Source organism: Vibrio penaeicida, assembly GCF_002933855.1.
Taxonomy (GTDB): domain Bacteria; phylum Pseudomonadota; class Gammaproteobacteria; order Enterobacterales; family Vibrionaceae; genus Vibrio; species Vibrio penaeicida_A.
Map to the genome: position 1 here is coordinate 15,545 of NZ_BFAQ01000057.1, position 57,317 is coordinate 72,861.

General features: G+C 44.4%; 49 protein-coding genes. 29 read left to right on the forward strand and 20 right to left on the reverse strand.

Annotation, left to right across the window (positions count from 1 at the left end; all coding sequences use genetic code 11):
* The 3 genes from VPNCDNU1_RS26565 to VPNCDNU1_RS26575 all read right to left on the reverse strand — a co-directional run.
* Nucleotides 1-909 (reverse strand): EamA family transporter (locus VPNCDNU1_RS26565; RefSeq protein WP_104403220.1); only part of this gene is annotated, 909 nt, incomplete at its 3' end.
* Between the two features lie 3 nt (nt 910-912).
* Entirely contained in the window at nt 913-1,617 is a 705-nt protein-coding gene (locus VPNCDNU1_RS26570; protein WP_104403171.1) for a UTRA domain-containing protein, read from the reverse strand.
* Between the two features lie 8 nt (nt 1,618-1,625).
* Nucleotides 1,626-2,435 carry an IclR family transcriptional regulator gene (locus VPNCDNU1_RS26575; RefSeq protein ID WP_104403172.1) on the reverse strand — a complete coding sequence of 270 codons (810 nt, stop codon included), beginning with the start codon at nt 2,433-2,435 and terminating at the stop codon, nt 1,626-1,628.
* A gap of 172 nt (nt 2,436-2,607) precedes the next feature.
* On the opposite strand from VPNCDNU1_RS26575, the gene pta reads away from it, so the two are divergent.
* The 5 genes from pta to creD all read left to right on the forward strand — a co-directional run bounded on the left by pta (nt 2,608) and on the right by creD (nt 8,136).
* Nucleotides 2,608-3,606, forward strand: coding sequence for a phosphate acetyltransferase (gene pta / locus VPNCDNU1_RS26580; RefSeq protein WP_104403173.1), 999 nt, complete (start codon nt 2,608-2,610; stop codon nt 3,604-3,606).
* Nucleotides 3,607-3,625: 19 nt separating this feature from the next.
* A complete protein-coding gene (locus tag VPNCDNU1_RS26585; protein ID WP_104403174.1) occupies nt 3,626-4,381 on the forward strand; it encodes a sulfite exporter TauE/SafE family protein in 756 nt (251 codons plus the stop codon).
* Nucleotides 4,382-4,463: 82 nt separating this feature from the next.
* Nucleotides 4,464-5,189 (forward strand): response regulator, encoded by a 726-nt coding sequence (locus tag VPNCDNU1_RS26590; protein WP_237324232.1) that lies wholly within the window; start codon nt 4,464-4,466, stop codon nt 5,187-5,189.
* 1 nt (nt 5,190) lies between these two features.
* Nucleotides 5,191-6,663, forward strand: coding sequence for a two-component system sensor histidine kinase CreC (gene creC / locus VPNCDNU1_RS26595; protein WP_104403176.1), 1,473 nt, complete (start codon nt 5,191-5,193; stop codon nt 6,661-6,663).
* Nucleotides 6,664-6,774: 111 nt separating this feature from the next.
* Entirely contained in the window at nt 6,775-8,136 is a 1,362-nt protein-coding gene (gene creD / locus VPNCDNU1_RS26600) for a cell envelope integrity protein CreD (protein WP_104403177.1), read from the forward strand.
* Between the two features lie 76 nt (nt 8,137-8,212).
* On the opposite strand, the gene VPNCDNU1_RS26605 is transcribed toward creD, so the two are convergent.
* Nucleotides 8,213-9,448: an MFS transporter gene (locus VPNCDNU1_RS26605; RefSeq protein ID WP_104403178.1), complete on the reverse strand. Its 1,236-nt coding sequence runs from the start codon at nt 9,446-9,448 to the stop codon at nt 8,213-8,215.
* A gap of 137 nt (nt 9,449-9,585) precedes the next feature.
* On the opposite strand from VPNCDNU1_RS26605, the gene VPNCDNU1_RS26610 reads away from it, so the two are divergent.
* From VPNCDNU1_RS26610 to VPNCDNU1_RS26630, 6 genes are all read left to right on the forward strand, one after another.
* Complete coding sequence (locus VPNCDNU1_RS26610; protein ID WP_104403179.1) at nt 9,586-10,356, forward strand: helix-turn-helix domain-containing protein; 771 nt, start codon at nt 9,586-9,588, stop codon at nt 10,354-10,356.
* Between the two features lie 224 nt (nt 10,357-10,580).
* The gene (gene cspE, locus VPNCDNU1_RS26615) at nt 10,581-10,793 is read left to right on the forward strand and encodes a transcription antiterminator/RNA stability regulator CspE (RefSeq protein ID WP_101110364.1); all 213 of its coding nucleotides are present in this window, start codon (nt 10,581-10,583) and stop codon (nt 10,791-10,793) included.
* A gap of 419 nt (nt 10,794-11,212) precedes the next feature.
* Complete coding sequence (locus VPNCDNU1_RS26620; protein ID WP_104403180.1) at nt 11,213-11,422, forward strand: hypothetical protein; 210 nt, start codon at nt 11,213-11,215, stop codon at nt 11,420-11,422.
* A 235-nt stretch (nt 11,423-11,657) separates the two neighbouring features.
* Complete coding sequence (locus tag VPNCDNU1_RS29265) at nt 11,658-11,789, forward strand: hypothetical protein (RefSeq protein WP_272897590.1); 132 nt, start codon at nt 11,658-11,660, stop codon at nt 11,787-11,789.
* Nucleotides 11,790-11,834: 45 nt separating this feature from the next.
* Nucleotides 11,835-12,545 carry a hypothetical protein gene (locus VPNCDNU1_RS26625; RefSeq protein ID WP_104403181.1) on the forward strand — a complete coding sequence of 237 codons (711 nt, stop codon included), beginning with the start codon at nt 11,835-11,837 and terminating at the stop codon, nt 12,543-12,545.
* A gap of 10 nt (nt 12,546-12,555) precedes the next feature.
* Entirely contained in the window at nt 12,556-13,671 is a 1,116-nt protein-coding gene (locus tag VPNCDNU1_RS26630) for a hypothetical protein (protein ID WP_104403182.1), read from the forward strand.
* A 114-nt stretch (nt 13,672-13,785) separates the two neighbouring features.
* Here VPNCDNU1_RS26630 and grxB read toward each other — a convergent pair whose 3' ends face one another.
* Nucleotides 13,786-14,436 carry a glutaredoxin 2 gene (gene grxB / locus VPNCDNU1_RS26635; RefSeq protein ID WP_104403183.1) on the reverse strand — a complete coding sequence of 217 codons (651 nt, stop codon included), beginning with the start codon at nt 14,434-14,436 and terminating at the stop codon, nt 13,786-13,788.
* A 335-nt stretch (nt 14,437-14,771) separates the two neighbouring features.
* Here grxB and VPNCDNU1_RS26640 point away from each other — a divergent pair, with 335 nt between their 5' ends.
* Both VPNCDNU1_RS26640 and VPNCDNU1_RS26645 read left to right on the forward strand, forming a co-directional pair.
* On the forward strand, nt 14,772-16,535 hold the full coding sequence (locus VPNCDNU1_RS26640; protein WP_104403184.1) for a YwqJ-related putative deaminase: 1,764 nt from the start codon (nt 14,772-14,774) through the stop codon (nt 16,533-16,535).
* 18 nt (nt 16,536-16,553) lie between these two features.
* Nucleotides 16,554-16,949: a toxin-antitoxin system YwqK family antitoxin gene (locus VPNCDNU1_RS26645; RefSeq protein ID WP_167404898.1), complete on the forward strand. Its 396-nt coding sequence runs from the start codon at nt 16,554-16,556 to the stop codon at nt 16,947-16,949.
* Here VPNCDNU1_RS26645 and nfi read toward each other — a convergent pair.
* Complete coding sequence (gene nfi, locus VPNCDNU1_RS26650) at nt 16,935-17,609, reverse strand: deoxyribonuclease V (RefSeq protein ID WP_104403186.1); 675 nt, start codon at nt 17,607-17,609, stop codon at nt 16,935-16,937. The two genes, VPNCDNU1_RS26645 and nfi, sit on opposite strands and share 15 nt — an antisense overlap.
* 228 nt (nt 17,610-17,837) lie before the next feature.
* On the opposite strand from nfi, the gene VPNCDNU1_RS26655 reads away from it, so the two are divergent.
* Complete coding sequence (locus tag VPNCDNU1_RS26655; protein WP_104403187.1) at nt 17,838-18,368, forward strand: YbhB/YbcL family Raf kinase inhibitor-like protein; 531 nt, start codon at nt 17,838-17,840, stop codon at nt 18,366-18,368.
* Between the two features lie 34 nt (nt 18,369-18,402).
* On the forward strand, nt 18,403-19,173 hold the full coding sequence (locus VPNCDNU1_RS26660) for an AraC family transcriptional regulator (RefSeq protein WP_104403188.1): 771 nt from the start codon (nt 18,403-18,405) through the stop codon (nt 19,171-19,173).
* An 84-nt stretch (nt 19,174-19,257) separates the two neighbouring features.
* Here VPNCDNU1_RS26660 and VPNCDNU1_RS26665 read toward each other — a convergent pair whose 3' ends face one another.
* On the reverse strand, nt 19,258-21,000 hold the full coding sequence (locus tag VPNCDNU1_RS26665; RefSeq protein WP_104403189.1) for a cobaltochelatase CobT-related protein: 1,743 nt from the start codon (nt 20,998-21,000) through the stop codon (nt 19,258-19,260).
* Nucleotides 20,993-21,991 carry an AAA family ATPase gene (locus VPNCDNU1_RS26670; protein WP_104403190.1) on the reverse strand — a complete coding sequence of 333 codons (999 nt, stop codon included), beginning with the start codon at nt 21,989-21,991 and terminating at the stop codon, nt 20,993-20,995. Before VPNCDNU1_RS26670 ends, VPNCDNU1_RS26665 begins: the two co-directional genes overlap by 8 nt.
* A gap of 231 nt (nt 21,992-22,222) precedes the next feature.
* On the opposite strand from VPNCDNU1_RS26670, the gene xsc reads away from it, so the two are divergent.
* From xsc to VPNCDNU1_RS26700, 6 genes are all read left to right on the forward strand, one after another.
* Nucleotides 22,223-24,031, forward strand: a complete 1,809-nt coding sequence (gene xsc, locus VPNCDNU1_RS26675) for a sulfoacetaldehyde acetyltransferase (RefSeq protein WP_101110382.1) — start codon at nt 22,223-22,225, stop codon at nt 24,029-24,031.
* Nucleotides 24,032-24,269: 238 nt separating this feature from the next.
* A complete protein-coding gene (locus tag VPNCDNU1_RS26680) occupies nt 24,270-24,677 on the forward strand; it encodes a nuclear transport factor 2 family protein (protein ID WP_104403191.1) in 408 nt (135 codons plus the stop codon).
* A 30-nt stretch (nt 24,678-24,707) separates the two neighbouring features.
* The gene (locus VPNCDNU1_RS26685) at nt 24,708-26,150 is read left to right on the forward strand and encodes an NAD(P)/FAD-dependent oxidoreductase (RefSeq protein ID WP_104403221.1); all 1,443 of its coding nucleotides are present in this window, start codon (nt 24,708-24,710) and stop codon (nt 26,148-26,150) included.
* Nucleotides 26,151-26,302: 152 nt separating this feature from the next.
* Nucleotides 26,303-27,301 (forward strand): TRAP transporter substrate-binding protein, encoded by a 999-nt coding sequence (locus VPNCDNU1_RS26690; RefSeq protein WP_101110386.1) that lies wholly within the window; start codon nt 26,303-26,305, stop codon nt 27,299-27,301.
* 145 nt (nt 27,302-27,446) lie between these two features.
* Entirely contained in the window at nt 27,447-28,019 is a 573-nt protein-coding gene (locus VPNCDNU1_RS26695; RefSeq protein ID WP_104403192.1) for a TRAP transporter small permease, read from the forward strand.
* Between the two features lie 14 nt (nt 28,020-28,033).
* Entirely contained in the window at nt 28,034-29,377 is a 1,344-nt protein-coding gene (locus VPNCDNU1_RS26700) for a TRAP transporter large permease (protein ID WP_104403193.1), read from the forward strand.
* Nucleotides 29,378-29,432: 55 nt separating this feature from the next.
* On the opposite strand, the gene VPNCDNU1_RS26705 is transcribed toward VPNCDNU1_RS26700, so the two are convergent.
* Nucleotides 29,433-30,227, reverse strand: a complete 795-nt coding sequence (locus tag VPNCDNU1_RS26705; protein ID WP_104403194.1) for an IclR family transcriptional regulator — start codon at nt 30,225-30,227, stop codon at nt 29,433-29,435.
* 123 nt (nt 30,228-30,350) lie between these two features.
* On the opposite strand from VPNCDNU1_RS26705, the gene VPNCDNU1_RS26710 reads away from it, so the two are divergent.
* The 7 genes from VPNCDNU1_RS26710 (at nt 30,351) to VPNCDNU1_RS26740 (ending at nt 39,560) form a co-directional block, all read left to right on the forward strand.
* Nucleotides 30,351-31,310 carry a tripartite tricarboxylate transporter substrate binding protein gene (locus VPNCDNU1_RS26710; protein WP_237324231.1) on the forward strand — a complete coding sequence of 320 codons (960 nt, stop codon included), beginning with the start codon at nt 30,351-30,353 and terminating at the stop codon, nt 31,308-31,310.
* On the forward strand, nt 31,311-31,796 hold the full coding sequence (locus VPNCDNU1_RS26715; protein WP_104403196.1) for a tripartite tricarboxylate transporter TctB family protein: 486 nt from the start codon (nt 31,311-31,313) through the stop codon (nt 31,794-31,796). It begins immediately after the preceding gene.
* A gap of 1 nt (nt 31,797) precedes the next feature.
* A complete protein-coding gene (locus tag VPNCDNU1_RS26720) occupies nt 31,798-33,297 on the forward strand; it encodes a tripartite tricarboxylate transporter permease (RefSeq protein ID WP_104403197.1) in 1,500 nt (499 codons plus the stop codon).
* A complete protein-coding gene (locus tag VPNCDNU1_RS26725) occupies nt 33,281-34,846 on the forward strand; it encodes a gamma-glutamyltransferase family protein (protein ID WP_104403198.1) in 1,566 nt (521 codons plus the stop codon). Before VPNCDNU1_RS26720 ends, VPNCDNU1_RS26725 begins: the two co-directional genes overlap by 17 nt.
* Nucleotides 34,847-35,082: 236 nt before the next feature.
* Nucleotides 35,083-35,937: a hypothetical protein gene (locus VPNCDNU1_RS26730; protein WP_104403199.1), complete on the forward strand. Its 855-nt coding sequence runs from the start codon at nt 35,083-35,085 to the stop codon at nt 35,935-35,937.
* A gap of 233 nt (nt 35,938-36,170) precedes the next feature.
* Nucleotides 36,171-39,023, forward strand: a complete 2,853-nt coding sequence (locus VPNCDNU1_RS26735; RefSeq protein WP_104403200.1) for a lamin tail domain-containing protein — start codon at nt 36,171-36,173, stop codon at nt 39,021-39,023.
* Between the two features lie 3 nt (nt 39,024-39,026).
* Nucleotides 39,027-39,560: a hypothetical protein gene (locus VPNCDNU1_RS26740; protein WP_104403201.1), complete on the forward strand. Its 534-nt coding sequence runs from the start codon at nt 39,027-39,029 to the stop codon at nt 39,558-39,560.
* Nucleotides 39,561-39,707: 147 nt separating this feature from the next.
* Here VPNCDNU1_RS26740 and VPNCDNU1_RS26745 read toward each other — a convergent pair whose 3' ends face one another.
* The 9 genes from VPNCDNU1_RS26745 to VPNCDNU1_RS26785 form a co-directional block, all read right to left on the reverse strand.
* A complete protein-coding gene (locus tag VPNCDNU1_RS26745) occupies nt 39,708-40,199 on the reverse strand; it encodes a MarR family winged helix-turn-helix transcriptional regulator (protein WP_104403202.1) in 492 nt (163 codons plus the stop codon).
* A 178-nt stretch (nt 40,200-40,377) separates the two neighbouring features.
* On the reverse strand, nt 40,378-41,424 hold the full coding sequence (locus tag VPNCDNU1_RS26750) for a methyl-accepting chemotaxis protein (RefSeq protein ID WP_104403203.1): 1,047 nt from the start codon (nt 41,422-41,424) through the stop codon (nt 40,378-40,380).
* 358 nt (nt 41,425-41,782) lie between these two features.
* Complete coding sequence (locus VPNCDNU1_RS26755) at nt 41,783-42,862, reverse strand: site-2 protease family protein (RefSeq protein ID WP_104403204.1); 1,080 nt, start codon at nt 42,860-42,862, stop codon at nt 41,783-41,785.
* Between the two features lie 35 nt (nt 42,863-42,897).
* A complete protein-coding gene (locus VPNCDNU1_RS26760; RefSeq protein WP_104403205.1) occupies nt 42,898-44,814 on the reverse strand; it encodes a reverse transcriptase family protein in 1,917 nt (638 codons plus the stop codon).
* A gap of 426 nt (nt 44,815-45,240) precedes the next feature.
* Complete coding sequence (locus VPNCDNU1_RS26765) at nt 45,241-46,896, reverse strand: hypothetical protein (protein WP_104403206.1); 1,656 nt, start codon at nt 46,894-46,896, stop codon at nt 45,241-45,243.
* The gene (locus tag VPNCDNU1_RS26770; RefSeq protein ID WP_104403207.1) at nt 46,893-50,096 is read right to left on the reverse strand and encodes a hypothetical protein; all 3,204 of its coding nucleotides are present in this window, start codon (nt 50,094-50,096) and stop codon (nt 46,893-46,895) included. The genes VPNCDNU1_RS26765 and VPNCDNU1_RS26770 overlap by 4 nt, the downstream gene beginning before the upstream one ends.
* A 129-nt stretch (nt 50,097-50,225) precedes the next feature.
* Entirely contained in the window at nt 50,226-51,368 is a 1,143-nt protein-coding gene (locus tag VPNCDNU1_RS26775; protein WP_145959495.1) for a hypothetical protein, read from the reverse strand.
* 88 nt (nt 51,369-51,456) lie between these two features.
* Nucleotides 51,457-52,518, reverse strand: a complete 1,062-nt coding sequence (locus tag VPNCDNU1_RS26780; protein ID WP_104403209.1) for a hypothetical protein — start codon at nt 52,516-52,518, stop codon at nt 51,457-51,459.
* Nucleotides 52,519-52,666: 148 nt separating this feature from the next.
* Nucleotides 52,667-54,112: an NAD-dependent succinate-semialdehyde dehydrogenase gene (locus tag VPNCDNU1_RS26785; RefSeq protein WP_272897591.1), complete on the reverse strand. Its 1,446-nt coding sequence runs from the start codon at nt 54,110-54,112 to the stop codon at nt 52,667-52,669.
* A 217-nt stretch (nt 54,113-54,329) separates the two neighbouring features.
* Here VPNCDNU1_RS26785 and VPNCDNU1_RS29270 point away from each other — a divergent pair, with 217 nt between their 5' ends.
* On the forward strand, nt 54,330-54,851 hold the full coding sequence (locus VPNCDNU1_RS29270) for a type II secretion system protein (RefSeq protein WP_104403210.1): 522 nt from the start codon (nt 54,330-54,332) through the stop codon (nt 54,849-54,851).
* Nucleotides 54,852-55,219: 368 nt separating this feature from the next.
* Here the strand turns inward: VPNCDNU1_RS29270 and VPNCDNU1_RS26795 are convergent, their stop codons facing one another.
* Nucleotides 55,220-56,428: an EAL domain-containing protein gene (locus VPNCDNU1_RS26795; protein WP_104403211.1), complete on the reverse strand. Its 1,209-nt coding sequence runs from the start codon at nt 56,426-56,428 to the stop codon at nt 55,220-55,222.
* Nucleotides 56,429-56,706: 278 nt separating this feature from the next.
* Nucleotides 56,707-57,141, reverse strand: coding sequence for an SRPBCC family protein (locus tag VPNCDNU1_RS26800; protein ID WP_104403212.1), 435 nt, complete (start codon nt 57,139-57,141; stop codon nt 56,707-56,709).
* Between the last annotated feature and the right edge of the window lie 176 nt (nt 57,142-57,317).

Below are 57,317 nucleotides of genomic sequence, written 5' to 3' on the forward strand. Positions count from 1 at the left end.
TACTACGATTGGTATAAGTGCCAAGACAAGTCCAACGACAATACACACCACCCCGACACCTCTTGTATACAGCCACTTTTCTTTCAAGAAAATAATACCCAGTAAAAGACCAAATATAATGCTGGTCTGGCGTAAAGCAACCACTAAGCTGACGTTTTCAGTTAGCGTCATGGCATACAAAACTAAGGTGTACGTTACGCCCATCATTATGCCTGCGACGGTGGCGGATTTTTTCATTTCCCAACCTCGTCTAAAGACATGCCATTGTTTCGTAAAAGCAAAGGTCAGGGTTAATGTCACGGCCATAAATGCAAACTGAACACCCAAATAGAAAATAGCCACCTGTTGCGCGCTATAAACATCCTTCACTTCACTGGTGAGAATGTCTATCGCGACTTTATCTAGAATGGAATACCCCGTTGTACCGACGGCAGCTACCAGTGCCCAAGCTACTCCCCCATTCATGTAGTCAGAGAGCCTAAACTGGCTGAATTTCACTAACGGAACAAACAAGCAACCAACCGTAATTAGGGTGAAGCCAATCCATTGGACATCACTCAATGTCTGCCCTAACAATACCGTGCCCAAACCGACCATCAATACTGGCATGGCTCTCGCGATAGGGTAAATCACGCCAACATCGGCACGCTGGTACGCGTACGCTAGCCCAAGCATGTAAACAGCTTGAAATACCGCACTCACGCATACCCAAAGCCAAAATTGGGAAGGCAATGAAATCTCGGGGGAAGAGAGAAACCAAAAAGTATAAGGGGCTAGGATAAGAGTTGGCGCATACGCCGAAGCAAGAAAAAACGAACCACCAGCACCTTGCTTAGATTTGCCAATGATATTCCAACTCGCGTGCAACAACGCTGAGAAAATCACTAAAGCAATAGCAAACAATGACATAGATTATTTTTTCAGCTCCACACTCGATTCAATGCTGATCGCATCATGTCGCCAATATTCGATGCGACAATCAATGATGGCACCGGAACTGTCTAGGCTAGAGCGCTCAATCACCATGGCTGGAGCACCTGGTGTTGCGCGCAAAGACTGCGCAATGTCTCCAAGCAAAGAGGTGGTTCGCAGCCGAATTTGAGTAGATGCAGGGAGAATACCGAATTCACTTGCGCAGATACCACTTAAAGAAAGGGTAAGATCGTGATCCAGTAAACTCGGCGCGTAATCGGGCTGAACATAGTGAGTCACATGCATGACGGGGCGTTCATCGAGGTAACGAAGCCTCTCGATTTTGTGCACGTCAGAGAAAGGTTGGAGATCCAAAATCTGAGAAGCGTATTTGGTCGCCAAAATGGTTTTCGATGTGAGAACTTCGGTTCTAGGCTTTCTTTCATTCGCCGTCGCTAATGCCGTAAAACTAAAGTCTTTACCCGGATCGTAGCTTAATGGCGGAGGCGAGATAAACCACCCTCGCCTGTCTTCTCGGTAGATTTTCCCTTCTATCTCAAGCAACGATAGCGCTTCTCGCAGTGTTACCCGAGTCGTGTTAAATGACTCAGCTAATTTGCGTTCCGGTGGTAATTTCTGCCCCGGAGGTAATAGCCCCGATTCAATCTGTTCTTCAACTGCGATTTTGATCTCTACGTATTGCACCCATTCACCTATTTGTCAGACAACCGTTCATCTTCTTCCTCTTCTATTTTGGCCAATGCATTGGCTGCGCGCTGCAAAGCAGGAAGAAAATGCAGGGCTTGTTCTGGTTTTAGGCGAATAATCGGCGCTTGTATAGCGATACCAAGATTAGAACGTCCACGTTTTGAGGGCACTAACACAGCAACACAGAATAGACCTGGCAAAAATTCTTCATTATCTATCGCGTAACCATTGTTCTTAACTAGGTCGAGTTCTTCTTCCAAATCTTCAATGTTGGTTTTCGTATGCTGGGTGTAACGTTCTAACTCGGTGGTTGAGAGTACACGTCGACGTTGCTTAGCATTCATATTGGCGAGGAAAAGCTTACCCGTCGCACTGCAATGCACAGGCACACGTGAACCCGGGTGCAAATAAAAGCGAAGTGGGGCTTGGGTTTCTACGCGATCAACATAGACAATCTCGCCGCCAGAAAGCGCCGTAAGGTTACAGCTTTCTCCCACTTCATTTTGCAATTGCAGTAATACGGCATGTCTTGCACTGTGAATCGTACTATTCAGTAGCAACTTTTCGGCAAAACGGCGTAGCCGTATTCCGGTGCTGTAATGCCTGTCATCATGGTCACGCTGCACAATACCAGCACTCTCTAACTGCTGAAGCATTCGGTGTAATGTGGGTTTCGGCAAACCCGTTTCTTCGACAAGGCTTTGTAATGAGAAAAATTCGTCCTTTTCCGCGATCACTTCGAGTAAAGCAAAAAGGCGCAAGGTGGGCGTATCACCCTCCACTTTAGGAGGCTGAGTGGGTGACTGGCTGTCCATATCTCTCCGATTTTCTTGTTCAACTGCTCACGTGACCACTTATAGCAAGAAAGCAATATGATTTATACCACATAGCGGATTTTAGATTGATCTATGGGGCATCAATCGTTAGCATTGTTACATAAATACAATTTACGGAACAAATTGTATCGATAAATGGAACTTAATCATTATGAAAGCAATTGAAAAGATCATCGAATCCGCAAAAAAAAAACCAAAAAAGATCGTGTTGTGTGAAGCACAAGATCGACGCATCCTCAACGCCAGTGTGAAGGCTCAACAGCAAGGTGTAGCTGAGATCATACTGGTGGGTAGTAATAAAGATCTCGAAGCTCAAGCCTTGGCACAAGGGCTATCGTTGTCTGGGTTGACCTTGCTTTGTATTGACGAGAGCCCACTTACCAAGCCGCTAAGCCAAGCTTTATATGAGATAAGGAAATGCAAAGGTATCAGCCAAAAAGATGCCGAAGCATTAATTCAGCAACCATTGGTTTTTGCAGCCATGCTTGTGCGAGAGGGTTACGCCGATGGATTGGTTGCGGGCTCGGTGTACACCACAGCGGATGTGGTTCGCAATGCCATTCAGTTAATTGGCACCAACAAAGCATTCCCGCTCGTGTCGAGCTTTTTCATCATGATGCTATGTGAACCCTTCCACCAGCATAAAGGACCACTCATATTTACAGACTGCGGCTTGGTGGTGGATCCAAACGAAGAACAACTTGCCAATATTGCGATCACAGCAGCCAATAGCGCACAACAACTCCTGAATGTTGAACCGAGAGTCGCAATGCTTTCATTCTCAACAAATGGAAGTGCGCAACATTCTTCGGTAGACAAAGTGATAAATGCGTCAAAAAGAGTAAAATATCAACGACCTGAATTGGCAATTGATGAAGACGTGCAATTCGATGCCGCTATCGTCGCTGAAGTCGCCAACAAGAAGTCACCAAATTCAACCGTAAAAGGCAACGCCAACGTACTCGTTTTCCCTAATCTAGAAGCGGGTAATATCGGCTATAAACTGGCAGAAAGGCTCAGTGGTGCAAAAGCCATAGGACCTCTATTACAAGGACTGGCAAAACCAGCCAACGATTTATCCCGAGGATGCAGCGAAGACGATATATTCCATGTCATCGCCACAACGGTTGTGCAAGCTCAACATACTTAATTGAGGTTACCTATTACGAATGGAATTGATCCTGTTACTCGTTATTATCGCCATTGGCACGTATTTCCAAACTGTAGCAGGGTTTGGTATCGCCATAATCATTATCGGTTTGACCAGCGCCTTTCAGCTCTACAATTTACCTGTTGTCGCTGCCATCATCAGTTTGATTACCATTGCAAATTGCCTAGTAGCCTTGAAAGGTATTGGTCGCCAAACCCCTTGGCGAAAGTGGGCATTTACTATTCTAGGGGTTATTCCCGGTGTTTATGTTGGTCTACTGGGTTTGAATCATCTCAGTGGTGAAGCGATAAGTACCTTGGAATTTTTGTTGGGTTGCATCATCTTGTATAGCGCCATCAGTTTATTTTGGCGTGCAGCTGCGAAGAAAGAACTGTCCCGTTTTCGTAGTTTCTCCGTCGCAGGTTTTACTTCTGGGCTCTGTAGCGGAATGTTCGGGCTGGGTGGTCCTCCACTTGTCTATCACTTTTATCGCCAACCTATGGCAATGGAGCATATTCGCGCGCTGTTGCTTTCCACCTTTCTTTGCAGCTCGGTTTCTCGAACGGTGATTCTTGCATGGGAAAACCAGCTCACCCCTGAAATTCTGACCATTTCAGCCGCAGCGATTCCTTTAGTGATGCTTGTGACCTACTTAACCCAGAAATATCCAACGAATATCGCCCCCAATACCATGAGAAAAGGGATTTCTATTGTGCTGTTTCTGATCGCCATGCGTTTGATGGTGCCGTTCTTTATAGACATGCTCCCCAAGTGACTCATCTAATTGAACACTGATATGTGACTGCAGCTAACACACCAGCCCCATGCTTTACTTTTGGCTGGTATAATTGCGTGATATAAAACCTGAATCGAGCCGAATTTTGAATATTCTGATCATTGAAGATGAACCTGCAATTGCTGAAAATTTAATCCACGTTTTGGAAATGGACGGTTATCAAGTGGACTGGTTTTCAACCGCTGGCGAAGGGCTTGCACACTTAAAAGCGCAAAACCCTGATTTATTGGTTCTGGATGTGGGGCTACCGGATGGAAATGGCTTTGAGTTATGTAAAACCATTCGGGATTTTTCCGCGATTCCTATCATCTTTTTAACCGCCAGACATGACGAAATAGACCGAGTTGTTGGACTAGAAATCGGGGCTGATGATTACGTCACCAAACCTTTTAGCCCACGTGAAATGCTTGCAAGAATCAAGCTTCGTATTAAGTCTCGCCCATTAGTTTCACCCCCATCTGAAGCGGAAAAATCGGTCGAGAACACCCAAGACTTATACCCCGAGAATTTTGATTACCGTGTGGGCAACCAAAACCTAGGGCTAACCGCTGTGGAATTCAAAATTCTTCACAAATTGATTGATGTATCGACCAACGTACTTAGCCGAGAACAACTCATGATCGCTGCCGATATGACGCCAGGTTCCATCTACGAACGTAATATCGATTCTCACATTAAAGCCATTCGCAACAAACTCAAACCCTTTGGCATGGCGGATAGAATTTGCACAAAACGAGGGTTCGGATACTACTATTGCGCTCAGAACTCAAACCGTTGTAAGGCTTAACATGACCGATAAAACGTCCAATTGGCCTAAAATCCCCCTCGGGATTCGTCTGTTCTTCCTCTACTTTGTGTTGGTGGGCATGACAGCCTACATCGTTAGCCAAACAGTCATTCAAGAACTCAAACCGACCGTGCGCCAAGCGACAGAAGAAACGTTAGTCGACATGGCGAATTTACTTGCCGTGCTGGCGGAAGAAGAAGTGGCGAACGGCGAGATGGCGCAAAGTCGATTTGCCAATTTACTGACTGCTTATGGTAAGCGAGAGCCTGAAGCGAGAATCTGGGAAATCGGCAAAAAAGTCATTAATCATCGAATCTATATCACCGATAAAAATGGCATCGTTATCGCCGATTCTTGGCAACAAGATGTTGGCAAAGATTACTCTCAGTGGAATGATGTGTACTTAACGTTGCGCGGAAAATATGGGGCTCGCAGTACAACAGCAAACCCCGAAGACCCTTTATCTACGGTTATGCACGTCGCCGCTCCCATCTACCATCAGGGAGAAATTATCGGCAGCGTTACGGTAGCGAAAGCCAATCGCAGTGTTCAGCCTTTTATCGACCTTTCAAAACGAAATGTCTTATTCTGGATGATGTGGATGACAGGGCTGGTTTTGCTGGCCGGTGCGCTCATCGCTTGGCGCATTCACTCTGCCCTACATAAACTCGAAGATTACGCAGAAAAAATGGGGCGCGGAGAAAAAGTCACCAAGCCGACTTTTCGAATCTTTTATGAATACGGCACGCTAAGTAATGCGCTGGAAAAAATGCGTAATCAACTCGACGGAAAACACTACGTTGAGGAGTATGTTCAAACACTCACCCACGAACTCAAAAGCCCAATCTCTGCTATTAAAGGCGCGAGCGAAATTTTGCAGATGCCTCTACCCGAAGAAAAAATAACCCGTTTCGCTGGCAACATAGAACGCGAAAGCAACCGAATGCAATTGCTTATCGATAAACTGCTGGAGTTAGCTCGGCTGGAAAAAATGCCTCAATTGGAAAATACGCAGCCACTTCAGCTACTCACCATGCTGGAAGAAATTGTGCACGCCTCAGACGCCAAGCTCAGTAAAAAATCGGCATCGTGTGAGATAAACGGGAGTGAACTAAGCGCTTCGGACAGTAAGTTAACCGTATACGGTGACAGTTTCTTGTTGAAACAGGCCTTATTTAACTTAATGGAAAACGCCCTCGACTTTGTCTATGAACAGGGCAGTATTCATTGGAGTATTTCCTACAAAAATGGAAATGCGACGCTTACGGTGTTCAATACAGGACCGCATATTCCTGACTACGCGCTGGAAAGAATTACCGAGCGATTCTACTCTCTGCCCAGGGGAAATGGCGTGAAAAGTACGGGGTTGGGGCTTAACTTCGTTGAGCAAGTCGCCAAGTTACATAATGGTACACTGAAGGTAAACAACGTCGAAGGCGGGGTCAAAGTCACACTGCAGTTTCCAACCCCATAAAAGCGTTTTTAACCCACAATGGCATTAGCAACTCCATAAAAACTCCACATAACCTCCATTCACTTTCCAAATTGCTGTTTTAGAGTGAGAATAACGTTTAAGGAGAGTGAAATGAAAAAATTTATGAACAACCAACTCGGCATAAAGTTTGGCTTTGTGCTGTTTTTGTTTCTGCTACTGCAGATTCCAGTGTCCATGATTGACGATCTTATTTCTGAACGTTCCTACAGACAGCAGGAAGTTCAGCAAGACATCGCTCGAAGCAGCAGCGGTGAACAGCGCATCATGGGGCCTTTCATTAATATTCAGTACACAGAAACCGTCACAAGCAAAGACAAAGAATTCATGATCGAACGTCAGGCCTTCATTTTACCCGATAACTTTAACCTGACCTCCCATCTTGAAAGTTTCGAGAAATACAGAGGGATCTATAAAGCTCGCCTTTATCAAGCGCAGACCGACCTCAATGGGGAGTTTGATCTCTCTTCGCTGGATGATTTGAGCGAATTCACAATAGATAAGATCAGCATGGTGGTGGGCATCAGTGACAGCAGAGGGTTAATCAACTTAGGGGAGTTATCACTAGGTGGACAATCCATCGAAGTTGAACCAGGTACTGGGATGAACCAAATGACACAAGGTTTCCACAGCAAACTGGACATCGATACTTTAGATACATCTAAGCCGCTAACATTTGATTTGAACTTCTTGCTACAAGGTATGGGTAATCTACAAATCACCCCGATTGGCAACAATACCAGTGTTAAGCTTTCCTCTAGCTGGCCTCACCCGAGTTTTATTGGCGATTATTTACCTACTTCTTCCGATATCCAAGAAACCGGCTTCAGCGCTAAATGGGCAACCAACAACTTTTCAACCAACATTACCCAACTGTTTGATAAATGCATGTCAGACAATACCGAATGTTACGAACTTAACGGCAGGCAAATGGGTGTGGACTTGATTGATCCTGTCGACCATTATCTTAAATCCCATCGCGCAGTAAACTATTCTCTGTTGGTCATTACCCTTATATTCGCAAGCTTCTTCTTGTTAGAACTGTTCCAAGCGCGCCCTATTCACCCTATCCAGTACGGTTTTGTGGGTCTTGCTCTGGCGCTTTTCTATTTGTTGCTAATTTCCCTTAGCGAACACACTGGCTTCAACTTAGCATACTTAGTGTCTGCCATTGCCTCTACTGCCTTATTAAGCGTGTACGTGGGCGGTATGCTGAACAACCGTAAGCATGGCAGTATCTTTGGCATCAGTTTGCTCATTCTGTACGGGTTGTTGTTTGGGCTGCTGCAAGCAGAAAGCTATGCCCTACTGATGGGAACACTATTGTGCTTTGTCGTCTTAAGTTTGGTTATGGTGATGACTCGACATGTCAATTGGTATGAACGAAGTGCAAAAGCCGCAAATGCACAGCCTGAATCCAACCATGATGCTGATTTCGAAGACGGTAAACAGTAACCCGATTCAAACCAAACAAGAGCCGCAGCATTAGCGGCTCCATCAAACCTACGAGTCCGTTTATCCGATCTTTGTTTTAGCCAATGTTACTCCTTGGTATAAATAAAAGTACAAATGAAGAAACCACAAGCAATATGCCGGATAGCTGCCAGCTTAGAGGTATACCGTAATGTTCTGATATAAAGCCAAACACTAAGGAGGACAGTACCCCACCAATCGTTACAACGAACGAGCTCACCGACAGCATTGTAGAACGCACTTCTTCGCTGGTATTGTCGTTTAGCAAAACACTTTCTGAATTGTTTCCCAAAGTGAAAAGGAAGAAAAAGCCCAAATAACACACTAAAAAGGCTAAAAACGATGTGGTATGCGCAAGTAAAAAGAAGAGTACACCAGCCATACATCGCGTGACCAACATCAGCATTCGATGCGACCCATTAAACCAAGTCAACAATGTTATAGAGCAAAGTGAAGCGACAGCGGACATCAAGAAATACAAAGAAGACACCATACCAAACATGGTGATTCCATACCCTGTATCTTCAATAATACGTGCGAGATAAGGCTGCCAGTGATTCTCAGCGGCACTCAGCACCATGCCTAGTACTAAAGTGGTTTGCATCAATCGCTTGATAACACAATGTGTAAAAGCGCATTGTATTGTTCGGAGGATGCTTTTAGCTGAACTGACGAAAATTGATGGATCAGTACTTGTCCCTCGTTTTTGGTTAGGTATTACCCATATAGTACCTGCCAGTAGCAACACGTTACCTATGATCACAGTCAAAATATTCAAATCATAAACGCTAGGAAAACCAGCTCCTAAATTATTTATAACATCGGGTAGCACCCCGCCAATTAGAGACCCAATTGCAAGTCCAAACGTAATCATCACGTTCACTTTTGCTAATGCCGAATGAAAGGTGCCATCACCAACTTGATGCTGAAAGGATTCATAAAATAATGCATCGAGAGTGCCTGAATATAGGGCACGAGAAGCGCCTAAAATAAAAGATGACATTAGCAGGAATGAAAAATCATAAGACACCAAAAGCACAATACAACCCACCATATTCGTAAATAGTGAAACTAGGTATGTGCGTCTCTTACCATATTTATCTGCTAAGCCTCCCATTGGGATTTCCAACAAAGCGGTACTGCCAATCCAAACCGCCATCACTAAACCAATGTCAAATAAGTTTAGCCCCCGAGATTGGAAAATAAGCGTAATCACAGGGATCATGATCCCCATAATCAACCAATGCAAACCCTGCTGGATACCGAATCGTATCGTGAGCTCCCTTTTGTTCATTTAACCATCCCACGTCAAAAATAACGTTAAAGAATCTCATAACGACCCTTAGTTTCAACAAGACTATTAAATGGATACTTTTATGATACCTTATGTATCAGGTAAGGTGACTTAAGCCGTAAATAGGAAGAACAAGAATGGATACCCGTTTACTTCAAGAAACATGCGCCATCTTGAAAAGAGAATTAAAAAGTAATCATATTTCCTACAAAGCACTTGCGAATGAGTTGAACATATCTGAAGTCAGTGTAAAAAGGCTGTTAAACAACATACAGCCTCTATCAATGCAACGGATGATGACGATTAGCCAGTTAGTGAATTTTCCTCTATCGAAAATTCTTGCTGAAGCCGAGCGCAATGCTTTCTCCATCCCCCTTTTTACATCTGAGCAAGATTTAGCATTTTGCGATTGCCCTGCTTTATTTACTTTTTGGACAGAGTTATCTGAGAACAATTCTCCTGAGGAGATAGGGCAACGCCACGAACTGGATGATGCGTCTCTATATCAATACTTAAGAAAGCTCGAAAATTTCAAATTCATTGAGTTACAAGCAAACAACAACTGCAAGGTTCTTGTTCCCGCACATACCGCTTTTGAGAAAGGAGCAAAATTTTCTAGTTTCTTTACTCACCAAGTACTCAATGGACTAAAAGAAAGAGTGGTGGATATACCGTTGGAGGACGATCAGGCTTTCCTTATCAGCCTTAAGGCAGAGTTAACAAAAGAAGAGTTTGCTGAAGTTTCACTCAAGCTAGAAGAGTGGATGTTTAACAAACTACGAGAAAGCCAGAACCTAAAGGAACGAGAAGGGTTAAAAGTGAGCCCATACACTTTTGGCTTTATGGGTGCACAAGGCGCTTTTCACGGGGAAATGCCCAAAATCCCAAAAATAAAAGCATTTTATTGAAAATAAACCTTTACAACGCCTCTCTCTGATGTAATATTACGTGCGCTCTGTCACATAGAGTTATTTAAAAAAAACATTAAGTCAAAGCAAGTCTTCAGAATTCCTTCGTAACTGTTGAACCCTCTGTTACACCCTTAGCTTCATCGTCAAATTAAATAATTCCGGCTTTCAGTGCATTCGCTTATAGCGAACCTATTTAATTCAATATATTTAAGGGGCATTCCATGTCTAACAAAGTAACTGGTTCTGTAAAGTGGTTTAACGAAGAGAAAGGTTTCGGTTTCATTTCTCAAGATAACGGCGGTGCTGACGTATTCGTTCACTTCCGTGCTATCGCTTCTGAAGGTTTCAAAACTCTTAACGAAGGTCAGAAAGTGACTTTTGAAGTAGAGCAAGGCCAAAAAGGTCTTCAGGCTGCTAACGTAGTTCCTGCGTAAGTTATGCTTTTACGAGCAAGCTTAGCGGCTTGCTCGTTTAGCCCTTCGGCTCTACCTCGCATCACCGCTTCAGCTATACAACCTTCTTTGTTACTACTTCAATTTCTTCCTGTGTTTTAACGCATCCATCATTATGATGATCGTGTCATAGAACTATTTTAGAAACATACAGTCTTAATATACCTAAGTAACATCAAAGTGAAACATTCGAATACTTTAATGAAGGTATTGGTATGCGTTTACGCGCATTCGAACGTTCAGCAAATTTTAGCTTGAACAAAATTTAACTGCTACAGGTCAAAAGACCCTAGTGAATAGAAAAAAGGAAAAACCATGTCTAAATCGATTGGTCGACACCGTTTCTGGTTTCAGAAATGCCGAAACAAAACAGAAAAATCCAACTCTCGAAGAGGAAATAAATGAGAATAGAATTCAATATTTTTAAAAATAACACTCAGTGGGGAGTCACGACCCATCAAATGAATAGCGATATTTTGCTGCGCAATGTTCTAACTCAAGGCAAGGTATCTGATTTAAACCTGCAGTTTGCATACGATGAACACACCAGTAAAGGCACCATTGCCAACGCGAGTAACCAAATTATTGGCGATTTTCACGTCAGCTTCTAGATTATCAGCCGCCACTTACTGATTATCTTTCGCTCTCCATTCAGAGCATACTTGTTGAACACATTGATACAGCCGCCCGTATCATGTGATTCACCATTTACCATTCATAAAACGACTTACCATCAGAACAAACCAATCTAATTTTAACAAAAAAATAACAATTATTTGACATTAATCTCCTTATTAAATTTGTGCCTATGCATAATGTTTAACGAATTCAAAAAGGTGAAAGTCAATGAATATATACCAAACACTTATCGCATCTTGCGCGATACTGGGTGTTGGCTGTACCAGTACCGCATTGATTGAATCTAAAAACATAGATATGGAGTTTACAAATACCGCTCCTTTACCTTCATTCTGCTAGGAGCAGGGCAGCAACTTTATTCCAGAATCGCTAATACAAACTTTTTTGATTGATCAAGTCGCCAGCTTTTTAGTCGATGCTGTAGATAAGCAATTAGAAAAGGAACTGAAGAAAAAAGTTCAGGTTTATAAAGGTGAGTACCTTGTTCAATGTGACTTAAAAGAACGGAAAGGCAAGGATGAATCCACGAAGAAAGTAGCAAAAATTGAAGAACTCACTTTCCCTATGTCGATTCAGCTAAGCTCCGCTAACACTGCCTCTAAATTAATAATACCGATCACTTTAACAACATCGCCAATCTTCTATAAGGCGTCCGTTAACAGTCATTCTTTAGCTGACGAAACATTTAATGCCCTTCCCTATCAATGGCATCACCTAGTTAAGAACAAAGAGGACCCAGCAAAAGCCTTCAAAGGTGCTGCTACTTTGAATTTGAACTGGGTAACGTATACACGCAGTAAAGAGTCCATCTCTATCAACACCATTTTTGACGGTGAAGTTGCGACTTTGGACATCCCAACAACGATATCCAGCAACCAGATTTCTTTCGGCGAATTGTCAGGTATTAGACCGCCTAAAGATGTAGATCGAGTATTTACTCAGACTCATAAAATAACGCTGACTTTAACCGTAATAGATAAATCGATCTCAGCCAAAGCATTGGAAAAGCTGGCTGAAGCGCTTGAAAATAAAAAAGATGACAGCAAAGAAAAGTTATCCGAAAAACTTAAAGAAATACTGGATGTAAAAGAATAGGGAAATCAGAATGAAACATTATTTTTTAATCGCCATCTGCTTAGTTATAACCGCTTGTACTACCCCTTATTCCCCTCCTGAAATGGAGGAGACAGCCACGTTTGAAGGATTAAAGACGGACAAGACGAACAATATTATTTATCGGACTATTGTTGTTATGGTTCATGGCATGTGTGAGAAACCATCAAATTGGGCCAGAGAGCCTGTTGAAAACATAGTAAAAAAGGCTGGGTACAACGGTCCTATTGTAGAAAATGACTTGGGCTACTACTTCCCCAATGGCGGTACATCCAGCGGTTTTCCTTATCTTAGAGAATACACAGTAAGTGATGACCAATCGGAAATGAAATTGTACGCATACCATTATTCCGACTGGAATCAAATTCGAAAGTCTGGAGAGCTGGAAATCCAAGGTAGAGCAGCCATTGTGAATAAAAAAATCAAAGACAGTTTGGTGTCTGGTTGCCTTTCGGATGTCACTACATACGCTGGATCTAAGGGCATAAAAATCCGAGAATACCTCGCGAAATCGATGGATAAAGTTCAAGAGATGAATCCAGAATCCGACACCATCAAAAACCGAATCTTCTTTATTTCATCGAGCTTGGGAAGCAAGGTGCTCAGGGATGTCCTGATGTGTTCCCCACATCCTCATCAGCACTCTGATTACACTAAAAACCAGTCTGCAACTCAGTCACTCATTGCTCAGTCATCAACCGTTTTTATGGCATCGAACCAAATTCCACTCTTAAGCCCCCTGAACAATTGCAAACCAATAAAAGTAAATAAAAGCACTGAAACGGTTCAAGCAGAGCTGTACTCAAATAGCTTGGTCGCTGCCTTGTCAGATTCGATAGGAACAGAACAAAAGAGTTTTCGAAGAATTAACGTCGTCGCGTACACCGACCCGAGCGATTTATTGAGTTACCCTGTGAGTAACTACGGCAATGCAATATCAAATAAAAAAAATACAGGTGATGGCAGGGTTACTGTACACAACGTAAAAGTGAGTAATGCAAGTACTTGGTTTGGCATTGTGACGAATATGTATAAAAGTCATACGGGTTATTTCAGTAATCCAGACATCATTGAAAGCATGGTTTGTGGCTCCGATGGGTGTCAATAACGGTAAACATATCCTCTCTTAGAATAGCGACCATCCAAAAACAAAAAATCCCGAGTGAATCGGGATTTTTCTGTTATTGAGTTGAATTAACTAAAGCTTTGAATATGGGATTACCTACACCGCAACTGAATCGAACAAGCGGATCTTAGTAAGCGCAGTGACTTCATCTATGTATTGTCGAACGCGCTGAGGGAACTGAATACCTTTCACAACCGTTAGATTACGTAGATGAGGATATAAGTTCACATCGTCGTAACTGATGGTATTGCCTCGCTCTGAAGGCAATGTCAGCCAATCCAGCTTTTCAAGCAACGCATTCATTTTTGGTAAGTATTCATCAGACTTAGAGAAGGCTTCTTCAAAACTCATCCCTATCATGGCGGATTTGTTTTTGGTAAACCACGTTTTAGCTGCTTCACTGCCGTACTCTGGTAACTCAATCATCAACCAACGCGGGTAAAGCAAAGGACCACTAAACTCAAACGATTGCGCTAATATCTCACTAATTTTGTCACCAAATTCACCTTCGGTAACAACTGGAGAACCATCTGACGCATCCAAATATTTCGCGATATCCAAACTTTCTGCCATATAACTACCATCGGGCTTTTGAAGAATCGGCACCATGTTCGCACCCACTTTTTCAATACGGGCATCAACGTCATCGTTTTGCAAAAACACTTCTTCAACGTCAAGACCTTTCAAGCCAGCGACCATCATTGCTTTAATGCAATACGGACAATGTTCAAATACAAACAGCTTCATTTCTTCTCCTTAAGAGGCTGGTTTTCACAGCCAGTTTACCAAACCAAAGCAATTTCTCTAGTTCACCAATTTCGTTTTTTGTTGAAATAAAAAACTCAATACCGACAAAAAATTTGCTGGAAGACAATTCACACTCTCAATGTCATGAACAATCAAACCCAAACATCAATTCAGTATTTAAGGTACGCACCACAGAGCCTTATTGATACACAAGCGAATATAGTTGATTTTATAAAATGAACTACAAAATATTTTAATTTATTTATTTTAAGTTCAAAAACATCAAGCCTCCGAATGTTCAGAGTGATTAAATCAAAAAAATTAGGTGACAAGAAATGAAAGACATCAAGTTTAAACAAGCCCTGTTATGCGCTGCTGTAAGCAGCAGCTTAATGGCATTCGCTCCTCTTTCGACTGCCGAAAGTCTCGCAATAACTAATACCGACATCAACCTTGAGCTTGCTAATGGCGCAGAAAGAGCTTCACGCGAGAAACGTGCCGCGATTGGAGCACTTTGGACAATAGGTCGTGCAATTCGACCATTAACAACGTTAGTCCGCCCACTGTCATGGCATCGGTCAACACGTGTAGTCAATATCGCTCGCAGAAATCTTGCTCGAAAAAATATCACATTGCCAAGTGGGGCAACGGTTTCTGTCGCTGCACAAGCGCTAGGAACGGATGCTGCCGCACTCTTTGCTGCGGAAGAAACTGCGGCTATTGCAACATTACATCAATCAGGAGGCATTGCTTTACTAGAAGCATCCGATGCTACTATTTTCACTCAGCTTCCAGAAATTACAGCTATTGAAGAAGGCGCAGCCTCTGAAGAAATCCTGCACGCTATCAATATTCCTATTGTAGAAACAATGGCGCTTGTAGAAGGAAGTGAACTCTACCCAATTGCAGAAAATGCCGGCGAAGCGATGAAACAAGTCTTTGCAACTTGGGAGGCTGAGTTTAACTCAGTGCTACAGCAAGAAATTCAAAGTGGAAGCGGGTACGTTGGTTGGTCAAACATTAACGCAGGCTTCAACCCTGCTGGTGTTGTAGGTAATGAAGTTAGAGCACTAACTGGTCGTTGGGCAACTAATTTCGAACTTGGCGAATACAACGCCATTACTAAAAAAGTTGACCTTAGGATCAGAATGCGCGGTCTGATCGATACCGAAGTTCAAGGGAGTGCAAGATTCGCAGAGTCAAGGCATATACTTAACGTTGCCAAGAGGCTTCATCGCACAAACGTCTTCAACATCAAGAACTTCAACGAAGTAGCCACTGCCGCCACTCAAGCAGGTCAGTATTCGGGTGAATTAGAGTTGCTTGCTGATGCACAGCATGGAGCAATCACTAGGGGCTTTACTGAAGAGGCTGGAGCAATCATTGAACATGATGGGCGTCGTTTTATCGTCACAGATCAAGAGTACAAAGGATTTAAGAGACTTGCGGATGTGAATGGTAACCGTGTTCGCTCTAACCTCATACGTCGAGATCACGTATTCCTAGCGGAACATAATGGGCAAGCTGTTCCTGTATTCCAAGAAAACGGAGGAAACGGGGTATACAGACTGTTTGACGATGCAAAAACACAACCAGAAATGCTGGGCCGAAATGGAAAGGTATTTAGTGCAATTGGTGAGCCTAAACCGCAACCCAACCTTACCTTTACCTCAGAGCAAGCTAACAACCTTAAGAGCATCGCCAGAAGCCATTTAAAGCAACTAAAAGATGTTGATAAACTTGGGAAAAGAAAAATTGGTCCGGTAGTATCTGTCGCACAAGATCTCGAATCAGGTACGATATCCAAACCTTATATTAATAACTTTGAAGGCACTCAACCTTCAAACTTACACAACATTTTGGATAGAAGATTCAACATCCCTGATGCTGATCTTGAAGAGTATGCTTTCTCAAAAGGAAAAGGCTCTCATGCTGAGGTCTACGCTGTTAATGATCTTCTCAATCAAAGACCAAATGCGACTCTAGATGACTTCGCTGTATTTACAATGGAAACACAAAAGAAAGGTTTTGTTGGGGAAATAAAACCGCCGTGTATACACTGTAAGTGGATTCTAGGTGATGTACAGTACGTAGATTAAAATAGGAGCTCGATGATTATGCGTGTAACCGAAGAAGAGTTAGAATTCGAAGATGATGCTCTTATTTACAATGGTGGTTTGTTCACTGGCGTTGTTTTTTCAACCTACTCAAATGGCACTCTAAAAGAAGAACATTCCTATGTGAATGGCTTCCTTGAGGGAAAGTGTAAAGAATGGCATGAAAATGGTCAGCTTTCGAAAGAGTGGACACAATGTTCCGGTAACAACTCTATGCTGATCTCACAGTGGTATGAAAATAGTACCTGTAAATCTCGGGGAACCTACGAGCATGGCGTCGAGCTCAACTATATCGAGTGGGACAAAAATGGACATTTGATTGAAGAAAGGGAACTAGAGGTCGGGTCTAACTTGCACCAATATCTAGAAAAAATGCGAAAGCTATCTGCTAGATAATACCTTATTCACCAACTGGTCGGCTTGTCGAGTTGTCTCGGGAAGCCGATATTTTGGACATAACTTCAAAACCCAGCCACAAGCTGAACTCAGTGATATTCTATGCCCTACAGAAACATAAATAGGGTTAATATGATCTTGGGTTCGAAGAACATTTCCAATAATCTCGTGCCCATCAGTTAAGCAAGTCTTTTCACCTCGGTGTATTCCAACCTCTTCGTGAGTACCAATTAAACGTGTTTTTCCACACCCAATCGATGGTTTGTTAAAAATAACACCCAAATGACACGCCAGTCCGAATCGACGTGGATGAGCGTAACCCTGACCATCACATACAATTAGATCTGGTTGAATATTGAGTTTTTCAAAAGCTTCAATCAGCGGTGGGATCTCTCTAAAAGAAAACAATCCTGGTATATACGGAAATTGCTCCGAGCCTTCGGAAATTGAACTTTCTACCACTTCTAAAGTTTTGCTATCCAAAATAACGACGGCAGCAACGAGCATGTCGTCTTTTTTAGAATAGGCAACATCGACCCCAGCGATAAATCGAATCTCTTTATAATCATCCGTATGTGTTACTTGACCTGAAAGTTCTTTTTGCAGACTTAGGGCTTCAGCTTCACTAATATTCCACTCGTGAATAATAGCTGGTTTCATGAATCTCACTTTGACGGTTTAATAGTTTTCGGCAGGTTATCCGATAAATAGAGCCCAATAAAGATTTTTATTCAATGCGCGTGAGCCTCATTCCCAAATAGCATAACCTCTCAAAATAACCTTATTCATTAAAAATTTGAGCCGTTATGTTCATTGCGCTACTCTCAATCCACGTAAAGTTTTCCTTAGACAATATGAGTCAATCGACCCTAAACAAGGAGAACACTAATGAAAACTCAATATCTTGCCCTTTTGCTTGCAGCTGCTTCATTTAATAGCGCGGCGTTTACACTGAGCAGCAGTGACATTCAGGAAGGAAGTCGAATGGATAAAGCTTTCGAATTTAAAGGCTTTGGTTGTGAAGGCGGTAACCTTTCTCCGGTATTAAGCTGGCAAGACGCCCCAAAAGGCACCAAGAGCTTTGCAATTACCGCCTATGACCCAGACGCACCTACAGGCAGCGGTTGGTGGCACTGGGTAGCGACAGACATTCCCGCTGAAGTGACAAGCATTAATCGCGGTGCATCTACGCAGGTTAAATTTGCAGGAAGAGAACGTAAAAATGATTATGGTTCGATTGGGTTTGGCGGTGCTTGCCCTCCAGAAGGACATGGCATGCACAGATACCAATTCACTGTGTGGGCACTGCCAACAGAAAAACTTGCGGCACCAGACAATGCATCCAATGCCATTGTGGGTTATATGCTCAACAGTTCATCGCTTGGAAAAGCCACCTTAACCGCCACTTACGTGCGTTAAGTAAACTGAATTACATGGTATGGAGCAAACTCAAATGACTCAATCTCTGGTACAAGCTGGGCATTTTCATGCAAAGAAATCTCAGCCACTCAGAAATGTGCTGATTTACGCACCTACAATCATTTGGGTTGCCCAAGGTGAAAAACGCCTTTGGTGGCATGAGGAAACCCTCCGCTATACGTCTTCAGATTGGCTGGTCACGCCTGCCAGCCAATACCTAACATTTGTTAATGAACCCACACATACTCCATTTTATTCCAGAACACTTACTCTGCTAGATCCCCCTCCCGAGAGTTGGGTAAAGCAATCCAGTACCCAAACGAATGACGATGCCCTACGCATAAAAACCACCTCACAACTTGAGTACTGCTTCAATACGTTATTTGAAATGACAGGAAAAAATTTAGCTGAAGAAACGCAACGGCAGTTTTTGTACGGCATGTATGCTGAACTCAGAAATACAGGCGAACTTCATAAGCTTTTTCCTGAGCAGCCGAACCAGATTAAAGAAAAGCTGGCGCAATACCTCAGTAGCAACCCAGGGTTAGACTACAAGATAGAAACCGTTGCCGAGCATTTTTTTACCAGCCGAGCCACGCTAAACCGAAAGCTTGCTGCAGAAAATACAACGTTTAGACAAGTCCTAACTAACGTAAGAATGGTTTACGCATTAGGTTTGATGCAAAAAACTCGCAGCCAGCTGTCTGTAGCCTTAGCCTGTGGTTATAAATCGGAAAGCCGTTTTTCTAGTCGCTTCAAACAGACTTTTGGGCTTACGCCAAGAGAGTATTTGCAAACACTGTAATAGGGCAGAGTTCTTTAAAGAGTGAAGGTTTAAGAGTTGGCTATTGAAAGAACGAGCTTTCTAAAATATGGGGACGGTTCGAGGTCAGTGCGCTATTTTGTCGATCAAATTGAAGAGTGTCTTTGTGTTAGTGTCCTGATCTAAATCTACGGCTAAGTGGTGAGTGTAAAATGCACTCAAATCCAACCCTATCCCCATACCTGTGACTAACGCTCCCTCTTGTTCGCATTGCGCAATGGCGTATGAAAGATGGCGTGCGAGATAAGCATCATCGTTCGCCAATTGAGTTGCGGTATCCATAGGACAGCCGTCGGATATCACCAATAGCGCCTTCTTCTGGCATTCGCTGTTTGATAATCTTTTCTGAGCCCAGAGTATGGCCTCTCCATCAATCCCTTCTTTAAACAAATCGTGCTTCATCATCGCGGCTATCTGTCGTTTCGATTTCACCCAATTGTCTGACGCGCTTTTAAAAATGAGGTGCCTCAGTTCATTGAGCCGCCCGGGTAACTTCGGCTTTCTCGCCTTTAACCAATCTTGCTGCGCTCGCCCCCCATTCCATGAACGCGTGGTAAACCCCAATACTTCCGTTTTTATCCCAGATAATTGCGCTGCCCTAACTAGGACATCAACCATCAGTGCGACAGAACGAATTGAATTGCGCATCGAGCCAGAACAATCAATGAGAATCGTCAGTTGCATGTCTGGCTTCAACATTTGAGGGTGAGTATAAAATACACGCTTCTCGTTATGGCTCGTCACGATCTGACTAAGCCTGCGCCCGTCAATCAAACCCGATTCCTCACCAAACTGGTACTGGGGTTCGCATGGAGTGGAAAACCGCTCCTTCATTCTCTGCGCAACTTTACGAATGGACATTCCCGACTGCATCCACTGTTTATCAAGGTCCTCCCGAAACTCGGCAAGTAATGCAGCCCTGACCAACGAAGCGGCAAAACGTTCTTCATCATAGTCTGTGGTAAAAGCCTGATACCCTAATGCTCTCCCTTCAACAGAAGTACTCGCCCCTGCTTGGGCGACAGGCAATTCACACTCAATCTCGCCATCATTTTCCACCAACAAATCGAAGGCAATACGATTACGAGTAGGCGGTTGATTGGCACCTTCATCCTCTAATGTGCTGTCTATTAAATCCGCAATCACTTGTGCTATATCGTTCGCAAACTTAGCGTATTCAAGCTGATTATTTGCTGATCTTTTTAGTTTGGAAAGCGGGGTTCCTATAAGCGGCGCTAACGCCATTCTTGTTGACTCTATCTGTTCTTCAATGATCTCCGGGATAGGTAAGGATTGAACTCGAGAACGCGCCATTTGCAATAACGTAAACAACAATATGCCCACTTGGCTTTCCAGCAGCCCTGCCTTTTCATATTGCCGTGACCAATGCTCAAAGTGCATCTCTATGTTGACGCTCATCCCCTCAAACTCTTTTGAAATCAACGATTCCACTCGAAGCTGCTCTAGCGCATCAAATACCCAGCAAGCCATTTGGTGTGTTGGACGGCTTGCTAAAAAGTCAACTTGATTGGTGTTAGTGAGATGAGCAACCCATCCATCGACTAGTCCTCTTTGAATTGCTCTTTCATCTTCCAATGCGTGTTCTTGTTCAAGGTGCATGACACTTCCAAAATCCCTCAACTGCAAATGGGGAGCAAGCGTCACCAACGGCTGCGAGCGTTGAAACAAACGGTCCCCTTTCAGTTCAATATCGGAATACCCTGAAAGTGAGCGCAACGTCGCCAATAAGTGTTCTCGATTTTGTTGATTGCGTTGTTTCTGGCTAATCGCCTGTTTTCCGCTATTCATCGTTACGCATCGACCCTAGCGATTCTTGTTCGGGCAATTCTTGATTCAGCAGTTCCCGACCAAAGCAACGCTGATAGTATTCTTCCAAAAGGGCTTGTTCCGATTCCTCACACTTATTGAAAAAAGTCAGTTTGAACGCCAACTCACAGTCCTTGAAAATTTCACAATTCTCCGCCCAAGTCATCACCGTGCGCGGCGACATAAGACTGGAAAGATCCCCCGTTTCGAAACCCTGTCGCGTAAGATTGGCGAGCTGCACCATATGATCCACGATGGTTTTTCCTTGAGGTGTGTTTTTTTCTGGAACGCGAGCCAACACAATTTGCGCCTCTTGTTCAGCAGGCAAATAATTGAGCGTCGCCGTTAAATTCCACCTATCGAGCTGCGCATGATTTAGTACTTGGGTGCCGTGGTACAAACCGTTGACGTTTCCAAGCCCTACGGTGTTCGCCGTCGCAAACAGTCGAAATTGCGGGTGTGGGGTAATGACACGGTTTTGCTCCATCAAGGCAAGCTTGCCCTCTTTTTCAAGCAGCCGCTGAATAACAAACATTATGTCTGGTCGCCCTGCGTCGTATTCATCCAGTATTAGAGCCATTGGCTTTTGAACCGCCCAAGGCAAAATGCCTTCTTGAAACTCCGTCACCTGTTTACCGTCTTTCAATACAATGGCGTCTTTACCGACTAAATCGAGACGGCTGAGGTGTCCGTCTAAATTTATTCGCATACAAGGCCAATTCAATCGTGCCGCAACCTGTTCTATATGAGTCGACTTCCCTGTGCCATGCCGACCTTGAATCAGCGTACGACGGTTGTGAGTAAACCCTGCGAGTATCGCTAACGTCACCTCAGGATTAAATTGATACGCCATATCAATTTCAGGCACATCCTGCGTGGGATGTGGGTATCCCATCACGTCCATATCCACATCAATCCCAAACGTATCCCTAACAGAGTAGCGGGTGGTGACTCGCTCTGTTCTCATATCCATCACGCAATCCTTTTCATTCACTTGTTTCTATTCTTTCGCAGCGCTCACAAGTTGAACACCATTCTTTCTCGTTTTTGATAGATAAATATCATTTTATGGAACAAATCATTCCATTTTAAATATTTCTATTGACGTTCAAAAATTGCACATCTAGAGTAATGTTAAATTTCAGTTAACGAAATGTATTGTTCCAATTTTTGAAATTCATTCTATTTCGTCAAGGAGACAGCGATGAGCGAAAACACAAGAAACGTGGTTGAAGGAAAAACGCGTATGACGCCTTCAGAGGCGTTTGTAGAAACATTGGTAGCAAACAATGTACAAGACATGTTTGGCATTATGGGTTCCGCTTTTATGGATGCCATGGATATTTTTGCCCCTGCTGGCATTCGTTTAATCCCAGTCGTTCACGAACAAGGTGCGGCACACATGGCCGATGGCTACTCACGTGTTTCTGGCGAACATGGTGTGGTGATAGGACAAAATGGACCGGGGATCAGTAACTGTGTTACCGCCGTCGCCGCTGCCTATTGGGCACACAGCCCAGTGGTGATTGTGACACCAGAAACCGGCACCACGACCATGGGACTAGGTGGTTTCCAAGAATGTAACCAGCTTCCTATGTTCCAAGAGTTTACTAAATACCAAGGGCACGTAACCCACCCTTCGCGCATGGCGGAATACACTGGTCGCTGTTTTGATCGCGCAATGAGTGAGATGGGTCCGACGCAACTCAACATCCCACGCGATTATTTTTATGGCGATATTCAATGTGAAATCCCGAAACCCGCTCGTCTCGATAGAGGTGCAGGTGGCGAACAAAGCTTAAATGATGCAGCAGACATCTTAGCTCAAGCCAAATTCCCAGTGATCATTTCCGGTGGTGGTGTCGTTATGGGCGATGCTATTGAAGAATGTAAGGCACTGGCAGAACGCTTAGGTGCAGCGGTCGTGAACAGCTACTTGCACAACGACTCGTTCCCTGCCAGCCATGAACTATGGTGTGGTCCGCTAGGCTATCAAGGCTCTAAAGCTGCGATGAAGCTGATCTCTCAAGCGGATGTCGTGATTGCACTTGGCTCGCGTCTTGGTCCGTTCGGTACTCTGCCACAACATGGCATGGATTACTGGCCAACCAACGCCAAGATCATTCAGATCGATGCCGACAACAAAATGTTGGGATTAGTTAAGAAAATCTCTGTGGGTATTTGTGGTGATGCAAAAGCCGCTGCTGTCGCCCTGACTCAACGTTTAGAAGGTCGCACGTTAACTTGTGATGCAAACAAGCAAGAACGCTTTGAGAAAATTCAGGCTGAGAAAACAGCGTGGGAACAAGAACTGGACGATTGGACGCACGAAAAAGACCAATTCAGCCTAGACATGATCGAAGAAAACGCGCAAGAAACGCCTTTCTCTGGTGGCGAATACCTTCACCCAAGACAAGTTCTGCGCGAGCTTGAAAAAGCCATGCCGGAAGATGTCATGGTGTCGACCGACATCGGTAACATCAACTCCATTGCCAACAGCTACCTTCGCTTTGAAAAACCACGTAGCTTCTTTGCAGCCATGAGTTTTGGTAACTGTGGTTATGCGTTCCCAACCATCATTGGGGCTAAAGTAGCAGCACCACATCGCCCAGCGATCTCTTACGCAGGCGATGGAGCTTGGGGCATGAGCTTAGTCGAGACCATGACTTGCGTACGCCACAATATTCCTGTGACTGCCGTGGTTTTCCATAATCGCCAATGGGGTGCTGAGAAGAAAAACCAAGTGGATTTCTACAACCGTCGCTTCGTTGCTGGCGAACTGGACAACCAAAGTTTTGCAGAGATTGCTCGCTCAATGGGTGCAGAAGGGATCACTGTCGATAAATTGGAAGATGTCGGTCCAACGTTGCAAAAAGCCATCGATATGCAGATGAACGAAGGCAAGACAACCATCATCGAAATCATGTGTACACGTGAATTAGGCGACCCATTCCGCCGCGATGCACTGTCTACCCCTGTACGCCACTTAGATAAATACAAAGACTACGTCTAAAGGCCGCTGGCTGGTGTCACCAATTCATTTCTCAGTTTATGGATTGGCGACGCCCGTCACGTTGTAAAAAAATTGTTAATTATTGGTATCTATATCTCAATATGGAACGTTATGTATCGCATATTGAAATAATAAGACTGTAATCTAGCAAAACAAACAGCTGTTGAATCTGAATTCATACCCTGATCTTTCTCTCATCGATTCATGTTTGTTCTGCCCACTTTTTAAGGAACAGAAAATGAACACTAGCAATCAAGATCAAATAACAATCCAAACTCTTCAAGGTTTTAGTGATGCTTGGAATGCCCACGACATTGACGCTTTACTAAGTTTCGTGACTGACGATTGCGTGTTCCACACCGCGGCAGGTGCCGAGCTACAGGGGAACACCTTCTCAGGGAAAGAAGTACTTCGCGACGCTTTCGCTGTGGTATGGAAAAATTTCCCAGATGTTCAATGGAAAGATCCGGTTCACTTTGTCTCTGGCGATCGCGCTGTTACTGAATCCACATTTTGCGCAACCACACCCGATGGCGACCGAATTGAGGCACGTATGGTGGATGTGTTTACGGTAAAAGATGGAAAAATTCAGGTTAAGAACGCTTTCCGTAAAGATCGTCCCGTCGTCAGTGGCGACGTCAAATAATATCCGGAGGCAGACATGAACTCAGATTCCATGAATCCGCACGTATTGAATGGCGCTGCGTCTGTGCCTTCTGAAAAAGAGCAGAGCCGGCAAGCCTACGACCCTAGCTACGATCCACTCACACGACAAAATCCTGGTACTGGCCAAGCCTACGCACCTACTTACTGGATAGGAACAGCGGGCGAACCGCCTCAAGACGATGGGCCAATTCTGTCGGATACTGATGCGGATGTCGTGATTATTGGATCAGGCTATACAGGGCTAACCGCAGCCATTTATCTTGCGGAACACTATGGAATCAGAGCAACAGTCTTAGAAGCCAACCGAGCCAGTTGGGGGTGCAGCACACGCAACGGTGGGCAAGCACAATGTGCCAGTGGCCGCTTAAAGCGCTCCCAATGGATTGAGCGTTGGGGGTTAGAAACCGCACTAAAAATGCACCGCGAATGCCTTGATGGTATGGAAACCTTCAAAGAACTGATTCAAGACATCGATTGTGAGCCTCAACCTGGCGGTCATCTCTATATTGCGCATCGCAGTAAGGTCATGCCGACACTAGAAAAAGAAGCAAAGTTGCTTCGCGATACCTTTAATTACGACGCACAAATTCTTGATGCTGCCACGGTAAAGCGCGACTTTGTTGACGATAAAGAAGCGGCTGGTGCTATGCACGAACCAGAAGGCATTGGTATTCATGCAGGAAAATTAGCGTTCGGTTATTTGGAAAAAGCACGGCGTCTAGGCGTGAAAGTACACACCAGTAGCCCTGTGATCGGGTGGACATCGGAAGGTGACGTCCATTACATCAAAACACCGGGTGGCATTGTAAAAACCCAAGCTGTTGGCGTTGCGACAGGTGGTTACACATCACAAGGGTTGCACCCAGAACTCAAAAACCGCCTGCTGCCTATTCTCTCTAACTCCATCGTGACTCGCCCGCTCACTGATGCAGAAATCGATGAATGTAATTTCAAAACCAAACAAGTCTTAACGGATACACGGGTTTTACGTCATTACTATCGCCTGTTACCAGACAACCGAGTGCAAATTGGCTCGCGCAGTGCGATAACTGGCAAGTCTGCATCAGAAGAGAAGTACAAGCAATTTCTTGTTAACGATTTACACCGTAAATTCCCCGCGTTAACAGGGATAGAGGTCGATTATTCATGGTGGGGTTGGGTTGATGTAAGCCACGACATGATGCCTAGGATTTACCAGCCGAACTATAAAGAATCGATTTATTACGCACTAGGCTATGGCGGTAATGGCGTGATGTACTCCGCGCAAGCAGGTAAGCGGCTCGCCCAATGGATCGCAGGAGAAGGACAAAACCTCGACCTCCCTATTTTTCAATCCAAATTGCCGTTCCCAAACCTTCGGGAAGTGGTGGAATCGGAGGCATTTTCTCCGTTTCGCCGCATGGGGCAACGGTTCTTGTACAAGTGGTATCACCTAAAAGACGAAGTGCTGTAACTCGCTCTTCTTTGGCGATTCACTGCAAACTTATTTATTCACTACGCATTTTCTTAAGGAGAACAACACGCACGTTTAATCGGGGCGTCTTGCGGAAACATCTTCATCCAGCAACGGACGCATAACAGGCACAAGGAAGAAAGGTTAAAACAATGATACTTACCAAATCGAAATTCATTTCATGGAGCGCTTTGATTGCCGTCGCAATCGCGGCTCCCGTCACTTCTGCCAAGACCTTTAAAATGGCACTGGGTGATGCAGCTGGTGGTACACAATGGGAATTAGGCACCAAATTTAGCGAACTGATGGAAAAGAAAACCAATGGCAGTGTGAAATTGGATTTGTTTCCTAATGGTCAGCTTGGCAACGAACAAGACACCGTCAATAACGCAGCCATCGGCTTGCTCGATTTTTCCGTACTCGCGATCAATAACGTGACCCCTTTTTCTCCGTCGGTGGGTTTGCTCACCATGCCGTATCTGATTCAAAGTGCGGAAGAAGCCAAAAAACTGACTCAAGGCGCTGTTGGAGATGAGTTAGTGAAAAACACCATTCGCGACGCAAACGTTCGAATTGTGGGTTGGGCGTATTCAGGATTTCGTGTTCTGACCAACTCCAAGCGCCCAGTGAAAACACTGGCAGACCTGAAAGGGTTGGTGATCCGAGTCCCGAAGAACGACATCATGATTTCGGCTTATCAAGCATGGGGAATTAACCCAACGCCTATGGCATGGTCGGAAACCTTCACCGGATTACAGCAAGGCGTGGTCGATGGTCAAGACAACCCTTATATCACTGTCCACGCAATGAAATTCAATGAAGTTCAGAAGTACGTCACCAATATTCGCTACATCTTTTCGATCGAGCCGCTGATTGTCAGTGAATCGATATTCCAAGAGCAGTCCAAAGACATACAAGAAGCGATACTTGCGGCAGGTAAAGAAGCAACCGAGCACAGCTATCAATTCTTACTGGAGTCGGAAGACCGAATCCGCAAAGACTTAGTCGCTAAAGGTATGGTAATTACAGAGCCAGCCGACGGTGAAAAAGAATGGATGAACAAGGTGACTGAAAAAGTATGGCCAAAGTTTTATTCCAGCATTGGCGGCAAAGAAAAACTGGATGACACATTGAAATCTCTCGGTCGTTAATTCATTAATCAGCGCCAGTTTAGAGCGCATATAACGATAAAAACGCCTTACACAGAATACGTCTATTTAGAACGGTATTCGTCCCTACACAATGGCATCTAACCCTATTCGTTGGATGCCATTCTAGCTCGCAGAGACTCGTGTCATGAAGTCATTGAGAAAACATCTAAACAATATTGAAGAATACACATGCTGCCTGTTATTGGCTTCGTTTGTGATTCTTCTCTTTTCGCAAATTGTATTGCGGCAGACTTTCCAATATTCCATACCTTGGGGTGATGAAGTGGCCACATACATGTTCGTTTGGTTTGCTTATTTGGGTGCCGTTGTTGCGGCGAAGATGTCGGCGCATAACCGTGTGAGTTTCCATTTCCGGTTCTTCCCGCCAATAGTCAAAACCGTTAGTGAAACCATTGCCGACCTTATCTGGGTAGCGTTCAATCTTTATTTTGTATACCTAAGTTACGACTTTGTTTTCAACAAAATGAACCTGTTTTGGAAGTCTCAAACCACTGGGATTCCAATGAAGTATTTCTATCTTATTTTGCCCATCGCTTTCTTCTTAATGTCGGTTCGCATCCTATGGAATAACTACGAAAAACTGGTGCTTGGCATTGAAGCAACAGACCCGGAAAGCGAAGAGATTCAAAAACAATCGTTAAAAAACGATTTTCTTAAAAACAAATTTTCGAAAAACAAAGCCTTCAAGGCTGAGTAAATGGAGCCCTAAGCATGGAAGCCTATTTAACTCTGATTCTATTTGGCGGCTTTTTAGTGCTGCTGATATTGGGAGCCCCAATTACCGTCTCGTTGGCGGGCGCCTCGATGGCGGCTTACCTACTACTTGATAAAAACCCGATTGCGTTAGTGCAAATCGCTTTTACCTCGGTTGGGAATTTCCCCCTAATGGCGCTGCCAGCGTTTGTTTTAGCTGGGGCATTAATGGAAGCGGCAGGCATCTCTAAACGGCTAGTCGATATAGCAGAAAGTTTAGCTGGACCTGTAACGGGTGGTTTAGGTATGGCAACCGTGGTGGCCTGCCTGTTTTTTGGCGCGATCTCCGGTTCAGGTCCGGCTACCACTGCCGCGGTTGGTATGCTCATGATCCCAGCCATGGTGAAGCGAGACTATGAAAAAAGCTACGCCTCCGCCGTCACTGCTGCCTCTGGTGGGCTTGGGATCATCATTCCGCCGTCTATCCCACTTGTGATTTTTGGTATCTCTTCCATGGGGTTAATGCCACCACCCGAAGCGATTGCCGAGCACGGTACTTTTTCAACGGTTTCCATTCCTAAGCTCTTTGTCGCAGGTGTGATCCCTGGTTTGATTATGGCGCTGTCGCTCATGGCAACTAATTATGTTATTGCCAAAAAACGAGGCTACAAGGGGCTGAAAGAAGATTGGGACTCGAGAGAAATCAGAACAGCGGCAAGGCATGGTATTTGGTCCATTTTGGCCCCCTTTCTTATTCTTGGTGGTATCTACAGCGGTATTTTCACACCGACCGAATCGGCCGTGGTGGCGATTTTTTACTCCCTTTTTGTTGGGTTGTTTCTGCACCGAGAACTCACCTTTCAAAGCATCATCAAATCGCTTTCTACCACAACATGGATAACAGGTCGTGTCTTGTTGATTCTGTTTGCGGCAACAGTATTTGGCCGCCTTCTGGTGGAACAAAAAATTCCAGTAGTCGTCGCTGATTCTCTGCTTAGCCTAACCGACAACATGTATCTGGTATGGGCGCTAACCATCAGCTTACTCATCTTCATTGGTATGTTCATGGAAACCTTAGCTGCCATCATGATCATTGTGCCGGTACTGCTGCCGATCATGTACATGCTGGGTGCCGATCCAACTCACGTCGGCATTGTAGTCGTGTGTGTATTGTCGATTGGTTTTGCCACCCCGCCCCTTGGGGAAAACATCTTTGTCGCATCGGGGATTGGTGGCTCAACGGTTGAACAGATAACAGCGAGAATTCATCCGTTTGTGATTACCTCGGTGATCGCGGTATTCATCATCGCCTTCTTCCCGAGTTTGTCGCTGTATCTGCCTAAGTTAGTTGGGTTCCCTTGATTGGAACTTAGCGTTAACGACAGCCAAACTGCTTTGCGCTTGGCTGGTTTCCCCCTTACAGCCCCAACCGATTATTCGGGTTTATACGAGCAGCGACGTCTCTCATCAGTGGCAGTAAGTCTTGCTTTAAGCGCTCTTCATCCCAAGAAGGTGTTTGAACCACCGCAACTAGGCAGGCTTTAACTTGGTGATGGCTATCGTAGATAGGCACGCTTAAATTCAAGTTCCCTTGTCTCACTTCTTGATGAGTGATGCAGAAACCTTGCTCTCGCGCTGTGTTGACTTCTTGAATAATTTCATTGGGATCCGTTTGAGTGTAAGGCGTCACCTTTTTCAGGTTTGAATTCTCAAGGTAATGTTGGACCGCTTCTGAAGTTTTGGAAGATAGGAACAGTCGCCCTGATGTTGTGCAAAACAGTGGGAGCCTAAATCCGGGAAAGTCGTTTTGATAAGCTTCTTTATTGCTCTGTAAAGGAATCAAATAGGCTATATCGTCTTGAAAAGGCACACTTAATCCAATCCGCGCGTCCACTTGCTGCCTAAGCTGCACAATATGGGGATAGGCAGCATTAATCAGAGGATCGGAGCTTAAAAATTGGCTTGCCGGAAATAAAGATCGCATCGCGATTTTGTACCGCTTCGAGTCCGGATCTTTCACTAAATACCCTAACGTTTCCAACGTATATATGTAGCGCTGAGCCGCGCTTTTTGTCATCCCAGTAAGCTTAACAATTTCTGTGAGAGAAAGGCTCTCTGCATTACCAATGAAGCTCTCTAAAACAACAAACGCTTTCTCTACTGCCCCAACATAAAGTGCGTTATTTTTGCGCTCTTCGCTCATGCTTTCCATTGCTCATCTATCCTCAAAATATTGCATTGCTCAATTTTTACACTTGACAACATTATTAACAAGATCGAAACTAAATATCACAATACAGTAACATGTATTACAATGCAATACAAAAAGGAACTTATGATGAAAAGGATTTTTTCGATTTTAACTTTAATATGGTTAACCGTTTGGAGTGTTCATAGCTCGGCAAACAACTGGCCAAAACGCAATATCCAACTTACGGTGGGCTACGGTGCGGGTGGAACAACGGACTCGACAGCACGCGTGCTCGCTAAACTGTTAGAAGACGATCTCGGTAAAAAGGTGGTTGTCGTGAACAAACCTGGTGGCGGCGGTGCGGTTGCTGCATCACTGGCTAAGGGCGCTCGTCCCAATGGCTACGCACTATTCACTTTCACAACTGGGGCTGCTGTGCTGTCCCCTCACATGCAAACACTGCCCTATGATCCATTGAACGACTTCACATTGATCGCACAATTTGCTCAATGGAATTTGGGGATTGTTGTACCCGCGGATGCGCCATACGACTCACTGCCTCAACTCATCGATTACGCCAAAAAACACCCAGGAAAGCTCAGCTACGCCGTTGCCGGATCGGGTACCCCGCAACACCTGACAATGGAAAGGTTGGCAAATCGCGAATCGTTAGAATGGAAAGCCGTACCTTTTAAAGGTGGGGCGGCATCGGTCACAGCATTACTTGGTAAACATGTCGACTTTATGGTTGGCGCTACTGAGTGGCTACCCCAAGTTCAGTCGGGAGAATTTAAGCTTCTTGCCATCATCACCGACAAAAAAATGAAGCAATTCCCAGACGTTCCAACGCTGTTAGATCTTGGTTATCCAATCAGCGCGCCCTCTATTTTGGGTATCGCTGGACCAAAGGGCATCCCTCAAGACATCGTTGAAAAGCTCAGTCTATCGATACTAAAAGCCAGTGGCTCTAAAGATATGGAAGAAATTATCCAACGTCTGGCAATGCAAACTAGCTACCTCGGTCCGAAAGATTTTCGCTCTAAGGTAGAGCAGGAATTTGAAATTCAGGGCGCCATCATTCAACAAGCAGGTCTTGGAAAATAAATGGAGATTGGCGAGCTTGCTCAGTACCAGCTCGCCTCTATAAAAATGACTGAACGTAAAAATATGATTGCATCATGTGCGCTTGTTGGGTTTTCTGTTGCGCTGATGGTTTATTTAATCCCAACACAAATCGTCGAATCTAGCGGAGGATTGTCTCCTCGGCTTTTCCCTTACGCGGCTTGCATCGCAACTGGTCTTGGGGGGCTGACCCTGTTTGTTAGATCCATTCGCCGCCGAAGCTCTACAAACTCAGAAGTGAAAAGCACATTCAGCCTACTGCCTTTGTTTGTGCTCGTTAGCTTAGCAACATTTATTTTCTTATTTGAAAAGGTTGGCTATTTCGTTTCTGCACCTGTACTCATCGCCGCATTGATGCTGATTTACGGAAACCGAAGCCCACTCATAGTACTGACGACAACCGCAGTGAGCAGCATCTCGCTTTATGTGATGTTTGTGTATGGGTTGAACTTATATTTGGGGGGATAAAATGATCACAGATATTTTCTCTGCCATCGTTGTTGTATTCGAGTTTCAAAACCTATTGGCGATCTTTATCGGCGTTGCATTTGGCATATTCATGGGCGCGGTTCCGGGTCTGACAGCCACCATGGGTATCGCGTTGGTGATTCCATTAACCTACAACCTGGATACCATTACTGCTTTCTGCATTTTATTAGGGGCCTATAAGGGCTCACTCTACAGTGGGTGTATACCTGCAATTTTGATCAATACACCGGGTACTCCGGCCGCAGCCGCCACGGTTATGGATGGTTTTCCCCTCACCCAAAAAGGGCGAGGTTCAGAAGCGATGGGAGTTGCATTATGGTCGTCCGTAATTGGTGACGTAATTTCCACCGTCGTATTGATCTTTGGTGCGGTCTTTCTCGCTAAATTTGCGACGAATTTTGGCCCTGCTGAATTCGCCACGTTAGTCCTATTTTCTTTGAGTATTGTCGCCAGCGTTTCCGGTAATTCATTAATAAAAGGTCTTATTGCCGCATCCTTAGGCTTTTTGTTTGGTACCGTTGGGCTGGATCCCATTCATGCCACACCGCGATTTACCTTTGGCTCCGTAAACTTGATGAATGGTATATCCATCATGGCAATGCTAATCGGTTTATTCGCCGTGTCTGAATTACTGGTCCGCTCGGAAGACATAGGCAAAAAGAGGTCAAACGCCCCATTAGCTAATAGAGTTAGGGTGACATGGCAGCAAATTCGCGCCCTATTTCCCACCATTTTTCGCGGCTCCATCATTGGTACTGTATTAGGAGCGATCCCCGGTCTTGGTGCAACGCCAGCAGCATTCCTCTCCTACTCTGAAGCAAAAAGAAACGCCAAGCAGCCTGAAGAGTTTGGAAAGGGGTCGCTAGAAGGCGTCGCGGCATGCGAATCGGCAAATAATGCCACTTGCGGAGGTGCTCTTATTCCTCTTATGGCTCTTGGTGTACCAGGAGATGTTACGACAGCCGTTCTACTGGGTGCATTTTTGATTCATGGATTGGCACCAGGACCGATGTTATTTACGGACAGTATCGACTTGGTTTACGCCATATTTATCGCATTGCTGACCGCCGCCCTGATGCTGCCAGTGTTGGGTGTTCTAGCTATTCGGTTGTTCTCGCATATCACCAGAATCAGCCCGTCGATCTTGTACCCTATGATCGCCATTCTCTGTGTTTTGGGTGTCTATGGCTTCAATTCCAGTGTCACCGATCTCTGGGTCATGCTGTTCTTTGGCTTACTCGGATACATAATGAGAAAATTTGATTTTCCTCTCGCGCCTATGATGATCGGCTTTGTTTTAGAGCCAATAGGAGAAAGCTCAGCACGTCAGGCACTGACTATCTCATCGGGCGACTGGTCGATATTTTTCTCGACCCCTATTTCTGTCTTATTCCTCGTATTAACGGCAGCTTCCATCACCTTAATTGGTTATCGCACCATTCAAAGTAAAAGGACTTCACACAGTGGATCAGATAAGTAATAGCTTAAAGCTGTCTAAAAACACCTTACATTCCAAAAAGGGCATGGTCACTTCTCAAAACAAGCTTGCTTCACACGTTGGTGTCGATATTTTGAATCGTGGTGGAAACGCGGTAGATGCTGCAATTGCCACGTCTTTTGCGCTAGGTGCGGCTGAGCCCTGGATGAGTGGTATTGGCGGCGGTGGGTATATGATGGTGTTAAAAAAAGGTGAGCATAACGCGCAGGTCATTGACTTTGGTATGCGATCTCCCGCTAATCTTAACCTCACCGACTACCCACTCACGTCTGAAAGAGGCGGGGATCTTTTCAATTGGCCACGGGTTAAGAACGACCACAACATCAAGGGCGCAAAGGCTGTGGCCATACCCGGTTGTGTCGCAGGTATGGGGTTGGCACATGAGTGTTTCGGGACACTTGACTGGTCCTCACTTATCCAACCCGCTATCTCTTTGGCCAAGAAGGGGTTATCCGTGGATTGGTATTGCCAATTGATTTTATCTGGCGCTGCCGCCGACTTGTCGGCGTGTCAAACCATGCAAGACACCTTTTTTGACGATTCGGGTTTTCCTAAATCCTCACCTTGGAATGTATCGACACAAAATATCTGCCATTTAGAAAAGCTGGCATGCTCTTTAGAATCAATTGCTAAGAATGGTAGTGCTGAATTCTATCAAGGGGCGCTTGCCCAATCCATCGTTGCGGATTTAAACAGATTGGGCGGTCATCATACCCTTAATGACTTTAAGAGCTATCGAGCACAGCTCAAAGATGCAACCCGATTTCCCTATCGCGGCAATCATGTGTACATCACACCGGATATGACTGCAGGACCGACACTCAAGCGGGCGTTTAATTTATTAGAAAGAGCCTTACAGCCAGGTCAGTCTTTAAATGCCAAAGCCTACTCAGCGTTTGATCAGGTTTTTAGAAAGTCTTATCAAGAGCGATTGGTCGAAATGGGAGATATCGAAAGTGAGGGGATGCCGAGTTGCACCACACACTTTAATGTCATCGACAGCGAAGGCACTTTGGTTTCAGTGACCCAAACATTAGTCTCTATTTTTGGTTCGAGAATCATGCTCCCAACTTCGGGAATCATCCCGAACAATGGGATTATGTGGTTTGATCCTGAGCCTGGGAAACCCAACTCACTTGCTCCCAACAAAAAATGCTTGTCCAATATGTGCCCAGTACTCATCGCTCGAAAAGATGGTACATCATTCGCGATAGGTGCATCAGGAGGGAGAAAAATCATGCCCGCTGTTGCTCAGCTGTCCAGTTTTGTTATGGATTACAACATGAACGCCCATCAAGCAATGCACGCCCCCAGAATAGATACCAGTCAACCAGACAAAACCTATGTCGATGAAGCACTAGGAAAAGACATCTTGGCAGAACTTGAAGGCGTGATTGATCGCTCTGAAGCTGTTAAGAGATCCGTTTACCCCTATACATTTGCGTGCCCTTCGATCATAGAAAGCACGCGCGCAGGCAATTTCGGTATAACGGAAATTAGCTCTCCGTGGGCAGATTGCGCCACTCAGTAGCTGATTTCTCAATAAAACAGTCACCAACACTGTTTATTTTGTGAACATTTATGAATATGGAGTGAAAGCGAATGAGAGCCTCTGCCGATTAAGTAAGAAGTGCTCTCATTTGCAAACCTAGCTCGCTTGATTGCTCTATCATTCAGCTCCTTCCTCAGTTAAATCTGTATGCGAACGCATCATGTGAAGTTTCTTCACTTTTGCTTTTGGCTAGAAAGTTAACAAGGAATAAGTTAATGAAAAATAAGTATATCCTCCCTATTACAGCTATTGCGCTTGCATCCACCTCACTGACATCTCAGGCAAAAACGTTAGATCTTCCGCCAGGTTGTGAATACGGGCGAGTTAAATCTTATGACTTTAAATCTGAAGACGTACAACAAGCAGTAGACAACGGCTACGATATCTATCAAGACCCGGACTACCAAGAGAACCAGCAAGAGTATCAGGACTTTTTTGAAGCACTGGTTAACTTGTTTAACTCGTTCGACTACTTGCGCGTAGAAGTGCCAAAACACGTCGCCCAAAACGAAGTATTCCGAGCAAAAGGCAATCTGTTTGATCGCTTGGCGTATGTGCGTTTTAACAACTCAGAATTTGGCTACGTCGGGAAAGATAAATCCAACTGGGATGCAAACTCATACCACAACATGAAGTTCTCTAAAACGTATGGATACGGTTTAGTTTGGATAAACAGAGCCAGCGGAATGTGTTCTGCCGAAGGGGTTTGGGTACAGAAGAAACCGAGGATCATCAGCGGTGATGCGTATCAATCCTCTGGCCGTGTCAATGCAAGCGTTCAATACCTTGTCGATAAATTTTCAACGGCTGCGAAAGACCCAAGCGTAAATGCGCGTCTGACCATTCGTGTACGTGACGATCTTTATGGTCGTACGGCATCTAAATCCTACAACTTAAGTAGCCTAAACGGCTCAAAAGTGATCAGCGTTGTCCCAGCGAATGCCGGTATCAATAGCGTTTCGATCAGCTTATCTGATGGTAAATACTCCGACAGCTTATCGCTAGGCTATGTCCACGTTCCGGGCACACCGACTCCACCACCTAACTGCCCAAGGTGCCAACCACTATAATTTGGCAGGTATTATCAAATATTTATCGATTTTAAAGACCTCACATTGAGGTCTTTTTCCCTTGTTAAGCCCAATCACTTCACACTGTAATTCTTAGTGTATAAGCTCACGCATTCACGCTATAAATATTTATAATGAGATCACCACTCACAGTTACCAATACTTACACCTCATTAACAAAAATCATAGTAATATCAAAACAAGGTTATAACGGGGAAGTTAAACAGGAAATCATGGCTAGAAAATATCTAAAACTCAGCGCGCTTTCTCTGACGGTTGCGCTCGTAGGATGTGGCGGTGGCAGTGAAGGCTCAGCAAATGGACAAACAGGACCAGCAGGGAGTACCACCAGCAAACTGAACGTTACCGCGATTGATGGGTATTTGAGAAATGCTAGGGTGTGGCTCGATCTCAACAATAACTTCTCGCACGATACCAATGAGCCGACTGCAACAACTGGGCTGAATGGTAAAGCAACGTTAGATGTTTCAAATATTACCTCCCCTTCTTCCTACTCTGTCGTTGTACAAGCTATAAAAGGCACAACAATAGATGAAGATAACCTCGCCCCGGTGACTCGAAACTTCCTTCTTAGTGCACCTGCAGGGGAGCTTATCGTTACCCCAATAACCACACTGCTTAAACAAAAAATGGATCGCGGTGTTGCGATTGAAACCGCCAAGCAAGAAGTTGCGACCGACTTGCAAATCGAGTTGGACGATTTACTGAAAGACTATAAATCCCAAAACCTCTCAGATGTCGCGTTTGCGGCTCGCGTTTTGGTGCAAACATCGTTAATGCCAGAAAATCAGTCCGCCGCCAATGCTAGACAACAATCGTCAGACAGTAGTATTGAATCGAAAATCAAAGCGATTGGAACCCTGATTAAAACAGAGAAAAGCAACTCAACGACTGATTTTGAAAGCAAGACCGTTCAGTTAACCAGCCAGAATGGAACGGTTACGGCGGTGATTCGAAATGACAGGGACAATGATGGCTATTGGGATCATACCGATTCGCAAGGCAACTTATTGTCTGCAGCCAATTGGAACCCAAATACTCACGGAGCATGGCCTGTTGGTGCAGATTTGTTCCCTACCGACGCTAAAGAATACGCTGATACCGATGGCGATAAAGTAGGCGATAACAGTGATGCCTTCCCAAATGATGCTGCTGAATCGAAAGATTCGGATGGGGATGGCGTTGGCGATAATGCAGATGCGTTCCCTGACAATCCAAACGAACAAAAGGACAGCGATGGGGATGGCGTTGGAGACAATTCCGACTATTACCCGAATGATCCTAATCACTCAGTCATCAGAACACTTGTTATCAACGAAATTTCAACGTCACAGTACACTGACGATCGGCGTTGGATCGAAATTTACAATACTGGCTCCAAAGATATAGAGTTAAGTGATTATTCGTTGAAATCCGGAGCGCGAACTTCTAGCGGCTCAGTATTAAGTAGCCATACGTTTACCTTGCCACAACAAACACTCAAAGCGGGTGCCTATATCCTGTTACAGGCGCGTGATGTGGAATACGATTATGCAGAGACTGGCAGCTCCAGCCAAGTGATCACGTTAACTGCAAATTCACATGTCCCTTATTGGACAGAGAACGGCTTTATCGAACTTGTCCAAATAGCATCACAAAAAACTGCGGATTTTGTCCGATTTGGTGGTAACTACACATCACCAACTTCCAGCAAAAGCTGGATAGGAACATCAACGATTGAACGTTTACCACGAACTCTTGGCAAGAGTCTGGCTCGTGCTGAAAACCACTCAGACACCAACAAAGCGGAAGATTGGACTGTCATTACCTTTCCAACACCAGGTGGAAAGAACGATGTAAACAACTGTACAGCCGATAGTGATAACGACAATATTCCTGACTGTGCAGAGCGTCCAGATAGCACTTACGCGGGTATGAACATGTACAACTGGGGAGCCAGAGAAGGGCAAACCGATATCTTCATTGAAATTGATTACATGGACGCAACCAATAACAATCGCCAGATTGCAGATGAAGGTATTATCCCGAGAAAAGAAGCGCTTGATAAAGTGAAATTCGCCTTTCAAAACCAAGGTTACTCGTTGCACTTCGATACCGGTGCGCTTCATGGGCAGGATCATAATTTGGGCGGAGGCAACGAAGTACCTTACTCAGCCAGTATTGGTATAAGCAGATACTATAATCCCACTACCCTTCAAAGCTACAAGATAGAACATATGGATGTTCGCCGCCGCTTAGTTTTCTATTACATGCTGTTTGCCAATAGCCAACAAGCCAATGGAGCCGCTGGTTCTTCAGGTATCGCTGAAATCAACGGAAATGATTCACTGATCACGCTTGGAAAATGGAAACTCAATAGTCGTTATCCTAGTGCCAAAAACGAGCTCATCAATTATCAAGCCAGTACTATTATGCACGAGTTTGGGCACAACCTCGGGCTACGACATGGTGGTAATGAAAACCTTAACTTCAAGCCCAACTATTACAGCATCATGAATTACATGTACCAACTTGATGGCCTTTCCGTACTAGGGCAAAACGAGGGAGATAGATACTACTTACGCAATTACGATAATGAACTAGCGAATTCTAAGTGTAGAACGACTCCACAAGGTTATGCCACAAGAGCAAGTGATCTTATCAATGGTCCCTTTGGAGCGCATGACAATTTCAAAATCGATTATTCCGATGGCTCTGGTTCACCTCTAGATGAAAACAGCTTAGATGAAACAAAAGGTTTAGGTAGAAGCGTTACCGATAGAGTGGATTTTAATTGCGATGGTGATACGAACGACACTGCGCTTTCATTGGACTTAACCAATACCAGTGCATCCAACCAAAACAACGGTAAAACGGTGTTGAACGACTTTAACGATTGGGCGGCTGTGAGCTTAAAATTCCAAAGCACACCAAGCGGCAATACAGGCGATTCGCGCTCGTCATACAGCAGTAATATGCCAAACCAGCAGCAAGATTACCTGTCCAATGACCAGCAGGAATACATTATAGAAGAGACACCATCAGCAGCATTTTTTGAACGTTTAGAACAAGCGAGGAGTCAATAACTGATGCATAAAATTATGATGACCCTATGCTTAGTTGGTTGGTTAACCGCTTGCTCTCAGGCAGAAACCGAACAAACAAATAATCAGTTTTCAGTTCTTAATGGTGTATTGCATTTCAATCAAAAATTTGTCGACGATTGGAACGAGGAAGATGCCATTCCTCGGTGTTTGAAATGCCGAAAAGAATCCCAGATTAAACATCAGCCGGATGGGCCTGAAATATTCGACCGCTACGTTGACGCAAATGGTCTTCAATTCTTAACCGCCAAAAACATCCGACACACGTTTGATATTGCTCTTGCAGAAAACTCCGTCACGCTCAGTTTCAAACTCATTGATGGGGAAGTTTTTATCTCCATAGATAATGAAAACGATACTTTGATAACAACGGATCAGAAGCAGGTGTTCAATCATTTGAATCACCAACTTTCATTTAGGTTTACCGATGTGTACCGGCCAAAAGAAGTGCCCAATCATCTGTCAAATGAACAGCCGGAGTTTTCTGTCGACTTCCAGCTAAACGTTTCGAAACTTTAGCTTCATGCTTCAAAACAGCGGTAAATACCAAAGAAGCTTGTAGCCTAAACGTAGATCTCACCTTAAAAACAGCTTTCACCTTAAAAACATCAAGGCGACCACTTAAGGGTCGCCTTGTTTCATTTTGCTTTTTTAAACGAACAGATATTATTCCGACTGCTCTTGCGCTGAAAGTAGTTTGCTCAACAATGCAGACAGCGCTTCTCTTTCATCTTTGTTAAGGGATGTTAGCAGCGATTCACTGTTGTTAACATGTGCTTCCAACGCGGTATTCGCCAGCTTTAACCCTTCTTCCGTGAGCGACACTTGAACGCCTCTTCTGTCATTTGGATCAGCGCTTCGAACCACTAAGTTTTTACTCTCTAGCTTGTCGATACGATTGGTCATGGCTCCCGACGTTAGCATCATCGATTGCAACAAATTATGGGGGCAAAGCGTGTAAGGCTCCCCTGACCGTCTCAATGTCATCAACACATCGAACTCGCCAGAGTTGAGCCCAAATTCGGCGAACGTTTTATTCAGCTTTGGCGCAATATGACCGCGCAGCTGCCCAATTCTGCCCAAAATGGCCATTGATGAGGTGTCAAGATCGGGTCGTTGTTCTTGCCACTGACGCAAGATGGTATCCACTTTATCCATTGCTTTACTTTAAGTTAAGAATCTTAATTAGAAATTACTTTAATAGAATCAAAGAGGGCTGGCAATTCTTACCTCTCATATCCTTATCTTTAGATGTAAAAAATCGGTCTCAAAATACACTTTGAGACCGATTCTAATGTAGAGGTATATCGAAAATTAGAGTGGTATGACGTTTCTTTTAAGATGCTTTAACAACGTGTTTCAAGTCCGCTATTAGGCTTTCACTTAATTCCATGTTATTAGCTGAACCATCTACGGCGGCTTTGGCGTCTTCGGCTAACTGCTTCACCTTTTCTGCCATTTTTTCCATCTCTGAAATCTGCCACTGAGCACGATCATGAACATCAGTTGCAGCGGAACGAATTTGATCAATAGAAACCGCTACTTGCTCTGCCTCTTCGTGGCTCGTGTTTTCCTGCATTTTAGACATGGATTCAGCAAACAATTTCGCATCATCGGCAAGCTTAGTACTGGTTGTACTGAGCTCTCCCATCAATGCATTAATTTTTTGAGCATCTTCACCAGATTTGTTCGCCAACCCTTTTACTTCTTCTGCCACGACAGCAAAACCGCGCCCAAATTCTCCCGCCCTTGCAGCTTCAATGGAGGCATTCAGTGCTAATAAATTCGTTTTATCAGAAAGAGAGGTAATGGACGATGCCATATTTTCGATTTGAGCAAACTGTTGGCTAAGATTATCGATCGACTCTTTCAGGTTATCTGCCCACTCGGATGCTTGCGAAAATTCCGCCATAAACTCCGTTTGACGTTTGTTCATCAAATTGAAGTTGTCATGAACACTATGAATTTGCTCTTGAGACACTTCCGCTAAATTGGCTAATTCACCGGACCCCGACGTCACCTCATGAGCTTGATCAACCACAGATTCCGCAAATGCCAAACGCTTTCTAGAAGCCTGATTTACGTTTCCTGCGTTTGATCTCATCGATTGCACCTTGCCACGTGCCTCAGATAAGGTATCCCGACAAACTAAGCCAGCGGTATCTTCAGGGCATTCAGGCGCAACCATATTTTTCTCGACCGATTTCAATGTGATCTTGCTACTAACGATAGACACAATGAAAGGAACACAATAAGTCAGCATAGCCTTTACCACATTGAAATCCGCAGGACCAAGCAATGCATCGAATTGATTTATAAGGTTTAAGATGGAACCGACAATAACAGCGATAATAACTGCACGCTTATAGAGAGCAGACTGCATAACATTCCCTTTATTTATAATTGATTTGAATAGATCTATTTCGAACTATATTCAACTTACCGTAACTATAGCATTTCAGCGAGTACTAATTTGCCCAACTTCAGAACTCAGACCTGAGCTGAAGGAGAAATATTTCAGTTTTATTGGCAGCAATTTATAGAATGTGATGAGTATTCCATCTCAGTAAACCAAACCCTAATCAAATATTGAAGGGGTCGAGATGCACCGTTACCTCTAAAACACATAAAAATTGTTCAAAATACCGAGATAAAAAAAGATGAGGCGGCAACCTCATCTTTTCTGTTATTACGCGATGCTACAGCCAACAACCTTCAAAATACTAGGCTGTTTGAATGCACTAGCTTGCCAATATTTGGAGTGGTAGGCTCAGTAGTTGGTCACCACTTGAACCGATATAAACCATGATCCCCACCAGCGCGGCAACCAACGCCACATACCAGACAAAAGACACCAATTGCCCATAACGATCTAAAGGAAGTAGATGGCTATTATGTCGCGTTCGCCATTCGACGATGATTTCGATGCTGCCCATAATCAAAAGGAAACCGAACAAAGCCATGCCAAATGTGTAGCTTGCAATAATGCCAGCGACAGCCGCGACAATACAGATAGCCAGCCCTGCGACACTGTTGAATGAGAAGCTGATACTCTTGAGTACGTGCCCGCCATCCAATGGCAACACAGGCAATAAGTTAATCAAGTTAAGGAACGCATTAAATACCGCGAGACCCGCAAAGAACACGTCTCCAGTCACCCAATACACCACCAATAAAGCCATCGATAGTACTAAGCCAAACGTCGGACCCATGATAGAAATCACCACGTCCTGCCAGCGGGTGTTAATTTTCTCGTCACTAAGTGCGAGCCCACCCAGAAATGGAATCAGATAAATGCCTTTGGTTTTCATGCCAAAGAATTTCATGGCGCGAATATGTCCATATTCGTGGAACATCAAACACGCCAACAAACCTATGGCAAATTGAAACGAGAAAAACCAAGAATAGGCAGCCAAACTCAACGCGGCGAGTACGCCTTTGATCACCTTTGCGCTTTTTAGCGCTTTCATGCCAAGAGCAAATAACCCAACGACACTGAACTTTCGTTCCTGCTTCACAGGTACAACGGGGGTTTGCCTTTCAATATCTTTGGCGTCTCGTTGCCCTTGCGCCACTAATTGGTTGTCCACTTTCGCTTCATATTGAATATGGAAAGGCTGCCACTTTAAATCAACATTTACTTGGCACTCTATTGCCTGTTCGCCGCTGGTTAATTGAAACGCATGGCTGTGATCCAGCCTTTCTGCATTGGCATCCAATTGCGAGACTAGCGTGTTATCCCAATACAGCTGTTGCCAGCCTGCCATTGAGCCTTCTAGCCTTAATGGTTTTCCTAAAAACTCGATATTAAACAGTTCCACTTGGGTTCCCTGCTACGACAAAAATTAGGCGTAGTTTAATTCAGATAGAGGTACAGAAGCCAGAGCACACCAACAACAATACATTTGATATTCCAAGGTGCTTTAAAGAAAAGCATGACCAATACGATTGGTAAGAACAGTAAACCGAGAATGTACTCTCGCGTCGTCCACTTTTTCTTAGCATCCGATTCGAGATCACTCCAGCCGTCACCTTGGTTAACACCCTCACCTTGGTTAACGTCGTCACCCTGATTGAAATCTGCATTTTGCCACTCAGAATTCGTGCCTTGATTCTCTCTTTGTTCCTGATTTCTCTGTCGCTTGATCGCTCGCTTGCGTTCAGCAATCTGGTTAGGTGTTAGCTCCAATTCAGGCGCCGGTTTCTCTTCCGGTTGCCACCAGCCTTCTTTGGGGTTCTCCCCATTAGCCGCTTTCACCCGTAGCAAGCGCTTGTTTAGTTCGGTCACTTTGCCATACTTGGTGGTGACACCGTGCTGACGCTTCAAATGCACCAACGTTTTTTGCAGCGGAATGCCTTTTTCGGCATCCACCATCGCAACAAAATTGGCGTAGCCTTCCATTGATGCGAAAAGCTCACCTGCTCCCCAGTGCTTACCATCAGGACCATCGAGCTCGATTTGCTTGAGTGTAGCGCGAAAGCGTTTCAGAGTTTTGCGGTCTATCGAGAGCTTCTCGTTAACGACTACACCTGTGACTTCTTGCTTTTGATGCCTTCGCATAACACGGGTTTTATCCGGATGAAGAGTGAAGCCTTCACTCACAACGATTTGTTTTGCGCGCCATAAAAGTGCTTGCGCTTTCTCTGCGCTGTCAGTGGAAAACGTTAAATCGTCGGCATAGCGGGTGTAAGCAAACCCGAGTTTGTCAGCCATACCTTGCAATCTGGCATCTAACCGGCGACACATCACGTTAGTAATCGCAGGGCTACAAGGTGAGCCTTGCGGCAGTCGGCGTTCACCTTGGGCAACAAACCAAGTTTGATCATCCATTTCCAGCTCTTGGGTTTCAGGCTCTGTCGTCAGTAGCCCAAAAACAGTGGCAAGTTCTTCACTGTAACCTTGGGATTGAAACAATCCTTTTACCCGTTTGTAGCTGATGCTAGGGAAGAAGTCCTTCAGATCCATGTTGATGACCACCGCCTTACCGACATGTGGCTGGGCGTTAGACACAATGCTTCTGCCCGTCACGAAACCATGGGCAGCATCGTGCACAGAAAACTTAGCGAGAATGTTGTCTAACAGCCAATATTGCGCGCGCTTTAACCGTGGCATTGGCGCCGAAATATGGCGAAGCCCGCCCGTTTTCTTAGCAATGCTGAATCGTTGATAATGACTGACGTTCGATACGTCTTTTTGGTATGCCAAAAATCGAAGTTCTGAAACCGAGATGCCCATTGCTCCGGCTAGTGCTGCGATGTTTTCAAACGTTGGCAACTCTCGTTCTTCAAGCCTGCCATCATCGTTCTCTTTGTTTTTTAACCCGAGGGAAACGTCATCTCCTAACCAAGTGAATGTCTCTTTTTGCTGGTTATACCATGCCAATGCTCTGTCATAGCGTTTTTGGTTGAGTGCTTGACGAGTTTGCTCTCGCTTTTCTAACGCCGCTTTTTTGCGTTCTTTATGCAGAGCTTCTAATGCTTTTTCAGGGTCAGCGTATAACGAATCTAGATCACTTAGCTCCCTAAGCTTTCTTGTGAGTTCGGATCGGCGTTCAATGAATTCTTGAGTCAGACTTGGCTGTTCGTCATCTTTGTTCCAGAACCCAAGGCGAATCATTTCTTGAAGAATGTATTCATCCTTGCTGCTTTCTCGAATGCGATCGTAAATTTGCTGACGCGTCAGCTTTGGAGCAGAATCGGTCACCGAAGCCTCCTGATGGCTTGCGTTGGAAGAGTTAGAGCGAGACGTTGAGTGAGTGGAAGAATCAGACATAAGCCACCTCCTCAGCCGTAAACCCTGAGATGACGCGTAACAGACGAGTCGTTGAAAGCGATGTTTGGGGCTTTATAGAGAAGGGATTGAAAGATAATGCCAATAAACGAAAAAAGGAACGCAGCGCGACAAGATATTCCTTCGAAGAGTTCTTAGTACTGAGGTTATCAACTCGATGCCGTACGTTACCTATACCGCTCATTGACTTCTGCGAAGTCACACCGCAATAGCGGTATAGGTGACTGTACGGCTCAGTAAAGATAGCATCAGTGATGCGTGGGCAGTCTTTATACCTGAATGGTGATCCACCATTCGAGATGCAAGGTTCTTCTGCCGCGCTGCTGTAGTGTTCTATTGTATTGCTAGTTCTTTGTTCTGCAAGTAAAAAAATTGAGACAGAACTGAATTTTGAGAGGGAGGTAACTATCATGCCGTCACCTCTGTATGTTGCTCTCTTGTGGCTTGCAAGCGAAGCGCTAACATATGCTCACACGGTCCTTGCCTCAGTTTATTACTGTGCCAAAAGTGGCACTGGCACTCACCTTCAACCAACCTCTGATCTTGGTCTATTCGAAGCTTCGACTGAAATTCTTTCCCGTTATCAAGCGTCAGCCCAATTATCTCAGTGCCTTTTGCGCCTTGGTTTAGCTGTGTAACCGACACCAAGTTAGCCTCAACGAAATTGTTCGCCTTTTGCTCTCGTTCATTCGTGAAACGTATTTCTTCTAACGCGATGGGCTGATTGTAAAGATGACGAAGACGATAAACATCTAACGATAAATCGTACAACACCTGCCCAAGTTGACTGTATTGCGCCAATGCCGATTTCACCACACTCACATCCAGCGCTAGCCGAGAAGCTAAACTTGCTGCACTCTCTTGCTGAGTCTCTTTAAGAGCCAAATAGACTCGCTGGCTGGTTAGCTCGTCAACGGTATCTCTTGGAGCTAATAAATCGAACTGCCCTGCCGCCGACCAATCATTCGCGCTCCATCCCGATAAACCCAAGGTAAAAGTCATCCCACCCATGTTCGCGACATAAAACGACGGCATCCCATCGCCAAGCAAGCAAACGTCGAAGCTATCAGCGATGGGCAACAAACGCTCAAGAATCAAAATACGTCGACGCCCCCATGTTCGAATAGTGCGCGCTTCATCTCCAAGGTATAAGGATCGTGCGCAGGTGACGACATCCCCCCAAGGTTCCATCACAATCTGAATGGGCTTGTTTGGGACCAACTCGAAACGCATGGAACGCGGACCGACCCGTTCTTTCTTGCGTTTGAGTAATGCACAAATGTTGTGAATATCCATCGGATGCAGACAGAATTTCACCATCGGAAGTGTCATGGCGGAGCTTACTTGCAAGAAGCCTCTTACCCAAGAGTCGGGTAAATCAATTTTCTTTTCCTCAAAGGCGTCGCTGCCGCCGGTCTGTACATTAAATCCATCAGGGTCGACTTTTAGCTGCGTTTTCCGATAGTCTCGAATTTTTTGGAATTCATCGTACAGCCCTTGGGAATAATCAATGTTTGTCGTCCCATATTCCTTGTCGCTGACGTGCTCAAAGGTGTCGTAGTTGCAGCTGAGCTTTCCATAGCTTGATTCGTCTTCGGAAAAACACTCAAAAAAGACCTGATCAGGGTGAACGGTAATCACCGGGTCGAGCACATACCAAGCGTCCATATCGTGCTTGTATAGGTATTTGAAGTATTGATCTTGCGCTTTATAAAACGGAGCCATGATCTCGCTGGACGCTTTGCCCATAGAAGAAAGTTCCGCTTTTACTGCCTCCAAATCTTCTTTCACTTCACCATGGCGGCTAACGAATTCCGCAAGTAACCTTTCTTCTTCCTGTGCCAACCAAATCTTGTATTCGTCTCGGTTTCTTGGCACAAACCGCATGTCTGAAATCACGACATCATGAAGGGCGGATATCGCCTCTCGGAAAGCGCGTTTTTCCTTTACTTCACCAACGAAAAACGTAGGCGCTCTCGATGTATCAGGTGAAAAAGCAACGTCCGTAGATTGGGAGCCAGAGCGAACTTGGCTTTTGGATGCGTATTGATAATTTACTTTCATGATTCGCGCTCCGTGGCTTTCTTCTCTGGTGTTGAATCTCCCCCATTGGACGAAGTGCTTTCTTTAGACTTATTGCCTTCGTTAGAGATAGCGCCTTCTTTAGATATAACTGAGGGAGGAGAAGTCAATTTAATCGGCATATCGAGGTGGGTATTCGTCTTTTTCAAGTGCAACATGGCTTTAAGGATTTGGGCTTTATCCTTTTGAACCGATGTTAAAGATTGGCGTACCAAAATATCCGACACCATTTCCGTAACCAGTGCGCTGCAATCCGCTTGTTCGGTTAAAAATTTCAATACTCTGTCTTTTGCTACACGGCCACGGTTAACTCGGCTCAGCACCGATAAAAAATAGGGCTTCAATGCCAATAACATACCTTCATCATTTGCGGCGTACTGTGCCAGTAATTGGGTAACAAACAGCTCGACGTTTGCGGCAGGGTGTTGGCTGAGTTTAAGCAGGTACTGTTTACCTTCCGATTCATCAAAAAAGCGCTGTAGAAGTTCTCGCCCAAAGGCTTGTACTCGCTCGTCAGGGTTATCACATACGGCAACAATCGACTCTGGGTTCCAATGCTCTGACGTCATTTGATTACGGCAAAATTCGAACGCAAAGTCCTGTACATCTTGCCATTGGCTGTTGAGTAGCGTTAATACGGGTTCCGGTTCTTCTGGCGATTCATTCGCATTCAATAAGCTTGCAGGTGTTCGCACATATTGTTCAATGGCTAATGCTCTAAGGGCAAAAGTGCTGCTTTGGGCAAGCGAGTACCATTGGCTTGCCGTGAGTGCTCGCTCTAACTGGCGCGCGTTATGACTGTCTGAAAAAACATCATAAGCAAGATCGTGTGCCATTGCCGATGTCGCGGTAGCCAAGCTCATCACTTCATCTAGGGAGTTCAACGACAGCTCACGTTCAAACTCTTGGCGAATAAAGCCGATAATCATTTGCTGTAAATCGCTATCGAGTTCGCGCTTGTGGAGAAGATCAACCAACTTACCAAAAACAAGAGGGCGGTGCTGGCTACCACGCTGGTAAGTCGCGGGCAACGTTTTCAAGACTGCTTGGCGCTGTGATGGGTTGTTTTTGAGTAGCAATTTGAGTAGGTAAGGCAAATTGTCGACCAGCTCTTCGGCACTTTGTTTAGACAGTAAGGCGACACTGTATGACTGAATCTTATGAGAACGGTTGTTTTCAATCACTTCAAAAATCGTGGCGGGTATCTGTGCCCACTCCACATCAACAGCCATCAAAAATTCGCAACCTATCAGTAAATTCGGTGAATGTTGAGAGAGAATCAGCAATTCAATTTGTGATAACGAAAGCGTTGAAATGGCATCTTTACAATGTAAATTAAGCCATTCGGATAACCACTCTGCGTGCTCGAATGTCTCAATGGAATTACCCTCGGAGTGCGGGTCCGTTAGCGTTAAAACAAGGCTCATGAGCAGTTCACTCTGAGTGCTTCTAAACAGCGCTGTTCGCTTCATTCGCTCTTCGAGCCACTTGTGTATTGATGGTTGCCCCATCAAAAGGAGCGCGACCAATACATCGACTGACTTCGACAAGTCTCGGATTTTATCTAATTGCTCTAAAGCAAGATTTTGAGCGACTTCTAAGTCACTGTTGAGTAACGTAATCAAACCTTCTGTGCTTAAGGCGTGGCGTTTTAAGTAGGTTTCTAACAGTGGTAACGCGAAGTTCTGACAAGCAGTGTACGGACGAACCAAGATGCCCACCAAAATATCGGCACTTAACGCGTCAGTGTAACTTGTGTTGTCTTGCAGCGCCCGAACCGCAAAATCACATACAGGTTCGCATTGGCTACCTAGTACTAACTCAAGCAAATTATGAGGCACTTGGTCCCAAAGGTGAGCAAACGCTTCACCCCGACCTTCAAACACGACATCGGGGCTCAGTTTCCAAACATACCCCGCATCGCTTCGTTTATAACGTGGGTTCTCACTTCTCAGCAACGCATTCAAAGTGGAATAACGGGCAAATTCATCGTAGTGATTCACCGCTTTCAATTGACGGCGCCAATTTTGATCGTATTCGTATATTTCCGATGTTTTGGGCTTCTTGCCGTCGCTGTCTTTAAATTGCAGTAAAAGCTGAGTCGCAAACCGAACGAAATCAGGGCTTTCATTAACCCCCAATTGTTTTAACACCCGCCACTGGCGACGAATCAAATAATTATGGGTATGTTGGGAGTGCGCGAGTTTGGCCTCTGGGGACGACAGTTCATTTTCAATATTCAGCCTCCCGTGTTCTGGGGAGTAATGGTGTGTCCACGTTCTTTGGAAATACGGGTTACTTTGTTCCAATCGATAGTATGCGGCGGCAAACATACTGGCATCCAGCCGGAATTCACTCATTTTTAGAATGTAGCGGATACCTTGAAAAGCATTGGGGGCGTACGGAAGTTTGGCGAGAATATCACGTAATGACTGATGCATTTCTCCATCGAAAACGGATTGAAGATACGCTTTCTTCAACAACAGATTAATGCTTTCCTTCGCCGTTCTTTGGGCAATAAAATCATCTATTTGAGTGACAAACTCTTCTACAGAGACAAGCTTAAATCCGCTGACATCCACGTAAATACGTTTGCGCTCAGATTTAGGCGAGAGTGAAATTAGAGATTCCAGTGCGATGGTGGCAAGACGAGCATCTTGATGAGATAGATAAGGTTTAATGACATCGATATTTGCTTCGCTACCGACTCTTCCCAGTGCCCACAAAATAGCGTATTCCAATTGCCAAGTATCGCTGCCTAGCTTATTGGCTATCAAGGACGCCACATCAGGATTTGCCACGGGGCGTAAGCGCCAAATCTGCCGACCTAGCTCATAAGGGCTGGATTCTTGTTCAATGCGATTGATTAGGGTGTTGTGGTCAAATCCGGAGCTCGGTTGTTTAGGTTGGAGTGAAGTGTAAGACGAGAGTGCATTCTGATCTTGGTAGCCTTTGTTTACCTTCGAAACAACCACACTATCAAACAGCCTTTCCGCTTGCTCAAGTGTGACTGGATCTCGGGTTTTGGTGCCTTCTCGTAAGGTACTGCCTTTTCGACCGTATCGAAAATTCACCAAATACCTTAAAGGCTCGCCTGATGTAAGCTCGACAAGATCCACTTCGTAGACTTTATCGGATTTGTCCTTTTGATAACGAAGCCGCGAATTCCTTATCAATTTCATGTTGTCGCCCTAACCCATCTTTAAACATATCGGACGACATTATCAAAAATAATCAATTGGTTACATAACACCACACTGTGAATTAGGCACAATCCACATTTTGAGATTTCGATGCGTATTAAATGGTATTTACTGCCCGAGTTTTTTCAGGAATTCGAGGCGCTCTTTCTCTTGCTCTGTGGGCTGATATGGCTCATCACTCAGTAGGGAAACGTCAAACGAACCTAACGAATACGACGGTTGTTCGCTAACGCCAAAACCTGTTTTCTGACCGGGAAAATCAGACAATTTTTCTAATTGAAGGTAACGCAGTTCGAATTCGAAATCCCCACCTTGTTGAGTGCCATTTTTTAACGAACTATTTTTTAACGAGCTGTTTTTTAAAACACTGCTGTGCGCCTTCAAATGTATTTCTTGGCTCCCTTCTGCTAACGTCTTTGTTTCACGTAGCGATGCAATCGGTTTGCCGCTTGCCGAGAATAGGCTAGCCCGAAGTCGAAACGTCCCGCTCTTTTTGACATCCAACTGAACAGGGATGAGCATGTCGGGACCTTCGCTACCTAATGTGTCTACGCCCGTAATTTTTCCAACTGGAACGTAGAAGCGAAAATCGCCTGTCAGAACATCATCTCCTTGTGCGAACGTGACTTTGGCTTTTACGCGGATTTCTTCTGGCCAATCTTCGCTCGATTTAAATATCGCTTCTGCGCGGTTAACGGTTTGGCTAGCAATGCTTTTCCCGTTCTCTACTCCCCGTAAATCAAACGATACTTGCTGGATATCCAGTGGCGAATCTATCGCGATGCGAATCGGGTTAGGGTAAAAGTAACGATATTGTTCCAGCCTCAATGACGCTTTATGCTTACCATCTAAAATAGGTAATTCCACTTTGTGGTATCGATTTGGATCAAGGGTAATTGGGTTGTCGTCATTAAGCGGTGGCGAGTACGTAGGGTGCTTCAGCTCTTCACTATAAGCACTCGCTATCAACGAAAATTGCTGTTTTATTGGTACCTCTAGTTCAATGGGCTGCTCTGGGAGATCCATAACCTGATCGGGCTGCTCAAATTGGGGAACCTCGGCCTCGTTTTCTTTGAGTTTCACCGCCATTTCTTGTTTGGGTTGACTGTATTTTTCGGAGGTGCTGCCCTTAATGGTGTCTTTGTCATACGACAGATACGTCACCAAAGCCACTAGAATTATGGCAACAGTAATGACAAAGCTTCTTACATAAATATTTCCAGATAAAAATGCAGAGCCAAACACTTTCATAAATGAATCTCGGTTAAAGAATAAAACTGGGCTCTGCCAAATCACAGAACCCAACTAACTGCTGTGCAACGCTTAATATAACGCACCTTTATTGAGCACCCTCAAGCAAGTTGTACGTTAACTGAGACATCGATTGAGAATCTGAGTGTTGGACATAACGATACACGCTGCTCGACCACCAAGAGCTCTGATCTTCTGTATTAACTGTAACGGTTTTGCCGTTACTTAAACTCAAATTGGCGCGTGCCGTGGTCACTTTGCCTTCGTGCTTGTTATCGATAAGGGAGCTGTGAGAATAATCCTCACCCATAAGCAAAGGATAATGCTGCGCCATAAAGCGGGTTACACCACGAGACTGAGCAGTAACCTTGCCATTAAGCCCGACAAACGCAGAACAACTGTTGTAGCTGCCCGCTGACTTTGCGCCACAACTGGAATGCGCAGCGACTACGCCATCGTCGTGCCCAGGAAGGAAGCCTGCTGTTAGCCCCCAGAAATCTGAGCTATCACCAACAATACGTACGCGTGGGACTCGACTATCTGGTGTCGCGGAAAGTTGTCTCGCGTTTGCCACTTTTAAATCGTTCAATACACCAGTATTGCCCGATGTCGGTACCATGCCCAACCACAATGACAGAGCTTGCCTAAGTGTCCAATTACCTGCACCGCCGCCTTCTGCAGCGTTAATCGCAATATCGGCCAATTCTGAACCGCCGCCTGCACCCGCAAAATCTACCGTAGCGATAATGTTGAGTGGCGTTAAGCCTGCGTTTTCAAGCCAGCGTTTTTGGTTATCCAAAATGTGTCGTGCAATAAGATCGCCCGTAGAATGCGTAACAAAAATGCAGCCGTTCGCGCAGGTATTGTTGCGAGAAAGTGATTGAAGCTTTGGCCAAACATAGTCTGATGCAATTTTACCTTGGATCCGTTCATGAGAAGGCCAATCGATACGCTCATCAGAGCGAGATAGCCAATACGATCGCCAACCTTCTTCACCCGCTAATGCGACCTGTTGAGCGTTTGGTTTTTCGCTCAACTGGTCGGCATTAAAACCGTGAATAAGGATAACAGGGTGTTGTGAAATGGCGGCTGAAGCGCCTGTAGAAATGCATGCCATAAGACATGCTAGAGAGCAGATTAACTTCTTCATTTTATAGTTTCTCTTGTGTGTTATAAAAACAACAACAAGAATAGAAGTAAATTATTTAATTACTAAGGCAATAATGTCACAACTCATAATAAATGTTAAAAAATTGTAACATTGTCGCAAATTTTACCAATACAGTCAGCAGTTACTCTCATAGCCCGCCCATCAGCATATACTTAGTTTCTAGATAGTCTTCAATGCCTTGGCGCGCACCTTCACGCCCAAGCCCCGACTCTTTTACACCACCAAATGGGGCAACTTCTGTTGAAATCAGACCCTCATTGATCCCTATCATACCTGCCTCCAGCTGCTCTGAAACCTGCCAGCTTCGTCTTAAGGATTGAGAATAGAAGTAAGCCACTAATCCAGCATCTGTCTGGTTGGCGCGCTCTATGACTTCCTCTTCTGTATCGAAGGTAAAAATCGCGGCAAGAGGTCCAAAGGTTTCTTCATTTGCGACTCTCATATCGTCGGTCATTCCGGTCACTATCATGGGAGAACAAAACAGATTGACCGGCTTTTCTTTAGAGCCCAGTACAAGGCTTGCCCCTTTTTCCAAAGCATCGTTTAAATGGTCATAAACCTTATCCAGCCCCGCTTGATTGATCATCGAACCAATCTGGTTATCGGGGTTGAGCCCATCGCCTACTTTAAGCGTTTCAAACGCCACCTTAAGTTTGGAGACGAAGGTGTCCTGAACCGATCGATGGACAAATATGCGATTCGCACAGACACAGGTTTGCCCTGCATTTCGAAGCTTAGCAATCAACGTCCCTTGAACCGCAGCATCTAAATCCGCGTCTTCAAACACAATAAATGGCGCATTGCCACCCAGTTCTAAAGAGAGTTTTTTCACGGAACCGGATGATTGAGACATCAGCAGTTTGCCCACTTGAGTTGAGCCAGTAAATGAGACTTTGCGAACGGCTTTGCTGTCGGTGAAAGCTCCACCAATGCCTGCCGCATCTCCAGTGAGAATATTGAAAACGCCAGATGGAATCCCAGCCTCTTCAGCTAAAGCACCCAGCGCCAAAGCAGTAAATGGCGTATCGGGAGCGGGTTTGAGCACAACGGTGCAACCTGCCGCTAAAGCGGGACCGCATTTTCTTGTGATCATCGCAGCAGGGAAATTCCATGGGGTTATCGCCCCTACCACTCCAACTGGCTCTTTAGCAATAACAATCCGAGCGTCGGGCTTATGAGAAGGGATAGTTTCCCCGTAAGCACGTTTGGCTTCTTCAGCAAACCATTCAATAAAGCTCGCCGCGTACGCAACTTCACCTTTTGCTTCGTGAATGGATTTACCTTGTTCGGTTGTGATGATGGTGGCGAGATCGTCACTGTTATCCTGAATCAGTTCAAACCACTTCTTAAGCAAGTTGCTGCGCGCTTTGGCAGTAAGAGAGCGCCATTCTTTCTGTGCCAGGCTGGCTTTCGCAATGCACTGTTCAGCTTCTTCTCTGCCAAAAACAGGGACCTGACCAATCTTTTGACCCGTTGCCGGGTTGTACACGGGTTGTTGTTCAGCCGCCTCTCCGATCCAGTTCCCATCGACATAGCAAAGCTGTTTGAACAAATCCATATTTTGCAGTTTCACAGAGTACTCCATTAGGAAAAGTGGTTAACTGCCTAATAGTTGTTCTAAATTCCGGAACAAATCAACCCATTTTTTATTAAACAGTGACATGTATACCCAATCAACTTGAAGGTTCTGCCTAGAAAACACCCGAAAATTGGTTGGATTTTTTTTACTTGATATAGAACAACGTCCTGTATAGAATGCGCAATCTCAAAAATAACAAGGCAGTAAGTATATGAAAAAGCAAGGTGGTTTTACTCTAATTGAGTTAATGGTGATTATCGTTATTCTCGGTATTTTGGCAGTCGCGGCACTTCCGAGACTCATCAACCTGACAGAGGAATCGAAAGAGTCAGTATCGGCTCAAATTGCCTCAACGTTCTCTCGTTCTGTTGAGTACGTATCCAAAGCTCATGACCTACAGGGTCACACTGGTACCGTGACAATGGACGACGGGTCGACGGTTAACTTTAAAGATCGTTCGGACGATAAAGTCGAAATCATGGAATATCCAGTTGTAAAAAACCGCTCTCAGTGTGTTGATATGTGGAACACCGTTACAACAAGCCCACGCGCCACAACAGATAAGGCACTGGCTCAAAGCTCCATGATTGCATCATTTGAAAAAGGCGAGTGTCGTTTTGACTATTACAACGATTACAGCCGTGTGACATACAAATCAGGTGATGGCATTGTCACTTACAGCCTAGACAATAAAGAGAAAGGCGAGCTTCCAGGGCACCCAATCGACGACTAATGGATAAATATATATGTGAGGGTTACGGCTTAGTGATATGCTTATCAGCAATGATTAACGGAGCCGCAGCCATATTTATCATGATGTGATTTTAGCCCGTCAAGCACGGGCTTTTTTGTGCGTGCTTAATTGAGTGGGTTTAGCCGATTTCAATTTGATAATTTAACCGCATTGAATAAGGAGTGATTTGGAAAAACGAATTAAAATCAAGGAGGCGTTTCAGCCATCGCATTACGTCAGAATCATGCTGAACACAGCCAAAGAACGTGATGCGGTTATAGCCTTACGAGTTGTCAGTACAGGTTAAAATCATTTACCTTGCTGGTTAATACAAAGATCTAATACATTAACTTATCGTATTTTTTCTTTTAACTTGAAAATAAATCGGGCTTATGAAGATAAAAACCTTGTGCAAAGTCTACTTCTAGATTTTGAACGACTTCTAAAACATCTTTGGAGTGAACATATTCCGCAACCGTTTTAGCACCTAATTCCTTCGCCATATTTACGACGTTTTTAGTTATCATCCGAGATTCATTCGAAGTATCTATATTTTTAATTAAAGAACCGTCTATTTTTATGATATCAGGTTTAAGATTTAAAATATTTTCCATACTAGAATATCCGCTACCAAAATCATCTATTGCAATCTTGCAGTTGTATTCTCTTATTTTGTTCACAAATTTATTTACAATTGTATAGTCAGTGATAAAGTCAGATTCTAGTATCTCAAATATAATATTTTGGGGTTTATGGAACTGTTTAACTTTTTCATATAAATAGTTAACAAATTTTTTATTGTCTATATCTTCGTAAGATATATTTATACTGAACTCCATATCAACATATTGAAATTGCTGTATCGATTTTTCAACCATCATATGCATCATGGATTCATAAAGCTTAATGTTTTTAGCCATGGATAGGTAGCTGAATGCCGATTGAAGCGTCTTGTTTCTTTCATCTTCCAACCTCATTAAGCACTCGTACTTTGATAAGTTAAGTGAGGTTGTGTCAAAAATGCCTTGAACGTGAGGAATAACCCCATTATTTTCTACTACGTCCTTCAGAAAGATAATGTCGTCAAGTAATTTTTCCTGTTCCTCTTCTTTGTAAGAGACAGTAAGCATATCTAAGTTAATGTCAATTATCTTGTCTATTGCAGTCAAAGAATCATAGGCTTTATGCTCAATTGCCAAGTCTTTAATTGAGCGTCGGATAAAGCTAAAGGCAGTATTAATATAATGAGTTGGTAACCCTATTTTTACATGCACTTCACTTATGTAATTTAATCGATCAAAATATTTTTGGTCGTATTTACCATCGAAAAGTTGATAGATCCATACTGAAATACTTTCTTTATGCCGGTTTAAAACCTTGTCACACCCTAAGAATCTCGTTGCGTACTTAAATTTAAAAATTGACGTGTAAAAATCATCCAATAAAAGATGCATTTTTTCTTCAATGATCGGCTGTACTTTTTTTAAATGTAAAGCATCGTCTTCGGTGAACTGATAGTACTTTAGTACCTTGCTATAATTTTTAGTGCTTTGTTCCGTCTCTACATGATACTTCACTAAAGTGTCTTCCCATTAAATATGCTTTTAAAATCAATCAATACTGATTTTTTATGTAAATCACTTTACATATTAATGATAGTCTTTGTTTTTTGATTTAGACAAGAAAACACAGAACTATTTTAAGAACCTTAGGTTCAGATAATATGTGCAGTACTACGTAGACAGGGTTGATGAAAACAACTAGATAAATTCTCACCAGAGATTATCAATAGATGGCTTGGATGAAGGTTTCTAAGAAATTTCCCCCACTCATATCACTGAGTGAGGGGGTCGAATTAAATATTCTGTTCATTTGGGTGAGGCACTCCTTTCCCTGTTTCTAAGTAGCTTTTTAGGCTCAAACCAAGAAACAACCCCCACTTACAATTACAGTGTCCGAAGAAGGCTCCCAACTCTGGCCACCCTTCATGGGTAAAGCTCAGCGCTGCACCTCGATCGTCCTCTTTAATGACAAAAGAGAAATGTCCCATGTCTGCCCATGGTCCTTCTACGCATTGCCAAACCACTTTTCGGTTCGTTTCCAATGAGATCAGCTGCATTTCCATTTTGTGGTCACACTGAGGACCAAAGAAAAACGAAAGGTTCTCGCCTATCTGTTGTGTCGCTTCTGCCTTTGTCCACCATGAAGATAAGCCTTCAGAAGACGTGACCGCTTGAAACAATTTTTCAGGGGTCGATTCAATGACAATGTGATGATGTATCTTTTCCATGTTACTTTCCTTAGTTATGTACACCAAAAGGTGTACTATTTACTTCAAAAAAAAAGCACTAATCCAGTGCTTAGTTTTGCTCAAACTTATTGGCTATACCCAAGTAACCTCAGGGTACTTGGTTCAGCGAGAATTAACTGGCTTTCAGGCAAGGCAACGATATGAAGATCTAGTCA

Coding starts and splice junctions, on each gene's coding strand:
- VPNCDNU1_RS26575 (WP_104403172.1), bottom strand. CDS start 2,435: ATGGACAGCCAGTCACCCACTCAGCCTCCTAAAGTGGAGGGTGATACG.
- pta (WP_104403173.1), top strand. CDS start 2,608: ATGAAAGCAATTGAAAAGATCATCGAATCCGCAAAAAAAAAACCAAAA.
- VPNCDNU1_RS26585 (WP_104403174.1), top strand. CDS start 3,626: ATGGAATTGATCCTGTTACTCGTTATTATCGCCATTGGCACGTATTTC.
- creC (WP_104403176.1), top strand. CDS start 5,191: ATGACCGATAAAACGTCCAATTGGCCTAAAATCCCCCTCGGGATTCGT.
- creD (WP_104403177.1), top strand. CDS start 6,775: ATGAAAAAATTTATGAACAACCAACTCGGCATAAAGTTTGGCTTTGTG.
- VPNCDNU1_RS26605 (WP_104403178.1), bottom strand. CDS start 9,448: ATGAACAAAAGGGAGCTCACGATACGATTCGGTATCCAGCAGGGTTTG.
- VPNCDNU1_RS26610 (WP_104403179.1), top strand. CDS start 9,586: ATGGATACCCGTTTACTTCAAGAAACATGCGCCATCTTGAAAAGAGAA.
- cspE (WP_101110364.1), top strand. CDS start 10,581: ATGTCTAACAAAGTAACTGGTTCTGTAAAGTGGTTTAACGAAGAGAAA.
- VPNCDNU1_RS26620 (WP_104403180.1), top strand. CDS start 11,213: ATGAGAATAGAATTCAATATTTTTAAAAATAACACTCAGTGGGGAGTC.
- VPNCDNU1_RS29265 (WP_272897590.1), top strand. CDS start 11,658: ATGAATATATACCAAACACTTATCGCATCTTGCGCGATACTGGGTGTT.
- VPNCDNU1_RS26630 (WP_104403182.1), top strand. CDS start 12,556: ATGAAACATTATTTTTTAATCGCCATCTGCTTAGTTATAACCGCTTGT.
- grxB (WP_104403183.1), bottom strand. CDS start 14,436: ATGAAGCTGTTTGTATTTGAACATTGTCCGTATTGCATTAAAGCAATG.
- VPNCDNU1_RS26640 (WP_104403184.1), top strand. CDS start 14,772: ATGAAAGACATCAAGTTTAAACAAGCCCTGTTATGCGCTGCTGTAAGC.
- VPNCDNU1_RS26645 (WP_167404898.1), top strand. CDS start 16,554: ATGCGTGTAACCGAAGAAGAGTTAGAATTCGAAGATGATGCTCTTATT.
- nfi (WP_104403186.1), bottom strand. CDS start 17,609: ATGAAACCAGCTATTATTCACGAGTGGAATATTAGTGAAGCTGAAGCC.
- VPNCDNU1_RS26655 (WP_104403187.1), top strand. CDS start 17,838: ATGAAAACTCAATATCTTGCCCTTTTGCTTGCAGCTGCTTCATTTAAT.
- VPNCDNU1_RS26660 (WP_104403188.1), top strand. CDS start 18,403: ATGACTCAATCTCTGGTACAAGCTGGGCATTTTCATGCAAAGAAATCT.
- VPNCDNU1_RS26665 (WP_104403189.1), bottom strand. CDS start 21,000: ATGAATAGCGGAAAACAGGCGATTAGCCAGAAACAACGCAATCAACAA.
- VPNCDNU1_RS26670 (WP_104403190.1), bottom strand. CDS start 21,991: ATGGATATGAGAACAGAGCGAGTCACCACCCGCTACTCTGTTAGGGAT.
- xsc (WP_101110382.1), top strand. CDS start 22,223: ATGAGCGAAAACACAAGAAACGTGGTTGAAGGAAAAACGCGTATGACG.
- VPNCDNU1_RS26680 (WP_104403191.1), top strand. CDS start 24,270: ATGAACACTAGCAATCAAGATCAAATAACAATCCAAACTCTTCAAGGT.
- VPNCDNU1_RS26685 (WP_104403221.1), top strand. CDS start 24,708: ATGAATCCGCACGTATTGAATGGCGCTGCGTCTGTGCCTTCTGAAAAA.
- VPNCDNU1_RS26690 (WP_101110386.1), top strand. CDS start 26,303: ATGATACTTACCAAATCGAAATTCATTTCATGGAGCGCTTTGATTGCC.
- VPNCDNU1_RS26695 (WP_104403192.1), top strand. CDS start 27,447: ATGAAGTCATTGAGAAAACATCTAAACAATATTGAAGAATACACATGC.
- VPNCDNU1_RS26700 (WP_104403193.1), top strand. CDS start 28,034: ATGGAAGCCTATTTAACTCTGATTCTATTTGGCGGCTTTTTAGTGCTG.
- VPNCDNU1_RS26705 (WP_104403194.1), bottom strand. CDS start 30,227: ATGGAAAGCATGAGCGAAGAGCGCAAAAATAACGCACTTTATGTTGGG.
- VPNCDNU1_RS26710 (WP_237324231.1), top strand. CDS start 30,351: ATGATGAAAAGGATTTTTTCGATTTTAACTTTAATATGGTTAACCGTT.
- VPNCDNU1_RS26715 (WP_104403196.1), top strand. CDS start 31,311: ATGGAGATTGGCGAGCTTGCTCAGTACCAGCTCGCCTCTATAAAAATG.
- VPNCDNU1_RS26720 (WP_104403197.1), top strand. CDS start 31,798: ATGATCACAGATATTTTCTCTGCCATCGTTGTTGTATTCGAGTTTCAA.
- VPNCDNU1_RS26730 (WP_104403199.1), top strand. CDS start 35,083: ATGAAAAATAAGTATATCCTCCCTATTACAGCTATTGCGCTTGCATCC.
- VPNCDNU1_RS26735 (WP_104403200.1), top strand. CDS start 36,171: ATGGCTAGAAAATATCTAAAACTCAGCGCGCTTTCTCTGACGGTTGCG.
- VPNCDNU1_RS26740 (WP_104403201.1), top strand. CDS start 39,027: ATGCATAAAATTATGATGACCCTATGCTTAGTTGGTTGGTTAACCGCT.
- VPNCDNU1_RS26745 (WP_104403202.1), bottom strand. CDS start 40,199: ATGGATAAAGTGGATACCATCTTGCGTCAGTGGCAAGAACAACGACCC.
- VPNCDNU1_RS26750 (WP_104403203.1), bottom strand. CDS start 41,424: ATGCAGTCTGCTCTCTATAAGCGTGCAGTTATTATCGCTGTTATTGTC.
- VPNCDNU1_RS26760 (WP_104403205.1), bottom strand. CDS start 44,814: ATGTCTGATTCTTCCACTCACTCAACGTCTCGCTCTAACTCTTCCAAC.
- VPNCDNU1_RS26765 (WP_104403206.1), bottom strand. CDS start 46,896: ATGAAAGTAAATTATCAATACGCATCCAAAAGCCAAGTTCGCTCTGGC.
- VPNCDNU1_RS26770 (WP_104403207.1), bottom strand. CDS start 50,096: ATGAAATTGATAAGGAATTCGCGGCTTCGTTATCAAAAGGACAAATCC.
- VPNCDNU1_RS26775 (WP_145959495.1), bottom strand. CDS start 51,368: ATGAAAGTGTTTGGCTCTGCATTTTTATCTGGAAATATTTATGTAAGA.
- VPNCDNU1_RS26780 (WP_104403209.1), bottom strand. CDS start 52,518: ATGAAGAAGTTAATCTGCTCTCTAGCATGTCTTATGGCATGCATTTCT.
- VPNCDNU1_RS29270 (WP_104403210.1), top strand. CDS start 54,330: ATGAAAAAGCAAGGTGGTTTTACTCTAATTGAGTTAATGGTGATTATC.
- VPNCDNU1_RS26800 (WP_104403212.1), bottom strand. CDS start 57,141: ATGGAAAAGATACATCATCACATTGTCATTGAATCGACCCCTGAAAAA.